The organism is uncultured Tateyamaria sp., from assembly GCF_947503385.1.
Classification (GTDB): Bacteria; Pseudomonadota; Alphaproteobacteria; order Rhodobacterales; family Rhodobacteraceae; genus Tateyamaria.
Genome location: NZ_CANNDO010000003.1, coordinates 447,035 through 504,705, shown reverse-complemented (window position 1 = coordinate 504,705; position 57,671 = coordinate 447,035). Strand labels below are relative to the sequence as shown.

At 60.2% G+C, this 57,671-nt stretch carries 49 protein-coding genes (2 of these 49 running past the window's edge); 29 read left to right on the top strand and 20 right to left on the bottom strand.

Translation table 11 applies throughout. The annotated features are described in order from the left end of the window. On the bottom strand, positions 1–611 hold the 5' portion of the coding sequence (locus Q1A85_RS13510; protein WP_299690022.1) for a homocysteine S-methyltransferase family protein. It extends 328 nt beyond the left edge of the window; the window shows 611 of its 939 coding nt (coding positions 1–611); its start codon is at positions 609–611; its stop codon lies off the left edge, out of view. A 147-nt stretch (positions 612–758) separates the two neighbouring features. On the opposite strand from Q1A85_RS13510, the gene Q1A85_RS13505 reads away from it, so the two are divergent. Continuing rightward, positions 759–2,324 carry a winged helix-turn-helix domain-containing protein gene (locus Q1A85_RS13505; RefSeq protein ID WP_299690020.1) on the top strand — a complete coding sequence of 522 codons (1,566 nt, stop codon included), beginning with the start codon at positions 759–761 and terminating at the stop codon, positions 2,322–2,324. 97 nt (positions 2,325–2,421) lie between these two features. On the opposite strand, the gene Q1A85_RS13500 is transcribed toward Q1A85_RS13505, so the two are convergent. The 8 genes from Q1A85_RS13500 to Q1A85_RS13465 form a co-directional block, all read right to left on the bottom strand. Then, entirely contained in the window at positions 2,422–3,315 is an 894-nt protein-coding gene (locus Q1A85_RS13500) for a metal ABC transporter substrate-binding protein (protein ID WP_299690017.1), read from the bottom strand. Between the two features lie 2 nt (positions 3,316–3,317). Next, a complete protein-coding gene (locus Q1A85_RS13495) occupies positions 3,318–3,653 on the bottom strand; it encodes a hypothetical protein (RefSeq protein WP_299690014.1) in 336 nt (111 codons plus the stop codon). After that, the gene (locus Q1A85_RS13490) at positions 3,650–4,420 is read right to left on the bottom strand and encodes a DUF4198 domain-containing protein (protein WP_299690011.1); all 771 of its coding nucleotides are present in this window, start codon (positions 4,418–4,420) and stop codon (positions 3,650–3,652) included. The genes Q1A85_RS13495 and Q1A85_RS13490 overlap by 4 nt, the downstream gene beginning before the upstream one ends. 15 nt (positions 4,421–4,435) lie before the next feature. Further along, positions 4,436–5,605 carry an ABC transporter permease gene (locus Q1A85_RS13485; protein WP_299690008.1) on the bottom strand — a complete coding sequence of 390 codons (1,170 nt, stop codon included), beginning with the start codon at positions 5,603–5,605 and terminating at the stop codon, positions 4,436–4,438. Next, complete coding sequence (locus tag Q1A85_RS13480) at positions 5,602–6,270, bottom strand: ABC transporter ATP-binding protein (RefSeq protein WP_299690005.1); 669 nt, start codon at positions 6,268–6,270, stop codon at positions 5,602–5,604. Before Q1A85_RS13480 ends, Q1A85_RS13485 begins: the two co-directional genes overlap by 4 nt. Continuing rightward, on the bottom strand, positions 6,267–6,848 hold the full coding sequence (locus tag Q1A85_RS13475; protein ID WP_299690003.1) for a hypothetical protein: 582 nt from the start codon (positions 6,846–6,848) through the stop codon (positions 6,267–6,269). The genes Q1A85_RS13480 and Q1A85_RS13475 overlap by 4 nt, the downstream gene beginning before the upstream one ends. Positions 6,849–7,066: 218 nt before the next feature. Continuing rightward, positions 7,067–8,149, bottom strand: a complete 1,083-nt coding sequence (locus Q1A85_RS13470) for an MFS transporter (RefSeq protein WP_299690001.1) — start codon at positions 8,147–8,149, stop codon at positions 7,067–7,069. Positions 8,150–8,246: 97 nt separating this feature from the next. Further along, positions 8,247–9,035 (bottom strand): hypothetical protein, encoded by a 789-nt coding sequence (locus tag Q1A85_RS13465; RefSeq protein WP_299689998.1) that lies wholly within the window; start codon positions 9,033–9,035, stop codon positions 8,247–8,249. Between the two features lie 473 nt (positions 9,036–9,508). Here Q1A85_RS13465 and Q1A85_RS13460 point away from each other — a divergent pair, with 473 nt between their 5' ends. Next, on the top strand, positions 9,509–9,775 hold the full coding sequence (locus Q1A85_RS13460) for a hypothetical protein (RefSeq protein ID WP_299689995.1): 267 nt from the start codon (positions 9,509–9,511) through the stop codon (positions 9,773–9,775). A 53-nt stretch (positions 9,776–9,828) separates the two neighbouring features. Here Q1A85_RS13460 and Q1A85_RS13455 read toward each other — a convergent pair whose 3' ends face one another. Beyond that, the gene (locus Q1A85_RS13455) at positions 9,829–11,697 is read right to left on the bottom strand and encodes an EAL domain-containing protein (RefSeq protein WP_299689992.1); all 1,869 of its coding nucleotides are present in this window, start codon (positions 11,695–11,697) and stop codon (positions 9,829–9,831) included. A gap of 288 nt (positions 11,698–11,985) precedes the next feature. On the opposite strand from Q1A85_RS13455, the gene Q1A85_RS13450 reads away from it, so the two are divergent. Genes Q1A85_RS13450 through Q1A85_RS13425 form a run of 6 tightly spaced genes read left to right on the top strand, consistent with a single transcriptional unit; the run spans position 11,986 to position 18,630 of the window. After that, positions 11,986–12,861 (top strand): branched-chain amino acid ABC transporter permease, encoded by an 876-nt coding sequence (locus tag Q1A85_RS13450; protein ID WP_299689989.1) that lies wholly within the window; start codon positions 11,986–11,988, stop codon positions 12,859–12,861. A 2-nt stretch (positions 12,862–12,863) separates the two neighbouring features. Next, the gene (locus tag Q1A85_RS13445) at positions 12,864–13,970 is read left to right on the top strand and encodes a branched-chain amino acid ABC transporter permease (protein WP_299689987.1); all 1,107 of its coding nucleotides are present in this window, start codon (positions 12,864–12,866) and stop codon (positions 13,968–13,970) included. Beyond that, complete coding sequence (locus tag Q1A85_RS13440) at positions 13,967–14,758, top strand: ABC transporter ATP-binding protein (protein ID WP_299689984.1); 792 nt, start codon at positions 13,967–13,969, stop codon at positions 14,756–14,758. Before Q1A85_RS13445 ends, Q1A85_RS13440 begins: the two co-directional genes overlap by 4 nt. Then, complete coding sequence (locus tag Q1A85_RS13435; protein ID WP_299689981.1) at positions 14,755–15,549, top strand: ABC transporter ATP-binding protein; 795 nt, start codon at positions 14,755–14,757, stop codon at positions 15,547–15,549. The genes Q1A85_RS13440 and Q1A85_RS13435 overlap by 4 nt, the downstream gene beginning before the upstream one ends. A gap of 5 nt (positions 15,550–15,554) precedes the next feature. Beyond that, on the top strand, positions 15,555–17,435 hold the full coding sequence (locus Q1A85_RS13430) for an AMP-binding protein (protein WP_299689978.1): 1,881 nt from the start codon (positions 15,555–15,557) through the stop codon (positions 17,433–17,435). A gap of 31 nt (positions 17,436–17,466) precedes the next feature. Next, positions 17,467–18,630, top strand: coding sequence for an ABC transporter substrate-binding protein (locus Q1A85_RS13425; RefSeq protein WP_299689975.1), 1,164 nt, complete (start codon positions 17,467–17,469; stop codon positions 18,628–18,630). Positions 18,631–18,668: 38 nt separating this feature from the next. Here the strand turns inward: Q1A85_RS13425 and Q1A85_RS13420 are convergent, their stop codons facing one another. Next, positions 18,669–19,583, bottom strand: a complete 915-nt coding sequence (locus Q1A85_RS13420; protein WP_299689972.1) for a LysR family transcriptional regulator — start codon at positions 19,581–19,583, stop codon at positions 18,669–18,671. 124 nt (positions 19,584–19,707) lie between these two features. Between Q1A85_RS13420 and Q1A85_RS13415 the strand changes: the two genes are divergently transcribed. Genes Q1A85_RS13415 through Q1A85_RS13400 form a run of 4 tightly spaced genes read left to right on the top strand, consistent with a single transcriptional unit; the run spans position 19,708 to position 23,837 of the window. Continuing rightward, a complete protein-coding gene (locus Q1A85_RS13415; RefSeq protein ID WP_299689969.1) occupies positions 19,708–20,670 on the top strand; it encodes a tripartite tricarboxylate transporter substrate binding protein in 963 nt (320 codons plus the stop codon). A gap of 5 nt (positions 20,671–20,675) precedes the next feature. Beyond that, positions 20,676–21,143: a tripartite tricarboxylate transporter TctB family protein gene (locus Q1A85_RS13410; protein ID WP_299689966.1), complete on the top strand. Its 468-nt coding sequence runs from the start codon at positions 20,676–20,678 to the stop codon at positions 21,141–21,143. 4 nt (positions 21,144–21,147) lie between these two features. Continuing rightward, a complete protein-coding gene (locus Q1A85_RS13405) occupies positions 21,148–22,647 on the top strand; it encodes a tripartite tricarboxylate transporter permease (RefSeq protein WP_299689963.1) in 1,500 nt (499 codons plus the stop codon). Further along, on the top strand, positions 22,644–23,837 hold the full coding sequence (locus Q1A85_RS13400; protein ID WP_299689960.1) for a CoA transferase: 1,194 nt from the start codon (positions 22,644–22,646) through the stop codon (positions 23,835–23,837). Before Q1A85_RS13405 ends, Q1A85_RS13400 begins: the two co-directional genes overlap by 4 nt. Positions 23,838–24,115: 278 nt before the next feature. Here Q1A85_RS13400 and Q1A85_RS13395 read toward each other — a convergent pair whose 3' ends face one another. From Q1A85_RS13395 to Q1A85_RS13385, 3 genes are all read right to left on the bottom strand, one after another. Then, the gene (locus tag Q1A85_RS13395; RefSeq protein ID WP_299689958.1) at positions 24,116–27,262 is read right to left on the bottom strand and encodes a multidrug efflux RND transporter permease subunit; all 3,147 of its coding nucleotides are present in this window, start codon (positions 27,260–27,262) and stop codon (positions 24,116–24,118) included. 1 nt (position 27,263) lies between these two features. Further along, positions 27,264–28,307 carry an efflux RND transporter periplasmic adaptor subunit gene (locus Q1A85_RS13390; RefSeq protein WP_299689955.1) on the bottom strand — a complete coding sequence of 348 codons (1,044 nt, stop codon included), beginning with the start codon at positions 28,305–28,307 and terminating at the stop codon, positions 27,264–27,266. Between the two features lie 264 nt (positions 28,308–28,571). Continuing rightward, positions 28,572–29,480 carry a LysR substrate-binding domain-containing protein gene (locus tag Q1A85_RS13385; protein WP_299689952.1) on the bottom strand — a complete coding sequence of 303 codons (909 nt, stop codon included), beginning with the start codon at positions 29,478–29,480 and terminating at the stop codon, positions 28,572–28,574. 91 nt (positions 29,481–29,571) lie between these two features. Here Q1A85_RS13385 and Q1A85_RS13380 point away from each other — a divergent pair, with 91 nt between their 5' ends. The 8 genes from Q1A85_RS13380 to Q1A85_RS13345 are packed head-to-tail and all read left to right on the top strand — an operon-like array spanning position 29,572 to position 37,918. After that, positions 29,572–30,657, top strand: coding sequence for a dipeptidase (locus Q1A85_RS13380; protein WP_299689949.1), 1,086 nt, complete (start codon positions 29,572–29,574; stop codon positions 30,655–30,657). Between the two features lie 43 nt (positions 30,658–30,700). Then, positions 30,701–32,296, top strand: a complete 1,596-nt coding sequence (locus Q1A85_RS13375; RefSeq protein ID WP_299689946.1) for an ABC transporter substrate-binding protein — start codon at positions 30,701–30,703, stop codon at positions 32,294–32,296. Continuing rightward, entirely contained in the window at positions 32,297–33,355 is a 1,059-nt protein-coding gene (locus Q1A85_RS13370; protein ID WP_299689942.1) for an ABC transporter permease, read from the top strand. After that, positions 33,356–34,264, top strand: a complete 909-nt coding sequence (nikC, locus tag Q1A85_RS13365; protein WP_299689939.1) for a nickel transporter permease — start codon at positions 33,356–33,358, stop codon at positions 34,262–34,264. It abuts the gene before it with no gap. After that, positions 34,264–35,121, top strand: coding sequence for an ABC transporter ATP-binding protein (locus Q1A85_RS13360; protein ID WP_299689936.1), 858 nt, complete (start codon positions 34,264–34,266; stop codon positions 35,119–35,121). The genes nikC and Q1A85_RS13360 overlap by 1 nt, the downstream gene beginning before the upstream one ends. Continuing rightward, entirely contained in the window at positions 35,118–35,858 is a 741-nt protein-coding gene (locus Q1A85_RS13355) for an ABC transporter ATP-binding protein (protein WP_299689933.1), read from the top strand. Before Q1A85_RS13360 ends, Q1A85_RS13355 begins: the two co-directional genes overlap by 4 nt. Positions 35,859–35,885: 27 nt before the next feature. Continuing rightward, positions 35,886–37,478, top strand: coding sequence for an ABC transporter substrate-binding protein (locus Q1A85_RS13350; protein WP_299689930.1), 1,593 nt, complete (start codon positions 35,886–35,888; stop codon positions 37,476–37,478). Beyond that, positions 37,475–37,918, top strand: a complete 444-nt coding sequence (locus Q1A85_RS13345; protein WP_299689928.1) for a GAF domain-containing protein — start codon at positions 37,475–37,477, stop codon at positions 37,916–37,918. Before Q1A85_RS13350 ends, Q1A85_RS13345 begins: the two co-directional genes overlap by 4 nt. Positions 37,919–37,956: 38 nt before the next feature. Here the strand turns inward: Q1A85_RS13345 and Q1A85_RS13340 are convergent, their stop codons facing one another. Further along, positions 37,957–39,138, bottom strand: coding sequence for a phytanoyl-CoA dioxygenase family protein (locus Q1A85_RS13340; protein WP_299689925.1), 1,182 nt, complete (start codon positions 39,136–39,138; stop codon positions 37,957–37,959). A gap of 79 nt (positions 39,139–39,217) precedes the next feature. Here Q1A85_RS13340 and Q1A85_RS13335 point away from each other — a divergent pair, with 79 nt between their 5' ends. From Q1A85_RS13335 to Q1A85_RS13325, 3 genes are all read left to right on the top strand, one after another. Beyond that, the gene (locus Q1A85_RS13335; RefSeq protein ID WP_299689922.1) at positions 39,218–40,234 is read left to right on the top strand and encodes a LacI family DNA-binding transcriptional regulator; all 1,017 of its coding nucleotides are present in this window, start codon (positions 39,218–39,220) and stop codon (positions 40,232–40,234) included. Between the two features lie 272 nt (positions 40,235–40,506). Next, the gene (locus tag Q1A85_RS13330) at positions 40,507–44,148 is read left to right on the top strand and encodes a lamin tail domain-containing protein (protein ID WP_299689919.1); all 3,642 of its coding nucleotides are present in this window, start codon (positions 40,507–40,509) and stop codon (positions 44,146–44,148) included. Between the two features lie 49 nt (positions 44,149–44,197). Then, entirely contained in the window at positions 44,198–45,262 is a 1,065-nt protein-coding gene (locus Q1A85_RS13325) for a DUF4056 domain-containing protein (protein WP_299689916.1), read from the top strand. A gap of 160 nt (positions 45,263–45,422) precedes the next feature. On the opposite strand, the gene Q1A85_RS13320 is transcribed toward Q1A85_RS13325, so the two are convergent. The 3 genes from Q1A85_RS13320 to Q1A85_RS13310 form a co-directional block, all read right to left on the bottom strand. Then, the gene (locus Q1A85_RS13320; RefSeq protein ID WP_299689914.1) at positions 45,423–46,568 is read right to left on the bottom strand and encodes a Xaa-Pro peptidase family protein; all 1,146 of its coding nucleotides are present in this window, start codon (positions 46,566–46,568) and stop codon (positions 45,423–45,425) included. Beyond that, on the bottom strand, positions 46,565–47,710 hold the full coding sequence (locus Q1A85_RS13315) for an amidohydrolase (RefSeq protein WP_299690232.1): 1,146 nt from the start codon (positions 47,708–47,710) through the stop codon (positions 46,565–46,567). Before Q1A85_RS13315 ends, Q1A85_RS13320 begins: the two co-directional genes overlap by 4 nt. 146 nt (positions 47,711–47,856) lie before the next feature. Then, the gene (locus tag Q1A85_RS13310; protein WP_299689912.1) at positions 47,857–48,888 is read right to left on the bottom strand and encodes a LacI family DNA-binding transcriptional regulator; all 1,032 of its coding nucleotides are present in this window, start codon (positions 48,886–48,888) and stop codon (positions 47,857–47,859) included. A gap of 127 nt (positions 48,889–49,015) precedes the next feature. Here Q1A85_RS13310 and Q1A85_RS13305 point away from each other — a divergent pair, with 127 nt between their 5' ends. From Q1A85_RS13305 to Q1A85_RS13280, 6 genes are all read left to right on the top strand, one after another. After that, a complete protein-coding gene (locus tag Q1A85_RS13305) occupies positions 49,016–50,542 on the top strand; it encodes a sugar ABC transporter ATP-binding protein (RefSeq protein WP_299689908.1) in 1,527 nt (508 codons plus the stop codon). Next, the gene (locus tag Q1A85_RS13300; protein WP_299689905.1) at positions 50,529–51,551 is read left to right on the top strand and encodes an ABC transporter permease; all 1,023 of its coding nucleotides are present in this window, start codon (positions 50,529–50,531) and stop codon (positions 51,549–51,551) included. Before Q1A85_RS13305 ends, Q1A85_RS13300 begins: the two co-directional genes overlap by 14 nt. 26 nt (positions 51,552–51,577) lie before the next feature. Continuing rightward, positions 51,578–52,618, top strand: a complete 1,041-nt coding sequence (locus Q1A85_RS13295; RefSeq protein ID WP_299689903.1) for a substrate-binding domain-containing protein — start codon at positions 51,578–51,580, stop codon at positions 52,616–52,618. Between the two features lie 101 nt (positions 52,619–52,719). Continuing rightward, positions 52,720–53,478 carry an ATP-binding cassette domain-containing protein gene (locus tag Q1A85_RS13290; protein ID WP_299689900.1) on the top strand — a complete coding sequence of 253 codons (759 nt, stop codon included), beginning with the start codon at positions 52,720–52,722 and terminating at the stop codon, positions 53,476–53,478. Beyond that, positions 53,475–54,590 carry an ABC transporter permease gene (locus Q1A85_RS13285; protein ID WP_299689897.1) on the top strand — a complete coding sequence of 372 codons (1,116 nt, stop codon included), beginning with the start codon at positions 53,475–53,477 and terminating at the stop codon, positions 54,588–54,590. Before Q1A85_RS13290 ends, Q1A85_RS13285 begins: the two co-directional genes overlap by 4 nt. An 87-nt stretch (positions 54,591–54,677) precedes the next feature. Beyond that, the gene (locus tag Q1A85_RS13280; protein ID WP_299689894.1) at positions 54,678–55,820 is read left to right on the top strand and encodes a substrate-binding domain-containing protein; all 1,143 of its coding nucleotides are present in this window, start codon (positions 54,678–54,680) and stop codon (positions 55,818–55,820) included. A gap of 115 nt (positions 55,821–55,935) precedes the next feature. On the opposite strand, the gene Q1A85_RS13275 is transcribed toward Q1A85_RS13280, so the two are convergent. After that, the gene (locus Q1A85_RS13275; RefSeq protein WP_299689891.1) at positions 55,936–57,288 is read right to left on the bottom strand and encodes a S41 family peptidase; all 1,353 of its coding nucleotides are present in this window, start codon (positions 57,286–57,288) and stop codon (positions 55,936–55,938) included. Positions 57,289–57,516: 228 nt separating this feature from the next. Then, positions 57,517–57,671, bottom strand: partial view of a hypothetical protein gene (locus tag Q1A85_RS13270; protein WP_299689888.1) — the final stretch only. It continues 742 nt past the right edge of the window; 155 of the gene's 897 nt are visible here — the last part of the coding sequence; the start codon falls outside the window, past its right edge — the gene reads right to left on this strand; it ends in the stop codon at positions 57,517–57,519.

Genomic DNA, 57,671 nt, shown 5'->3' with positions numbered 1-57,671 from the left:
GTTTCGCCCGAGGGCAGAGCGCCGTCGGTTTCTACCGTAAAGGCAATAGCAACCGGGATGCCACGCGCCTGTGCCGCCCGCACGATGCCCACCGCCTCGGCGCTGTAGGTCAGGGTCAGGGCGGTCACCATGTCTGCGCCGAATGTGTCGAACCATTCGATTTGGGCACTGTGATACGCTTGTGCCTGATCTGCCGAGAGCAGGCGGGCAGGTGCATAGCCATCGTCCTGCGGGCCGATCACACCGTTCAGGACAAAGGGGCTGATGCCTTCGACCTCATGCGCCTCGCGCAGGCGGATCAATGTACAGATCGCCTCACGGTGGACAGCGCGCAGGTCGTCCTGTGACATGTCCAGTTCGGCGGCCCATCGGGCACTGGCACGCCACGTAGGGGTGTCCATGATGAAGCCACGCCGCTGCGCAACGGCCAGTGCCGCGAACCGGGTCATATAGGCGTCCATGGCAGCCAGACCTGCGTCGCTTTCCAGCGCTTTGAACGCCGCAAAAAGCGGCAGGTCGATGCTGTCGTGAAAGATCAGCGTTGTCTCCAACCCGCCATCGGTGATCATCTGGGTGCCGTTCAGTTGCGGCAAGGCGTTGCGATATTTCATTGTCGGATCCCTCTGTGGCTTTCCTACGTGTCGGCGTCGTGGCACAGAGGTAGCGAGGGCCGTTCGGCCTTGCTTGAGACAAACCTGAGAAGTTTCTGAGAAAACCCTTTAGATGTCCGGGAACGGGATCAGATCGGTGGGTGCCGCATGAAAGTGCGTATTGCAGACGCGGAAATCGACTTTGACAGGATGGTTGTGCGCAGCGGTGACGCGGAGCGTAAGCTGACGCGTCAGCCGCTGGGTATCCTGCGCGCGCTGGTCGATGCGGATGGCGACATTGTGACCAAGGATCAATTGGTCGAACAGGTCTGGGGCGGGCGGATCATCACAGATGCAACGCTGTCCACCGCGATGAAAGAAGCACGCCGCGCCACCGGAGATACAGGGACCGCTCAGCGGATCATTGAGACGGTGCATGGCGTGGGTTTTCGCCTTGCCGTACCCACAGAGCGTGATCCATCCCCATCCGATATCCGTGATGAAAAGCCAGCAATCCTTGTTCTGCCCTTCCGCAGTCTGAGCGCCGCACCCGAGGATGCGCCCATCGCCGACGGGTTCAGCGAGGAAATTACATCCAACCTGACACGGTTCCGTAACCTGCGCGTTCTGTCCCACCTCACCGCGATCCATCTTCAGACCAGCGACACCGATCAGACCGCGCTGGCCGACACGTACGGCATCGACTTTGTGGTCGAGGGCAGCCTGCGCCGTGCGTCGGAACGCTTGCGTGTGACGGTTCAGGTCAGCGATGTGCGCACTGGCGAGATCGCGGTCATGGAACAATTCGACCGGCCCTGCACCCCAAGCGAGATTTTTGACATACAGGACGAGATTGGCTTGCTGACCGCCGGACGGGTGGCGTCGCAGCACGGTGCCCTTGGTGCCCGCATCCGCAACCGCAGGGTCGATGGGCGGACGACGACGTGGGATGTCTATACCGCCGTCGCGCAGTTCTACGAGTTCTACAAGTCCTACGATCCTGCCTCGCATCTGGAGTTGCGCACCCGATTGCCCGCTTTGCTGGAGACGGACGCAAACGCGTCGGATGGATGGGCAGCCTACGCGCTGATCCTGCTGGAAGAGCAACGCTATCACCTCAATGAACGGCCCGGTGTCAACGCCACCCGCCTTGGCCTCGACGCCGCCAAGCGCGGCGTGGCCTGCGACCCGCAAAGCGGGTTTGCACAGATGGTGCTGGCACTGTGCCAGTTCCACACCGGTGACCTTTCAGGCTTTCGCGCGACGGCTGAAACGGCCCTGCGGCTCAACCCCGGCCACGCAGATATTCTGGCTGAAATCGGCCATTGCCACGCGTTTCTTGGAGAGTTTGACCGCGCGATCCCGCTGTTGGACAAGGCCATAGAACTGAGCCCGGTGCATCCGGGCTGGTATCACTACGCCCACGCGTGGCGTTTTGCGTTGGGTGATTTCTGGCAGGCAGCCCTGCTGGAGATCGAGAAGGTGCCGATGCCGGGGTTCCCTTGGTATCACGCGCATCAGGTCTGGTTTCATGCAGAACTCGGGAACGCAGAGGCCGCAGATACGGCCAAAGGACACCTGCTGGCCGTCCTGCCAAACTTCGAGAGGGATATACCGCAGGAGATGGTGTTCCATTACTTCACCGGTCCCTTGGTGCGCAAAGCGTTCGCGGGATGGAAAAAGGCCGGTATGAGCATCATCGACCCGCCAGAGCCACCATTGCGTCAGACCTGAGGTCCCGCGTTTGGCCCAGAACAGCGACATGGCTTTGGCATCGCGTCTAGCGTGCCCAGTCGCACAGCTGACACCGGTTCAGGCGCGCGCGGCCTACCTACTTGGGCGCCACGTCAGCAAGGGCGGACACCGCCCCTGCATAGGTTTCAAGGAACGTCCCGCCATCAACGGAATGCGCAAGCGTTGGAAACACCACGTTGCGCAGGCCAAGGGCTGCGGTCGCCTCGAACGCGGCGGCGGGCGGTTCCGCCTCCCACAACAGGATGGTTGCTTCGGTATCGCGGCTGAGCGCTTCAAGCTGCGCAAGCTCTGCCTTATTTGGCATCGCGCCAGCCTCCCACTCCATCGACACAACTGTCAGGCCGTAACGGCGTGCAAAATAGTGGTAGCGCGGATGCGTGGCGATCAACGTAACGCCGGTCAGATGGTCCAGCGCCGATTGCGCAGCCGCATCGAGGGCCTCAAGGTCCGCCTGCAACGTGGCAAGCTGCGCCGCGACGTCTTCAACCGGGGCAAGGCTGCGCGCGACGATGGCGGCAGCGAGAGCCTCGGTCTGTGCAAGGGCCAGGGTCGGATCGAGCCAGAGATAGGACGCCAGTCCTTCGTGCGAATGTGAGCCCCCGTCGCCGTGACTATGTGTGATGCTTTCGGTCACAATGAACCGATCTTTGATTGCGGCGGACGTGTTCAGCAGTTTTGACCGCGGCAGCGACACACGATCCACCCAAGTGGCGAAACCTGCACCGTTCAGCACGATCAAGTCCGCGGCCTGAACGGCGCTGATATCTGCAATTGACGGGCGCCAAAAGGACGGGTCGACGTCACGCGGCACCGGAAAGGTCACTTGTGCCCCATCACCCAGCAAGCGTTGGGCAAAATACTGGAGCGGATAGTTCACCGTCGTGACCTGCGCACGATCCTGAGCACCGGCCAACGTGGCGCCCAAGACAATCATTCCCGCGACACAGAGCGGTTTCAAAAGACGTATCACGATCAGCTCTGGCAATTCTTGGCAATGTCTTCAGGCGTCACGATCCAGTAGTTGTCGTGGCTGCCTGTATCGACTTCGATCACCAGCCCGCCGGTATGGTCAACACTGTCCAGCGGGACAGACACGGTGCCGTCCGTCTGGATCGGCAAGGTGGACTGCAAGCGGTTGTCCCCGTCCAGCACCCGGACATCAGCCTGTTGCACGGCGTTGCCGTTGGAGAATTTGGCCTCCACGAGCACCGCCTCGCAATTGACCGAAGCAAAAACGATCATCTGATGCGCTGCCGCCTCAAACGGCAGGGCGGCCAAAAGGCCGCTAAATGCGGCCGCTCGGATCACTGGCCTGTCCATTCTTCGAAATGGACCCAGATGACAGCCCCAAGTTCGACCGCCTTGTCCTCACCGTCCTGTGGCAGCGTATAATCTGCTGTGTTGAGTGCCGCAAAACCCCACCAGCCATTGGACGGCGGCGCATAAGTAAAGACGCCGTTGGCATCCGCCTTGACCGTCTGCGTGATCATCAGATCATCAGGGACCGTCGCACCCGCGCCGTCGTTCAGAAATTCGACCTCGACTTCGGCATAGGGTACGGGCGTGCCTTCCATTTTGACGATACCTTGGAACACATTGTGCTCCCACAGGCCAAAGGGCTTGGTCAATGGAACGATCTCGGTCTTGAGGCCCAGTTCGGTATCCCACCCCTCGTCGTCGCCATAGGCCGTCACGTAAGTCTTTGTGTAGTGGATGATAAAGGCGTCTTCGGCGGGTTCCCAATAGGGCTGGGGCTCCATCGCAAAGATATATGTTCCAGGCCGGTCGAGCGCATATTCAAGGGTAAACCCCTGCTCATCCATCACGGTGGCGTCTTGCAGCGCGCCCATCAGGTTCGTTGTGCTGCCCTGATGGGTCACCGAAAAGGCGACCGGGGTGTCGAGCGTCATGCCGTCCATCTCGAACGGATGGGAGAAGGACATCGTCAGGTTTACGCTCCGCCCGTCTTCCTGACTGATCATCGGATCATTGGGGATGATCATCCCGTAATGCGCCAAGGCAGGGGACGTGGCGACCAGAGCGGCGAGCGATGCGGTGACAAGGTGACGTTTCATGGAACCTCCTGTTGATTAAGACCCTAGGGCAAGCAACCAACCTACCCAGGCCTCGGCATTGCGCGACACGATGATCGCGCCAGCGGCAGCAATACACGTTGAAATCAATAGTAATGTGAATGTTTCTGCGGACAACAGGCGCAAGACCATGCCGCGCCGCGCACCCAGCTTGACCGCAGTGGCGATTTCCCGTGCCCGCAACCGGTAGCTGAGAAATACCGCCAACCCAATGGCGGCCAGTGCGGCAATGGCGATGATCGCCGTGACGACATCCAGCAGCGATTTGATCCGAAAGATGCGGTCGACGAGCCCCTGAATAACACCTGCCGGTTCGACGATCTGCGTCGGTCCTTCGGTGTCCAGATATCGCCCCTTGAGGATGGTGGCGGATCGCGTGTCATTGGGCACCACAATCACGGCGGAGGTTGGAAAGCCGTCCTGACTGCCGTGGAAGTGAAAGCTCCCGATGTTGACCTCGGTGATGCGCTGATACTGCACGACCGCTGCATTGGCGACGGTATCGCTGCCCGACGCAATTTGGGCTGCGGTCACCACATCTTCGTGCCCGTGGCCGATGCCCTGAATGACCCAAGCGGTTTTGATGTCGACAAAGATCGCTTGGTCGTCCGGTGCGTTGGTCGGGGCCAGGACACCGACAATGGGCATTTCCAGCGGGTAGACGCCGTCGAGGTCAAAAAGGTTCTCTGGCGCGGAAACAAGCGTGTCGCCGATACCTTTGCCCAATGTCGCTGCAACTCCCGACCCGATGACAGCATCGCCCAGGACCGACAGACCGCGTCCATCCGCGATCTCAAGGTTCCGAAACGCGAAATAGTCCAGCGTCGTGCCAACGATCCGAAATCCGGCGGACGAAAAGGCAGTATGGACTGGGATCGGGACAGCCAAGCCACTGTCCCAGATTGCCTCCACCTCGCGCATCGGGATGGGGTCGGGGCGTTCGTCCGAGAAATAAAGCGCGGCCATGGTCAAATCCAGTTGTGACCCCCGGCTGCCCAGAAGAAGGGGCGTCGCCTCACCCCGCGCCACCAAGGCGCGTTCGCTGGAGGACAGCAGGATTTGCGTCGCGATGGGAACAAACAGGATCAACGCCGCAACCAGTGTCAGGATCACGCTGCGCCCCCAATGATAACGCAGATAGGCAAATGCGAGGTAGAGCGCGTTCATGCCTCAGCCCCCTCACGGAATTGCGCAAAGTCGAGCACGCGCTCAAAGCGTGGTAACAATTCGTGGTCGTGGGTGACGGCCAACACTGCGGCCCCGGCCTCTGCCGCCTGTTCGAACAGTAAATCCAGAATGCGGGATTTGCTGTCCGGATCAAGGTTGCCCGTCGCCTCATCCGACAGGATCAGTTTGGGTTGCGTCACCAACGCCCGGCAGATCGCTACGCGCTGCTGTTCCCCCTGACTGAGCGCCGTCGGGTGCCGGTCCAGCTTGTCGCCAATGCCGCATGACACCGCCAATGCCTCGGCTCGGGCGCGCGCCTTTGCGTCCAGAGTGAGGGCAGGCGTTATCCGGTAAGGGTACAGGATATTCTGGCGCGCCGACAGGTAGTCGAGCAGCGCAAAATCCTGAAATACGAAACCGATTGTGCTGGCGCGAAAACGTCGCCGATCCACGTCTGAAAGCTGCGCAACATCTGTGCCCGCCACGTCAATCCGGCCTGCTTGCGGGGTCAAAATGCCCGCGATCAGGTTCAACAGCGTGGTCTTGCCGCTGCCACTGGGGCCGACGATGGCGACCCGTTCTCTGTCCTGCAGTTCAAATTGGGGCACGTGCAGCCGAAAGCTGGCGTCGCTATAGCGAAACGAGAGATCCTGAACGGCGATCATCCGTTTGTCTGCGGCGCCAGAAAGGTTTCGCCTGCCGCATCGCGGTTGACCTCCAGCAGGTCAAAACCAATGATCCGCCACGCCCCGTCCACCGGCGCCACGGACAGATCAGCACTATAGGTGTTGCCACGCACGTGCAGGTGTTCGGCATGACCAACGGTGCCGATGACTTGCCAAGAGGCCATGATTGACAGGGTTGCGCCGTCGCGCGCGATCTGAGAATCCAAGAGCTTGATTTCGTGAATGGTCTGATCTGCCTCTTCCAGACCGCCGCCTGCCATGGCCCCCACGCGTTCAAGGTAGAGGAATTCAAGGGCTTCGCCATCGGTGACACGGGCAAGCGTGTCGTAAATCGCGTTCTCTTGTGTCTGGCCAAATGCATCGTAGACGACAAGCAAAAGCGCGGGCGTCAGGCGCCAGAAATCTTCAAGCGCTTCTGACGTGGTCATCGGCTCCAGCCCCGGCGCCGCAAAGGCATCTGTTTCAGACACTCTGTTCTGGGGCGGCCACAGCAGAAAAAGAACCGCACCCAAGGCGGCAATGACGGAAAGACCAGCAAAAGCGCGTGTTCGGTTCATCGACAGGGAATGTCCCGTGCATGGGAGGTTCGGGGGCACCTTGTTGCACGATGGCGCGGACTTCAAGTGCGCTCCGTTCAGGGGCGCGTTGATCAGGTGCCTGCGACAGACGGGCATCCCAGAGGCGCCTTTTGACGTCTTACACTTTCGTCATTGCAGTGTGGCGAACGCGGTTTTGCCAGGCTGGTACGTCAGGCCCGTTTGGCCACGTGTCGACGTCACGCACGCTCGACGGCGGGCCGGCATATCGCGAATGCAAAAAGTGCCGCGACGACGCACGCCACACTAATGGCAATGCCAGCGAATGAGACACCTGTTTCTGCGAGCAGCGCAACCGTCACGATCCCGCCCAAACGCGCAAGCGTTATGTCGAGGCTGGCCGACATCGCGCTGAGGCCCGGAGGCGCATGGCGGAGGATCATCTGCGTCGATGGTGCATTGCTGCACGCCAGTCCCGACCCGACCAGCATTGCGGCCCCGACCAGCACGGCAATACTGATGTTGTAGGACAACAGCACGCCTGCGCCGATCAAAACCGGGGCCACGGCCATGATCGACAGCACGTGATGCTGATCTACCTTGTTGCGCAGCAACGCGCTGAGACCGGAGAATGTCAGCCAAAAGGTCGACAGGACAAAGCCAATATATGTTGTCTGCACGCCTGCTTCGGTCAGCCACAGTGGAAGCCGAAACAGGAAATATGTGATCGCACCGTAAGTGATGAACACATACGCCAATGTCAGCCACAGATGCCCGGCGCTAAAAATTCTATGATACTCTGGCCTGTCCCGTGTTCCCGCGCTTGGGTCATCTGCGGGCGGCAGCCAGACAAGAAACAGCAAGGACAACGCGGCAATTGATGCGATGAAAACAAAGGCGAGGCTCCAGTTGCCCGCGACGAGGATGCCGCTGTAGGCCAGTGGCGCAACAGCGGCGACGTAGCCTGCAAGGCTGCCCCATAGAATGAGCATCCGCCCCGGTTTGTCTGGCGCAGCCTGCGTGAGCAGAACCGGAACGAGCGGCGAAAACACCCCGGCGCCAAAGCCCTGTACCATTCGGGCCGCGATCAGAGTGTCGCCATTGGCAGATATGGCCAGAAGGACGGACCCGGCAAAAAACGCGGCCACTCCAAAAGCAAAGACCTTTGCCGTTTTGAACGTATCGCCAAAAAGGCCCCCCACCAGAACCCCAACCGCCACGGCAACGCTATAAGAGTTAAAGATCCAAGCCACTTCGCCCAGCGACAGGTCGAACGCACTGCGCATCGCGGGCAGCAACAGCGGCACCAAGGTAAGCTCCATCACGAATGCAATATGCGCTGCGACGGGGCCCGCGATAGCCGTGCCGCCTGTACGCGCGGACGGCCTTGCGAGTGTTTCGGCTTGCGTATGGTGTGGCTCAGGCATTCTTTGCTGAAGTCAGGCTGACCAAGGATGTGGCGGGTTGCGCGTCCGGCAGTTCTGGTTTTGCAGGTTTTGGTCGCGGCACGGTTTCTGACGCTTGCGCAAGCGATGTGGCAAGGTCCTTGCTGCTCATCCAGATCAGGTAGTCTTCGTCCGTAACCTGCTGGTCAGGACCGATCCAGCGCCCCGGCTCGCAATGGGTGTAGCCATAGCGAAGATGGGCACCCTTGGCTGCCAGAGGTTTGGGCACAAATGCGAACACGAATGACGGGTTCCAGACCGCAACCGTCATTTCGAGCAATAGGCGCGACAGGAGCGCAGTTGCCCCAAGACTGCGCGGTCCGCCAAGCCCCTTGGCGCGCAACCAGAAATCCCCTTGGTAGCCCACAGAACCGGTGATGGTGTTCAGCGCGTCGGGGCCTGCAAAAAAGGTCTGATCCGGGTCGGGGGTCGAGTCCGGGGTAATGTATTTGTGCCGGTGCAAGTTTAGGTGCGCGGCGAGCGAAATGCCCGACAGGTCGAGAAGGCGCATCGCTTGGGTGTGGATCAACTCACCGCTTGGATCGAATCCGCATATCCAGAAACCGTTGTTGTAGTCGACATAGGAACTGGCGACATCAAACATCGGATAGATAGGACCACGGTCGGTCTGGGCGTTGCGCAGCGCGCGGTATTCCAGAAAATCGTCACCGATCCTGACCTGAATATCCATCTCTTCGAGATCGCGAAGCATGTCCGCAAAGCGTGTGACAGTTTCAAAAAGACGGCTTGGTTTGGGGGCCATTCCGGCACCTTTCAGAACTGCTTCGACCACATGCGCCCCTTGGGCTAAATCATTGAATGGTTAACGAAGTGTTACCGGGGCCGCGTTGAGCGTTGGGCTTGGTAATGAATTGCCGACCCGCCAGTTCGAAGTTCTGTTTTGTGTATTTCTGCCCGACGCGTCGGGTGCGGCTGGGCTTGCGGTGATTTTCGGCGGCAGGAGGCGCGGGCGTGATCAGCGCAATCTGGCCAAATCTTGGAGAATGCTTTGGATTTGAACGATCTGCCGCTGTGTCGGGTGGTTGGTGTAAGTGGTTGTTACGGATATATATAACTCCCGGAGTTAGACATGCGGAAACACATCGTATTGCGCAAATTCCCACAGCCAAAAACCTTCGGATTCGCGAATTGCGGCGGGCTCTGGGCAAGTCGGCGCGAAGCGCCTTCATTTGGTCAAACCCGACGGGGATACTGCCGCGAACAATGAGGTGTGCCATGGGAATTGATCGGGTTTTTGACGCATTGTCACACGTGTCATCGCCACCGCCGGGTGCCGTGAACGTGGGTTTTGGTGCCGCCGTGGAAGGGCCGGGCGGCAGGTGGGTGCCCTGTGCTTCGGTGGTTGGAAATGGCGTCTATCTGCCATGTGTCTACGAGGTCGGGCCGGGACGGCGGCAGGTCTGCGGATCGGAATGGCCCAGCCATTCGCAGGACGATGCGATGTCGCGCGCGGTGGAACTGGCGGTCACAGCGGCGGCCTAGGCCAAAATGCCTGAACAGTGCGCCGCTGCGTCAACGCGGCACCCAAAGTTGCGCTAAACGGCGCGCCGCGCGGTGACAGACACGCGTCCCGACCGTATTGACGCGGCTTCGGGCCAAAACAGACCGCCGGTTTCGATCAACCTGTCGTGCAGATCATCAACACTCATCGGTTTGCCGAAATAGTACCCCTGAAGGTAATCGCAGCCCATGTCGCGGACGATCACGGCGTGATCTTGGCTTTCCACGCCCTCCGCAACGATATGCATCCCAAGGCTTTTGCCGATCCCGACGATAGAAGCGACCAGAGGCCGCGTGCTTGCATCTTCGACAATGGGTTGAATGAACTGGCGATCGATCTTCAGAATGGATGGCCGAATCTCCAGCAAACCGCGCACCGACGCATGTCCGGTGCCGAAATCATCAAGTGCAATCGTCACCCCAAGTTCGTCCAATTCGTCTATCGTCCACCGGACGATGTCCCCCATGCGGTCGAGGTAAACGGATTCGAGGATTTCGATGGTCAACCTTTCAGACGCGATTCCGGAGCTGCGAATGTCGTGAATAAAGGTGGGATCCGCCAGCCGCGCCGCCGACACATTTACCGCAACCCGCGGCAGATCCACGCCCGCCCTGTCGAAACAGGACAAGGCGTCTTTCAGGCACGTAAACATGATCTCGTCGATCCGTTTGAGGATTCCCATATTCGCCGCCGTGTCCAGAAATGCGCCGGGGGCGAGGATGCCCTTGGCGGGATGCGCCCAGCGTACCAAGGTCTCGGCAGAGGTGATCATACCGGTCTGCGCATCAACCAGCGGCTGGAAATAGGGGACAAACTCCTGCCTTTCACAGGCAAGCAGCAAATCCGATGCCATCTGTTTGGTTGCTATGGATTGCGCGTGCATTTCATCGGTGAAGAAAGACCAGCGCCCTTTGCCATGCGCCTTGGCGTGGTACAGCGCCTCGTCGGCATCCGCGACGACACGCTCGGGGTCCTGCATGGTCGATTTGGCAAGCGCGACGCCGACGCTGGTGCCGCAGGCCGTCGATTTCCCGTCACACATGAACGGGGTTTGCATCCGCGACACGATCTCATCCGCCAGCCCGCTGATGTCCAGCGCGCTCTTGCCCAGACGCCGCAATATGGCGAATTCGTCGCCGCCGAGACGCGCAACCAAATCCGTCTCGTCGGTGAGTTCACGCAACATATCAGCGACGGACACCAGCAGCCGGTCGCCCGCATCATGCCCCAGAGTGTCGTTGACGAACTTGAACCGGTCGAGATCAATGTAGAGAACCGCAAATTCCGTCTTGTGCGCTTTCAGTTCATTGATCCACGTTTTGACTTCGACCTCAAAATGACGGCGGTTTGACAGTCCGGTCAGGGCATCCTCGTTTGCATCCTTTGCCACTGATTTGGCCAGCGCATGAAGGCGCGCGTTTTCCTTTTCGAGGCGCTGCACCTTTTCCAATGCTCTGGCGTAGGTATCTGCATTCGTGGGGTCCGGCTGCAATTGATGTGCCGCAGCGGCGCCGGACCGCCGCTCACCCAGATCAATGATGGAGCACAGCCACCAATGGTCGCCGGTCGTCGGATCGGTCAGGTGGTTCCACGTCATCCTTTGCCAATAGGTGTCCCCGTTTTTCCGATTGTTCGTGGCCTCCGTCGAAAAATTCTCCCACGCCATCAGTTTTTCGATGATGTAGAGGTGAACGCCCTGTTCGAGGTCCGCGCCGATCAGGATCGTGCCGCGTTGTCCCACCGCTTCGCGGGCGCTGTATCCGGTGATCTCGACAAAGGCTTTGTTGCACCACTGCAATTCCATAACCGCACCGTCATCCGGGCTGGCCGATGCAAGCGCGAGTCCTTCCGTACTCTTATCATTGATTTGATTGAATATTTCGGGCGGAATCATGATTTTCATCTGGGTTTCGGTACAGATTGCATAGGCGTTTGCCCGATAGAATCCGTTAAGGGTGCAAATCACGATTTCCGTCAATTTTATGAGAATTGAACATGTTACCCGATCCTTTCGACGGCAGCGGACGGGTCCATATAGCTGCCCCGCGGACCAAAGGACTGACGTCTTATCAGTTTTTCGCATCCAAACGGCGACAAACCCCCTAGACTGCATCCTACGGTAGCAAACCCGTTGCGAAATTCGTAGCACTGCGGATACCGTGGTCACACTGCTCTTTGGGAGGGGAGCGCCATGGATTTTTTGCAGCTGATCATCAGTGGGCTTGCGAATGGTTGCGTCTATGGCCTGATCGCTCTTGGGTTCGTGCTTATCTACAAAGCAACGGAGGCGGTGAATTTCGCACAGGGCGATTTTATGATGCTTGGGGCGTTTGTCTGCATCGGCTTTACCAACCACGAATATATGGGGCTGAATTTTTGGCTGGCGGTGCCCTTGTCGATCCTTGTGATGGGGGCCTTTGGCTATCTCTTCAACTGGGGCATCCTGCGGCACATGTTCGGCCAGTCGCAGACGTCAATTGTGATCCTGACCATCGCGATGGGATTTATCATCCGGTTCTTTGCCGGTGCGACATGGAGCCATGAGCCCACGTCGCTGGAAACCCCTTATGCCGGGCAGGAACTGCGTCCGGGTGGTCTGGTGCTGGGCGTGGACGAGGTTTTGATTGTCGTTGTGACGGCCATTCTGACCCTCGTGTTCTACCTCTTTTTCTCCCGTACGCGTATCGGTTTGGCGATGCAGGCGGCATCGCAGAACCAGCTTGCAGCCTACTACATGGGCATCCCGGTCAAACGCATTCACAGCCTTGTCTGGGGCCTGTCGGGCATGGTGGCGGCGGTGGCTGGCGTTCTGTTTGCCTCCAAAGGGGCGATTGATCCGTCTACCGGCCTATTGGGCATCAAGGCATTCGCAGCCGCAGCCATCGGCGGGTTTGGGTCATTGCCCGGCGCGTTGCTTGGGGGATTGATCATCGGGTTGGTGGAACCGCTGGCTGCGCGCTACGGCCCGCCGGGGGTCAGCCAGATCGCGCCTTATGCCATCTTGCTGCTGATCCTGATCTTTCGCCCCGGCGGTATCTTTTCCCAGACACAAAGAAAGAAGGTCTGACGATGCGCTATGTGTTCAAGACCTCGTACGATGCGGACATCCGGCTGTTCAAGCATCGGGCACAGGCGGTCTGGTATGGGTTGCTGTTGCTGCTGGTGCTGGCAACACCGCTCTACTTTGTGGCGATTGGCGATGCTTACCTGTTGGGGGAAATCACGGGCGTTCTGATCCTTGCCATCGCGGGTATGGGGCTGATGCTGCTGACCGGGCACACCGGTCTGCCCAGCCTTGGGCACGCCACGTTCATGGCCATGGGGTGCTATGTGAATATCAACCTGCTGGGCGCAGGCGTGCCGTGGGTCGTCGCCTTTCCACTGTCGGGGCTGATTGCGGGGGCGTTCGGGACCCTGATCGCGCTGCCGGTGCTGCGACTGCACGGTGTGTATCTGGCGCTGGCGACGTTGGCCATGTCGATCCTGACCAGCGATTTTGTCGTCATGGCGGAGCCGTGGACTGGGGGCATTGCCGGTGCTGCGGTGCCGGACATCAACCTATTTGGTATTGAGATCAACCGCTACGCGACGCCGTACAAGTTTTATTATTTGGTCCTGTTTGTCGCGATCCTGCTGGTCTGGTTCTACCGCAATCTCCTGCGCACGCCCACCGGGCGCAGTTTTACCGCCATCCGGGACAGCGAAATCTCTGCCCGCGCCATGGGTATCAACCTGACGCGGACAAAGGCCACGTCGTTTTTCCTGTCGGCCACCGCAGCCGGGCTGGCGGGTGCTCTTTTTGGTCACTCGGCAGGCTACGTGACCAACGAAACCTTTGATCTGGTTATGTCGATCACCCTGCTGCTCATGATCGTGATCGGGGGGCTGGGCTTCATCCACGGCGCGTTTTTCGGCGCCATCGTTGTTGGCATCATCCCCGTTGCCATTGCCAACGGACGGTCCTTTCTGGCCACAACCTTTGACGTGAATATCAATGTGCCCGGCCTCGAAAGCGCGCTGTTCGCGTTTATCCTTGTCTGTTTTATCCTGTTCGAGCCGATGGGGCTTTATGGCCGCTGGCTGAAAATCCGAACGTATTTCGAATTGTTCCCCTTCTACCGCAAGGACATGTTCAAGCGGCAAAAGTCCTATCTCAAGACGGACCGGATCCAATGAGCCTGCTGGACATCCAGAACATCACGTTGAAATTCGGCGGTCTGGTGGCGGTCGACAACGTGTCGCTGGCCGTTGAGAAAGGCGAGGTCTTTGCGCTGGTGGGTCCCAATGGCGCGGGCAAATCCACCATCTTCAACCTGATTTCGCGCTTTTACGACCCGGTGGCGGGGACAATCCGTTTTGACGGGCACGACCTGTTGCAAAACGCGGCTGATCAGGTGCCCGGTTTTGGCATTGCGCGTACCTTTCAGAATATCGAACTGTTCGAACAGGCCACCGTATTGCAAAACCTGCTGGTCGGGCGGCACCGGCACCGGCAGACGGGTCTTTTGTCCAACATTGTCTTTTCACCCAAAGCCTACCGCGAAGAGGTCCGGCACCGCGAAGCGGTGGAGGAGGTGATTGATTTCCTGAACCTCCAGCCCTACCGCGACAAGATGATCGGCGGGCTGCCCTATGGCGTGCGCAAGGTGGTCGAACTTGGCCGCGCGCTGGCGTCCGAGCCCAAGCTGCTGCTGCTGGATGAACCGGCCTCCGGCCTGTCGGTCGAGGAAACGCAGGACATGGCGTTTTGGATCGAGGACATCCAGACCCAAATGGGCATCTCGGTGATGATGGTCGAACACGATATGGGCTTGGTGTCGGCGGTGTCAGACCGGGTCATGGCCCTGTCTGACGGCAAGGAATTGGCCATGGGCATTGCGACCGAAGTGCAATCGCACCCAGCCGTGATCGAGGCATATCTCGGCACGGGCGAAGTGTCCAAAACCGGGACATCGCGCGCATGAGCAATGACAGCGAAACCCGCGACGTCGTTCTGCAGATCGACAATCTGGAAAGCTACTATGGCCCGATCATGGCCATTCGCGGCGTCAGCCTGACCGTGCGTGAAGGCCAGATCGTCACCGTGCTGGGGGCCAATGGCGCGGGCAAAACCACCCTTCTCAAAACGGTGTCAGGGGTTATGGATCCAGAAAAGGGCACCGTGCGGATGCAAGGCACCGAGATCCAGCGGCTGGACCCGGACGCCATCGTCCGGCGCGGCATCGTGCACGTGCCCGAAGGGCGCGAGATTTTCCCGCTGATGAGTGTGGCCGAGAACATCGCCATGGGGGCGTACACCCGCACCGACCGGAGCGGCATCGCCGCAGACGAAGAGATGGTCTATTCCTATTTCCCAATTCTCAAGGACCGGCGCGCGCAGCGCGCGGGCACTCTTTCGGGCGGGCAGCAACAGATGCTGGCCATCGGGCGCGGGCTGATGTCACAGCCCAAGCTGATGCTGCTGGATGAACCCAGCCTCGGGCTGTCGCCGCTGCTAACGCACGAGATTTTCGAGATCATCGTGCGGCTCAACACCGAGCAGAAGGTGACGATGATGCTGGTGGAACAGAACGCCAAGGTCGCGTTGGATGCGGCGGATTATGGCTATGTGATGGAACTGGGACGCATCGTGATGGATGACAGGGCCGAGGTTCTCGCCGCGTCCAAGGACATTCAGGAATTCTATCTGGGCGTCAGTCAGGACGAAAACCAACGCGGACAGCGGCGCTGGAAGCAGCGCAAAACGTGGCGGTAGGCAGCATGGCACCCACACTTCCCCCCCAGAAAAAGATCAACGGCCTGACGATCAATGCCGATCTGTCGCAAGCCCCGTACCTGATCGACGGTGCCGATACGACACCCAAACTGTTCCGTATGCGGAGCCGGGCGCTTGGTCCACGCACGGCGCACCGCGAAAAGACCTTTGGCATCTGGCGGTCTTACTCGTGGGACGACTATTTCACTCATGCCAAGCATCTGGGCCTTGGCCTTGTGTCGCTGGGGCTGAAGCGGGGCGAGGTCGTGTCGATCCTGTCGGAGGACTGCAAGGAGTGGATGTATGCCGACATGGGGGTGCAGGGTGTCGGCGGCATTTGTTCGGGCGTATACACGACCGACACGGCCCCACAGTTGGAATACCTCGTCAACGATTCCGACAGCCGCTTTCTGATTGTCGAAAATGACGAGCAACTGGACAAATTCCTACAGGTGCGGGACAGGATGCCCGGCCTGACCAAAGTCATCGTGATCGAGCGGGACGGGCTGCACGGGTTCTCTGATCCGCAGATCATCTTTCTGGATGCGCTCTACGAGATCGGCGCGGCCTATGACGCGGCGCATCCGGATGCCTTTGATGCCAGCATCGACGCCACTGCACCCGACGACACCGCCATTCTGGTCTACACCTCCGGCACAACCGGCAAGCCCAAAGGCGCGATGATCAGCCACGGCAACCTGATGTTTTCCGTGGCGGCTGGCGTGCGTGACGCGCCCGTGTTCGACACGGATGATCAGCTGTGTTTTCTGCCGCTATGCCATATTCTTGAGCGGGTTTTTTCGGTGAATGCCTCGATTGCTGCCGCGTCGACCATCAATTTCGCCGAAAGCCCCGAGACGATCTTTGACAATCTGCAAGAGGTCAGCCCGCAGACTTTTGTCGCCGTGCCGCGGGTGTGGGAAAAGATTTATTCGCAAGTGGCTATTCGCATCGGCGATGCGACGGGCCTGCAAAAATGGGCCTATGCCAAGGCACTGAAAGCGGGCCAAGCGCGCGCGGAATGCCTTGCCGACGGTCGGGACCTGCCATTGGGCACGCGGCTGGCCTATGGGTTCTGGGACATGGCTCTGCTGCAAAACCTGCGGCGCATGATTGGGATGGATCGCCTACGCCGGGGTGGATCGGGTGCGGCCCCTATCTCTCCCGACCTGCTGCAATGGTATCAGGCCATTGGCGTACCGGTGCTCGAAGGGTACGGCATGACCGAAAGCTCGGGCGTGATGTCCATCAACAGCCTGACCAGCAACAAGGTCGGCACCGTCGGGGCGGTCTTGCCGGGCGCGCAGCTGCGCATCAGCCCGGACGGCGAAGTGCAATACAAGGCGGGCAACGTGTTCCAGGGTTACTGGAACAACCCCGAAAAGACGGCTGAGACGATTTCGGACGACGGCTGGTTGCGCACGGGCGACGTGGGGATGCTGGACAATCAGGGGTTCCTGAAAATAACGGGCCGCCTCAAGGATATCATTATCACCGCAGGCGGCAAAAACGTCACCCCTGCCGAGATCGAGAACAAGCTGAAGTTCTCGCCTTACATCTCTGACGTTGTGGTCATCGGGGACAAGCGCAAGTTCCTGACCTGCCTCGTGATGATCGACCAAGAGAATGTCGAAAAGTTCGCACAGGACCGTCGCGTGCCGTTCTCCAACTACGCGTCGCTGTGTGCCGCACGGGAGGTGCAGGACCTGATCCGCGAGACCATAGACGCCGTGAACAAGGATTTTGCCCGCGTCGAACAGATCAAGGATTTCCGTCTGATTGACGTGCTGCTCACCGCAGATGACGATGAACTGACACCGACGATGAAGCTCAAGCGCAGCTTTGTTGAGACCAAGCATAACGCGCTGATTCAGCAGATGTACTGAGATCAGGAAACAACAAAGAGGGAGAAGAGACATGAAGAAATTTACCAAACTGGCAGCCGCCGCTCTGGCGGCTACGATGGCGGCAGCGCCGGGGTTTGCCGAACAAGGGATCACCGACACCGAGGTGCTGATCGGCTCCAACAACGATCTGTCCGGCCCTTTTGCCGCCTTCGGTGCGCCAGCAACCAAGGCCGCGCAGCTTGTCTTTGACGAGGTGAACGCGGCGGGTGGCATACATGGGCGCAAGATCCGCTTTGTGGTCGAAGATCACGCCTACCAGATGCCCAAGGCCATTCAGGGCATGAACAAGCTGATCAACGGCGACAAGGTGTTCGCGATGCTGTTGTCGCTGGGCACGCCCATGAACATTGCGGCGTTCAAGTTGCAGGACGCCAAGAATGTGTCCAACGTCTCGCCCCTGTCCGCGGCCCGCCAGATGGCCGAACCGTTCCACCCGCTGCACTATGCGGGCACCGCGACCTACTACGATCAAATCCGTGTTGGCGTGACCTATCTGGCCGAACTCAAGGGGGCGGACACGGTGTGCGCGATGTACCTGCCCACCGACTTTGGCAAGGACATTAAGGAAGGCGCGGAATCCATCGCTGCCGAAACGGACGGGCTCACCTTTGTTTCGGAGACCACGCACAAGCCTGACGACGCCGATTTCGTCGGTGCGCTGCAAAAGCTCAGTGCCGATGGCTGCGACATCGTCACGCTGGCGCTGGGTGTCCGGCAGGCGATCACAGTGTCTGGCACCGCCAAGAAGCTGGGCCTGACGGACATGTCGTTCCTCAACTCTTCCGCAGGGTTTCACACGGTCATGGCCAAGGTGCCCGGCGGTGTGACCGAAGGCATGTATGCCGCATCAGGCTGGGCGGACCTGCTGTCACGCATGGACAAGCCGGAAGTGCAGAAGTTCTTCAAACGCTATACCGAAGCCACCGGTGAACAACTGCCCGGTTCTGGTGCCTTGCTGGGACATTCGGCGGCTATGACCATGGTCAAAGCGCTGGAGGCCGCAGGCCCAAACCTTGATGCCAAGACGTTTCAGGCTGGGATGGAAAGCCTGAATTACGAAGACGTGGTGTCCGGTAACACCGTCACCTATTCCGCAACCGACCACCAAGGTGCGGACGAGGTCGTGATTTCGGTCATCAAGGATGGCAACTGGATGGAACTGGCGCGCAAGTAGGTCACGCCGCGCAGCAAAACGCCATGTGGGCCTGTGCGCTATGCGCGCGCGGGCCCATTTTCTTGACCGCAGCGCTGTGTGAAAACCGTCTGCAACGCCTCTTCGAACCTGCGGACAAGCGTGGTGCGGCGATCCGGGTTCGGGATGAAATAGCCAAGGTCGACCTCCATCCGTGGTGCCCAATCAATCAGCCGCACATCGGTTTCCAGTTCGGGGTCCAGCGCAATGGGATCGGCAAAAGTAAAGCCCAGACCCCGTTGCACCAACCGGTAGGCGGCGGACCCGTTCGACACCTCATGCGCAACCTCCAGCCGCGTGCCGGCGGCGGCCATCTCCTGATCGACGATCCGCCGGATAACAGTTGTGTCGTCCAGCGCAATATAGGGGACGTTCGCCAGATCACCGGGACACAGCAGGGCGCGGTCGGCCAGCGGATGATCCTTTGACAGCGCGACCTTGAGCGGCGCCGTGCCCAGCCGGGTGGGTGTTGGTTGGTCCACGGGCAAAGGGAGCGCGGTGACGCCAATGTCGTAGCGATCATTCATCATGCGCCGCCCAAGGTCGCGGCGGGGATGGATCTCCAGCTTGACCGGCTGATCTGCAAAGGCGTCCTGCATCAACGCAATTGCCGGTATAACCAGCCCGTTGACGATCCGGGTCTGCGCGATGATACGAAACGGCTCTGGCCGTTCGCTCTGAATGCGCTGCACAAAGTCGGGCAGTGATTCAATCTGCGACAGGATGCGGAGCGCTTCGGGATAGAAACGTTCCGCCTCGGGCGTTGCGATCAGGCGGCGGTTCTCGCGTCGAAAGAGACGAATGGCGAACTCATCCTCCAGCAGGTGTAACAGGCGGCTGGCGGCGGATTGGCTCAGGTTCATGGTTTGTGCGGCACGGGCCAGCGTGCCTTCCTCCATCACGAGGGCAAACACCTTGAGGCTGCGTAAGTTCATCGTTCGAATTTCTCGAAGTTTAGTTCTGATAATTGCGTTTTTTCTACGTCAAAAGGTGCGCTACGGTCCAGCCAAGATCACAATGGGGCTGACCAACGGCTCCTGCGACCTTTGGGAGGACATCATGCAAAGACGCGATTTCATCAGGACAGGTCTGTCCGCATCCGCACTGCTTGCCGCTGGACCAGCGCTTGCCGAATGGAACCCACGTCGGCCCATCAATGCCATTCTGCCCTATTCCGCGGGCGGCGGCACCGATGCGCTGGCCCGTGCTGCGGCGGCGTCGGCCGATGGTATCCTGCCGGTGCCGCTGGTCATCGTGAACAAGCCCGGTTCGTCCGGTATTACCGGCGCAACCGAAGCGGCTGCGGCACGCCCCGATGGCAACACGGTCATGGTGACGTCGGCAGGGTCCTTTTTGTTGACGTCGATGTTGCGGGACACGGATGTGAACCCGTTCGACAGTTTCGATATCATTGCCCAGATCGGCAATCTGACGCCTGCGGTCATTGTGCCTGCGAGCAGCCCGTTCCAGACGGTTCAGGATCTTGTGGATGCCGCCCGCGCCAACCCCGGCAGCCTGCGTTGGGCCCATAACGGGCGCGGCGGGTTCCATCAGGTGGCGGGGCAAAGCTTTCTCAATCGCAATGGGCTCGAGGCGCAGGATGTGCCCTTCAAGGGCGGTGGCCCGACCCGCGCTGCCGTGATCGGCGCGCAGGTTGATTTCGCCTTTGTCGGTATCCAGCAAGCCGCCGGGTTCGAGAACGAATTGCGCGTGCTGGCGCTTGTCGCACCAGAGCGGGATCCGATCCGCGATGATGTGCCAACGCTGGCAGAACTTGGGTTTGACTACGTCGCCGTATCGTCGCCTATTGTGTTCTTTGCGCCAAAAGGCACCGACCCGGAAATCATCGCAGGCATGGAGACAGCGTTGAAGCAGATCACCGAAACCCAGCAATTCGCGGACCTGATGCGCGAGCGCGGCAATGTGCCCGCCTTTCTCAGCGGCGCAGATACCGAGGCGCGGTTGCGGCAGATGCAGGCCGATACCCAGCCCGTGATCGACGCGCTGAAGTCGCAAGGCTAGACCGAATGACCCAAGGGTCTTCTCCCGCCCCTCGGGTGGTTGGTGTGGCGCTGATCCTGATCGGGATCGGCGCCACCGTGACTGCGCTGTCCATCTCCTTGGATCAGTATGGCCGCTGGGGCGCGCGGTATTTTCCCTTGGCAGGCGCGCTGGCCCTGATTGCGCTGGGCGCGGCCGAACTGCGCGTAGCGGATGGTGCGCGACTGGACCGGCGACACTGGCCTGCCATTACAGGCCTTTTGGCGCTGTCCATAACTTACGTCTGGTCGATTTCTGCGTTTGGCTACCTGCTGAGCACCGCAGTTGCGGCGCCCGCAGCGCTGTGGATTTTCGGCGTGCGCAATGCCATCGGACTTGGCCTTGCCGCTGTCCTGTGCCCCGCGATCTATCACCTCGTGTTTTTTGAACTGCTGGGCGTCTTTCCACCGCTCGGACGCTGGTTCGACCTGCTTGACATCATGGGCGGGCCTTGACCGCATGGACATTTTTCCTGCCCTCGCAAGCGTGCTGAGCGACCCCAGTCTCATGGCATGGGTGCTGGCAGCCGCCATTGTCGGCATGATCGTCGGGGCGATCCCGGGTCTGACCGCCTCTGCTGCCATTGCGATGCTCCTGCCGCTCACCTTCTATATGGAACCGCTGCCCGCGCTTGCCTTTCTCTATGTCATTGGCAAGTCGGGCCGGTACGGTGGGTCCATTGCTGCGATCCTGTTCAACACACCGGGAACGGCGGCCTCTGCCGCAACGCAAATTGATGGCTACCCGCTTGCCCGGCAGGGCAAGGCCAGCAAGGCGATGAAAGTGGCCACCATCTCGTCCGTTATTGGTGATTTCACAGGTGAAATTCTGTTGATCGTCGGTGTTGCGTGGATTGCAACGATTGCCTTGAAACTTGGCCCGCCAGAACTGTTTGCGGTCTATTTTGCAGCCTTCATTGTCATCGGTTCGGTCATCGGAAAATCGGTCACGCGCGGGCTTGCTTCTGCTGCGTTGGGCGTGCTGGTTGCTATGGTCGGGCTGGACCCGATCAGTTCCACGGAACGGTTTACCTTCGGCAGTTTCGACCTGACCAACGGAATCGGACTGGTGCCTCTGATGATCGGGATTTTTGTGCTGGGCGAAGTCTTTGCCCAGATCGAAGCACGCGGCAAAGCGCCCGAGATCATTGCAGAAGGCGATGATGAAGTCCGCAACGGCCTGACATGGGCCGAATACCGGCCCTGCCTGCCACATGTATTCAGGTCGTCGCTGATCGGGTCCTTCATCGGCATGTTGCCCGGCCTTGGGTCCGCCATCGCGGCATTTGTCGCGTATGGAGAGGGCAAGCGCCGTGCGCGCAACCCTCAGGACTGGGGCAACGGCGCGCTTGAAGGGGTGGCTGCACCCGAAGCCGCGAACAACGCGGTGAGCGGGCCGTCAATGGCGCCGCTTCTGACGCTTGGTATTCCGGGGTCCACGATTGGCGCGATCCTGATCGGTGTGTTCCTGATCCATGGCATCCAGATCGGCCCAACGCTGTTTCTCACCAGTCGCGACTTGATCTATGCGTTGTTCGCCTGCGGCCTGATCGGCATCGTGTTCTATGGCCTGATCGGCTATTTTGGAGCGGCGTTTGTCGGGCGCTTTATCACGCGTATTCCCACCCGTGTGCTGTATCCGGTGATCTTCCTGACCTCTTTCGTTGCGGCATACACGTCGCGCGGCAACCTGTTTGACGTCTATGTGATGGTGGCGGCCGGTTTTGCCGGTTGGGCCATGCGCAAGCTTGATTTCAATCCGGCAGCCTTCGTCATTTCCTTTGTGCTGGCGGGCGGTGCAGAAGAGACGTTTCGCCAAGCGCTGCTGCTGTCGGACAATGGGCTGCTGATTTTCGTCACGCGTCCTGTCGCGCTGTTGTTCCTGTTGATCGGCATCAGCGCACTGCTGTTTCGTATGCGCGGGCTGGCCCGGGCGCGCGCTGTTGAGAGCGCGCCATGACCTTGCCGCTGGATGGTATCCGTGTGGTTGACTGGACGCACGTGCTGGCTGGTCCGGCCTGCGCCTACTATCTCGGCCTGCTGGGCGCGGAGGTGATCAAGGTCGAACGCCCCGGACGGGGCGATGCGATGCGCCACCGGGGTGGCACTGACAAAGCGCGCGCGGCGGCGGGTATGAGCACGGCCTACCTGACCCAAAGCGCGGGCAAACGGTCGCTTGCACTGGATCTGGGCAGGGACGCGGGGCGCGATGTTTTTGCCCGCCTTTTGGCCTCTGCCGATGTTCTGGTCGAAAACCACCGTCCCGAAACGCTGACCCGGCTCAAGCTGACCGAATCCGACACGCGCGCCGTCAATCCCTGGCTGATCCACTGTGCGATGACCGGCTATGGGCGGGACAACGATATGGCCGGAGCGCCCGCCTATGACGTGAACATACAGGCGATCAGCGGTCTGATGGCGCTGACCGGCACGCAGGATACCGGACCACTGCGCACCGGCGCGCCCATCGTGGACTACGCAACGGGCCTGTCTGGGGCTCTGGCCGTCATGGCGGCACTGATGCAGCGCGACAAAACGGGCGTCGGTGCGTTTGTCGATGTGTCGATGCTTGAAACTGCCTTTGCCTTGATGAGCTCAACGATCACCGATTTGCAGCTGACAGGGCATGAGCCAAAGTCACGGGGCAACGCGGCCAACAGCCGGTCACCCTCATCCGGTGTGTTTGATTGTGCCGAGGGGCAAATCAGCCTCGGGGTGAATGAAGAGGCGCAGTTCCACGCCTTGGCCCATGCTTTGGGACGTTCGGATTGGCTGAGTGACCCGCAGTTTGCGACACCGGCGGCACGCGATGCAAATGGTCAGGCCTTGGGGCTGGCGCTGTGCGATGTCCTACGCACGCGCCCGGCAGACATCTGGGAAGGTTTGTTGATGGAGGCCGGTGTGCCGTGCGCAATGGTAAGGAGCTTGCCGGATGCGCTCCGGCTTCCGCCTGCGCGCCAACGTGATTTCGTTGGCCGAGGGGCGGCGGGGTTTTGCGGCCTGCCGTTCCGTGTGCAGGACACGCCTGAACCGGGTGACACGCCGCCGCAGACGCTGGGCGAGGGCACGCAGGATACGCTGCGGGATCTTGGCTATACCGATGCTGAAATTGATGCGCTTCGCGCGCAGGAGGTGGTGGCCCGTTGCTGACGGGCAAGCAGCGCCCGGCGCGTCCTATGTCATGTCTGCCCAGCCTCGCCAATGAACACCTGTAACGGCGCGCAACTTGGATTATCGCGTCCCAATTGTCGTATGCATTGGCAAAAACAGATTGCTTCTGCCGCCGTGTAGGCCGTCGTGACGCGCACAAGCCGATCGGTGGCAATCTCGTCGAACGTTGCCGCGAAATCTTGTCAGCCAGCTGCCACCCAAACGCGACCGGGGTGCCCATCGCATCGACCGTGGATCAACGCCATGTGGCAGATCACCTATGTCGCGGCCTCCACCCGACCCGGAAAGAGGCGGCGCAACAGCACGTAGAACACCGGTGTGAAAAACAGGCCGAGGAACGTGACGCCGGACATGCCGAACAACACGGCGGTGCCCAAGGCCTGCCGCATCTCTGACCCTGCGCCGGTGGCGATGGTCAAGGGCAAAACGCCGAGGATAAAGGCAAACGCTGTCATCAAGATCGGTCTGAGGCGCAACTGGCTGGCCTCGACAGCGGCCTCGACGGGCGAAAGGCCGCGTTCCTCCTGTGCCTGTTTGGCGAACTCCACGATCAGAATGGCATTCTTGGCCGCCAGTCCGACCAACACGATCAATCCGACCTGAGTGAGGATGTTGTTGTCCATACCGCGGAACATGACCCCGCCCAAAGCCCCCAACACAGCCAGCGGAACAATAAGGATGATCGCGATGGGCAGGACCCAACTTTCGTACAACGCGGCGAGAAACAGAAAGGCAAAGAGAATGGAGAAGGCAAAGATGTAAATCGCCGTATCGCCCTGATTGCGCTCCTGCAATGCCAGTTCTGTCCATTCGTAATCCAGTCCGGGCGGCATGACCGTTTCTGCCAGTGCCTCCATCGCAATCAGCGCTTCGCCTGTCGACACACCGGGGGCAGGCGACCCCTGCACCGGGACGGACACTTGCTGATTGTAGCGCTGAACCAATGCGGGCCCTGCGGTTTCCTGAACGGTGACCAAAGTGCCCAGCGGCACCAGCGCCCCGGTCGCGGACCGCACCCGCAGGCTGCGGATATCGCTTTCGGTCAGGCGGAATTGTTCGTCGGCTTGGGCGCGCACCTGAAACAGGCGGCCAAAGGCGTTGAAATCGTTGACATAGGCTGAGCCAAGATTGATCGACAATGCCTCGAAAATGGCGCCGATGGGCACGTTGAGCATTTGTGCCCGCACCCGGTCAATCTCAAGAAAGAGTTGCGGCGCACCGGAGGAGAATGTCGTGAACACGCCCTGCACCTTGTCCGACTGTCCCGCGCTGCCCATGATGGCATAGGCAGAATTCAGAACGCGGGCCATGTCGGCGCTTTCCGTCTCTTGCAGTTGCAGTTTAAAACCACCGCCGGTGCCGACACCGCGAACAGCAGGCGGCGCGATGGCAATGATGAACGCCTCGCGCAGGCTTTGCATCCGGCCAAACAATTGGCCAACGATGGCGCCTGATGTCAGTCCGCTGGCCTCGCGGTCTTCGAAGGTTTCAAAGGTGGTGAAAATCACGCCTTGATTGCTGGCATTTGTGAATGTGGCACCCGAGAACCCGGCAAAGGCGACTGCGTTCGTCACCCCGGGCGTGCCAAGGGCGATGTCCGTTGCCTGCCGCATGATGGCATCGGTTCGGTCAAGCGCGGCACCGTCTGGCAATTGGACCACGACAATGGCATAGCCCTGATCAGCCTCTGGAATAAAGCCCGTGGGCACTTGGGTATTGAGCCAGTAGGTCACGCCCAGCAGCCCGGCAAAAGCCGTCACCGCAAGCCCCAACATCCCCCACGTGCTGACCAGCCCGCGCACCACGCGGCCATAGCCGCGTGCCAACGCGTCGAACCCTTTGTTAAAGCCATTGGCCAGCGGCGTCGTGACAAAGCGCAATGGATTGCGCGATGGCGCATCGCTTTGCGGCTTGAGCAGGGCCGCAGCCATTGCCGGGGACAGGCTCAGCGAATTGATGGTCGAAATCACAGTCGCGACCGAGATCGTCACGGCAAACTGCCGGTAGAATTGCCCGGTGATGCCGGGCACGAGGGCCGCAGGCACAAACACGGCAATCAGCACCAGCGATGTTCCGATGACGGCGTTCTGTACTTCGTCCATGGTGCGCGCGGTTGCGTCGCGTGGGGTCATGCCGTTGGCAATGTTCCGCTCCACATTCTCGACCACGACGATGGCGTCGTCCACGACAATGCCGATAGCGAGGATCAGACCGAAAAGCGTCAGCAGATTGAGGGAGTATCCGAGGGCGTACATCGCTGCAAAGGTCCCGATCAGCGACACGGGAATGGCCAGCAAGGGGATGACGGCCGTGCGCAGGCTTTGCAGGAATACGATGATGACGACAACCACCAGCAGCACCGCTTCGAACAGGGTTTGGTAGACCGCGTTCACGGATGCTTCGATGAATTCGGTGGGGTTATAGACAACTTGGTATTCGAGACCGGGGGGAAAGTCCTCGGACAAGGTCTCCATCACGCTGATGATCTCGTCCGCAGAGGCAAGCGCATTCGATCCGGGGCGTTGGAAGATGCCAAGGGCAACCGCGGGTTTGTTGTTGAGGTAAGAGTTCGTGATGTAGGACCGCGCGCCGATCTCGACCCGTGCCACATCGCGCACGCGCACAACGCGTCCGTCCGGGGTGGATTTGACAATGACGCGGCCAAATTCACGCGGGTCCTCAAGCCGTCCCTGCGTGGTCAGGGTGACCTGAAACGCATTCGCGGAATTGTTGGGTGGCGCGCCCAGTGATCCGCCCGACACCTGCACATTCTGTTCCCGCAGCGCCGACACCACATCGCCTGCCGTCAACCCCAGCGACCCCAGCCGGTCGGGGTCAAGCCAGACGCGGGCCGAAAACTCACGCTCTCCAAAGATCAGCAGATCGCCCACGCCGTCCAGCCGCACCAGTTGGTCCCGAACCCGCGAGCGGGCATAGTTCGACACGTAAAGTTGGTCGAATGTTTCGTCCGGCGACAGCATGTGAACGACCATCATCAGATCGGGTGAAGACTTGGTGGTGGTCACGCCGAGGGCCCGCACCTCTTGCGGCAGGCGCGGTTCGGCAACGGCCACACGGTTCTGCACAAGCACCTGAGCCGAATCCAGATCGGTGCCCAACTCGAATGTGATGGTCAGCGACATCGACCCGTCTGCGGTCGAATAGGATGACATGTACAGCATTCCCTCGACCCCATTGATTTCCTGTTCAATGGGGGTGGCCACGGTTGCGGCAATGGTGGCCGCGTCCGCACCGGGATAGGCCGCGCGTACGACGATGGAAGGGGGCGCGATTTCGGGATATTGTTCCACCGGAAGCTCGAAATAGGCGAGCAGGCCGACAATGGTCATAATCACCGAAACGACGATGGCAAAGACGGGGCGCGTGACGAAAAAGCGGCCCATCCTAGTTTTCGGCAACCAGCGGTAATTCGATCAGTTCGGGCGCCACGACGCTGCCGGGACGGGCGCGGATCAGCCCTTCGGTCACGATGGTTTCGGACCCATCCAGACCTTCGCGCACAACGCGGTATCCATCGATGCGCGGTCCGGGCCTGATGGGGATCGGGGTCACGTTGCCTTCGGCATCCAGTGACATGACAAGCCGCCTGTTCTGATCAGACACAATCGCGGCATCGGGGATCAATACCCCTTCATAAGGCAATGATCCGGGGACATTCACTCGCCCAAACAGCCCCGGTGTCAGCAGTTCGTCGGGATTGTCGAGCACGGCGCGCACGCGCATCGTACCGGTTTCCTCGTCGATCCGGTTTTCGGAAAAGTCGAGGCGCCCCATTTGTGGCGGCACCTGCCGGTCGGATACGGTGACACGAACCTCAAGCCCATTCGCGCCTTCTTGCAGCATGGATCCCCGGGCGCGCGCGTCGCGCGCATAGGCGAGGAAATACCGTTCATCGATGTCAAAATAAAAGTGGATCGGGTTTGTCGCGACGATGGAGGTCAAAAGGGTTTGGTTTGCGGACACGAGGTTGCCGGGATCAAGCAGCGTTTGATCAATCCGCCCGGCCATCGGTGCGCGGATTTCGGAATACTCCAGATCCAGTTCGGCCAATTCCAGCGCCGCGCGTGCCTGTTCCAGTGCGCCCTGTGCGGCCAGCGCCGCCTCGCGCCGCTGATCCAGCACGCTTTGTGCAATCGTGCCGTTGTCGATCAGCGAAACCGCCCGATCCAGCTGTTCGTCGGCAAAGGCGCTGGTTGCCTCTGCGATGTCGATCTGCGCTTGCGCCTGCCGCAGCGCTGTCTGGAACTGGCGCTGGTCGATGGTGTACAGCAACTGGTCCTGCTCAACAAAACTGCCGTCAGTGAAATGCACTTCGTCCAGAAAACCGGTGACCCGCGCCCGGATGTCGACCTCAGCCGATGCGCCGAAACGCCCTACGAATTCATCGTCTTCGACGATGGTTTTGACCACGGGTTTGGCTGCGGTCACCGGAGGTGGGCCTTGTTGCGCAGTTGCGCTGCACGCAAGGAAAATGAGCATTGTGAGGGGAAACAGAATCTGAGCTGGGCGCATGGGGGGCCTTCCGCATTATAGTGCCGAGTGTAGCGGGCATTGCGACCCCGACAAGGGCAGGTGTCCTGAGCGGCACATTTGGCGCAAATCGCGCGGCTCGAAAATGCTGCAATTTCAAGGCGGTCGGCAAGCGGTGCCCAAATTTTGGGCGCGCCCCGAACAGAGCGGAACGGCGCAGGGTTAAGCGGCTTCGGTAAATGGGGTTTTTGCGGTGTGGAGCCGCAAGTGCCGGATAAAGGCGCGGGCAATGGCCGGTGTCGGTTTGTGATCTGAGGTGACGAAATAGGTGCGGTACGCGATGGGCGACGCGAACTTGCGAAAGATGACGTCCTCGGACCTGTATTGTGCCACCGGAAACGGGTTCACAATGGTGACGCCCAGACCCGTTTGCGCCAAATCCACGGCGGCAAAGGATGTGGACGCCTCTGCCACGATCTGCGGGACACTGCGGCTGTTGGTCAGCACCTTTTCCAGTTGCGCGCGGCGCGAATGTCTATGGCTCAGCGCGATCAGCGGCTGATTGTGCAGATCTTCCGGCCAGATCACCTGACGCTCTGCAAGCGGGTGATCCTTTGGCATCGCGCAGGCCGCCTCTGACAGCCGGTATGGGGTCAGCCGAATTCCCTCGCGGGTGATGTCGACACCGGACAGGCCGAGGTCGGACCGGTCTTCTTGAATCCTGCGAACGACGTCCTCGGAAGAGGTAACTTCGAGGCTGACGAAAAAGTGGGGGTTGGCGCGCAGAAAGGTCGCCATATGCCCGACGAGAAATCGGTGTGCGTAGGTGGGCGGCGCAGTCAGGCGAAGCGTTTCCTGCGCTGGTTCGGTTGGGCCATCGATCCTGTCCAGTGCCTCGAACAGCGGATCAAGCCGCCGGTTTAGCTGTGCCGCCTCGGAGGTGGGGCGCAACCGCCCCCCGTCGCGTTCAAACAGAATGCGGCCCAATCGCGCTTCAAGGCTGGCGATGGAGCGGCTGACGGCGGATTGCGACAGCCCAAGGCGCAGCGCTGCCTTGGATGTTGTGCCGCTTTCCATCAGCGCGCGCAGCGCTTCGTATTCCGGCAGGCTGTGCCACGTACGTCCCGCCATGAGGGCCTCTGCAATTTGGTCATTGGTCTATGATATTTTATCATGCAGTGAGGAATGGTCTATGAGAATTTATGGAATATGGTGATCCGGCGTGTACCGCATTGGGGGATCATCGTTGGGACAGGCAATCCAGCCAGCCATTTTCGACGGCCACAATGATGTGCTGCTGAAGCTCTACCGCGCGGGCGGTGCTTCTGCCGTCCAAGGGTTTGTCGAAGGGAACGCAGGCGCGATTGATGTGCCCGCGGCCCAAGCGGGCGGATTTGCGGGCGGCCTATTTGCGGTCTTTGTGCCGTCACCGATGGATCTCGACGAAAAGTTCACCGAGATGACCAAGGACGCTTACGATCTCCCCTTGCCCGATCCGATAGATTGGGAGGATGCCTTTCCCATCGTGATGTCACAGGCGGCTATCCTGTTTGAATTGGAAGAGCAGGGGGCGCTGACCATCTGCCGGTCGGCGGCGGAACTGCGCGCATGTCTGGATGCCGGGAAACTGGCGGCGGTTTTTCACATCGAAGGGGCCGAGGCGATCGACCCCGATCTGAACACACTCGACGTCCTGTATCAGGCCGGGCTGCGGTCCATTGGACCGGTCTGGAGCCGCAAGACGATTTTTGGACACGGGGTGCCGTTCCGGTATCCCAGTACGCCCGACACAGGGGCGGGCCTGACGGATCATGGACTGCGTCTGGTCAAGCGCTGCAATGTGCTGGGCATCATGGTGGACTTGTCACATCTGAACGAAGCGGGTTTTTGGGATGTCGCACGGCATTCGGCCAAACCGCTTGTTGCGACCCATTCCAACGTGCACGCCATTTGCCCACACACCCGCAACCTGACGGACAAACAACTTGCCGCGATTGCGGAAAGCGATGGTATGGTGGGGCTGAACTTTGCGGTGGCGTTCCTGCGCGCGGACGGCAAGATGCTGCCAGAGGTCCCGCTGGAGCAGATGATCCGCCACCTCGACCATCTGATTGAGACACTGGGCGAGGACCGCGTTGGATTCGGTTCGGATTACGACGGCGCGATTGTTCCGGAACCGCTTCAATCCTGTGCCGGGCTGCCGAAATTGCGGGCAGCGATGCGTCAGCACGGTTACGACGATGCATTGATGACGAAACTTTGCCACGGAAACTGGCTTAGGGTTCTTGAGAAAACCTGGGGTCAATAGCCCGGGCACGACAAAGCAAATTCTGACAAGGAGGACGATAACAATGAATACTTTTGCAAAATTGCTGACGGGGGCCGCACTGGGCCTTGCGGTCAGTGTCACATCCTTTGCGGCCGTGGCCGAAACGCCGGCGAACATGCTGGTCATCGCACACCGGATCGACGACGTCACAACGATCGACCCTGCCGAGAGCTTTGAGTTTGCCGGGTCCGACATCAGCCGGAACGTCTACAATCGGTTGGTCAGCCTTGATCCGAATGATCTTGCCGTAGGTTACAAGCCCGATCTCGCAGAAAGCTGGGATGTTTCCGAGGATGGCAAGACCATCACCTTTACCATGCGCGAGGGGGTGACGTTCCATTCCGGCAATCCGGTGACAGCCGAAGATGCCGCATTTTCGCTGCAACGCGCGGTGATCCTGAACAAGACGCCCGCGTTTATTCTGACGCAGTTCGGCTTTACCCCCGAAAACGCGACCGAAACCATCCGCGCGGACGGCAACACGCTGGTGATCACGACGGACAAACGCTATGCGACATCGTTCGTTCTGAACTGTCTGACAGCAACCATTGGTGCGGTCGTGGACAAGGCCACCGTGATGGCGAACGAAGTCGATGGTGACATGGGCAACGAGTGGCTCAAGACGAACTCTGCCGGGTCCGGTCCCTACAAGCTGGACAGCTGGAAGCCCAACGAAAGCGTGACCCTGTCATCCAACCCGGATTACTACGGCGGTGCGCCCGCGATGGAACGCGTGATCGTGCGTCACGTCATCGAAAGCGCGTCGCAGCGGCTGCTGCTGGAGCGGGGCGACATTGACGTCGCGCGCAACCTCAATCCCGAAGACATCGCAGGCGCGTCGCAAGTGGACGGGGTCAAGATCGAAGACGAGCTCAAAGGCCGTCTGATGTATGTCGCGTTGAACCAAAAGCACCCCGAACTGTCCAAACCCGAAGTGCGGCAGGCGTTCAAGTACCTGATCGACTACGAAGGGATGCGCGACAGTTTCCTCAAGGGGCAGTATACGATCCATCAGAATTTCCTGCCTGCCACCTATCTGGGCGCCTCCGAGGAAAACCCGTTTTCCTACAACATCGAAAAGGCCAAAGAACTGCTGGCCGCCGCAGGTGTTGAGAACCTCGAGGTCGAAATCGGTGTCCGTGAGGCGCAGGAGCGGATCGAGATCGGCCAAAGTTTCCAGAACGCCGCGGCGCAAGCCGGGATCAAGGTGAACATCACCGTCGGCACAGCCAAGCAGATCCTTGCCCGCTACCGCGCGCGTGAACTGGACGTGTACTTGGGTGCGTGGGGGCCGGATTACCCTGATCCGCAGACCAATGCGGGCACCTTTGCGTACAACCCCGACAACTCGGACGCGGCACAGGCCACCGGCCTGCTCGCGTGGCGCAACAGCTGGGACACCGGTGGGTTGACCGAAAAGGTCGAGGCCGCCGTGATCGAGAATGACCGCGATACCCGTGTCCAGATGTATCAGGACATTCAAGCCGAGTTCCGCGAAACTTCGCCCTTCGTGATCATGTTCCAGCAGATCGAGCAATCGGCCCTGCGGGACAATGTCACCGACTGGTCCACCGGTCAGGCTGTGACCTCTGCCGCATATTGGCAGGTCACAAAATAAATGGCCCTCTCTAAGGACAGCGGGAAGGGGCGCGCACGCGCGTCCCTTCCTCCGTGGTTCAAGACAACTGTTCTGACACTTGGCTCTATCGCGGTGACGATGCTGGGTCTGTTGTTCGTCACTTTCATCATCGGACGGGTGATGCCGATTGACCCGGTGCTGGCCATCGTGGGCGAGCGTGCGTCTCAATCCACCTATGATGCGGTGTTTCTGGAGCTTGGACTCGACAAGCCGCTGGTCGTGCAATTTGCCTATTACATCTGGGACGTGCTGCAACTGGATTTCGGTACGTCACTGCTCAATGCGCGGCCAGTGTCCGAGGATATCGCGCGCGTCTTTCCCGCCACGCTCGAGCTTGCCACGTTGGGCATCTTTATCGGGATCGTGATCGGTGTGCCGCTGGGGGTTGTTGCTGCGGCGCGAAAGGGATCGTGGATTGACCAATTGGCCCGTGTGCTGGCGCTGGTCGGGTATTCTATGCCGATCTTCTGGCTTGGCCTGATGGGTCTGCTGATTTTTTACGGAATTCTGGGCTGGGTCGGTGGTCCGGGGCGGGTCGGAATCTTCTACGTCGATGTTGTGCCCAGCGTCACAGGCCTGATCCTTGTCGATGCGGCCATCGACGGCAATTGGGACGTGTTTCGGGATGCGTTCAGCCATATCATTCTGCCCGCATCCCTGCTGGGCTACTTTTCACTGGCTTATATCAGCCGGATGACGCGTTCCTTTATGCTTGAACAGCTCAGCGCGGAATACATCACCACCGCGCGGGTCAAGGGCATGTCGGAATGGGATGTGATCTGGAAACATGCGTTCAAGAACATCCGGGTGCAACTGATCACCGTGATCGCGCTGAGCTACGCCAACCTTCTGGAGGGATCGGTGCTGACGGAAATCATTTTCTCCTGGCCCGGGATCGGCAGCTATATCACCACGGCACTTCTGAGCGCGGACATGAACGCGGTTCTTGGGGGAACCGTCGTTGTCGGGCTGATCTTTATCCTGCTCAATATCTTCTCTGACCTGCTCTACAAGGTCTTTGACCCGAGGGCCAAATAGATGGCCGAACAGACACTCCGTGCGTGGCTCTTGACGGACACGCCGACGTCGCGGCGTCATGCAAAGCTGTCTGCGCTGTATCAAGGCTGGCTGTCGTTCCGGTCGAACACCATGGCGATGATTGGGCTTGGCATCCTGCTGGCATTGGTGCTGGTGGCCGCAGCCGCGCCGATCCTGTCGCCGCATGATCCCTTTGCGCAGGATCTTGGCAATCGGCTGGCGCCTCTGGGCACTGACGGTCATGTGTTGGGCACGGACAGTCTGGGCCGCGATATCCTGTCCCGGCTGATTTATGGCGCGCGTATCACGCTTTACATTGTGGCGCTGGTGGCGCTGATCGCACCCGTGGTCGGGCTGCTGGTTGGCACGGTTTCTGGCTATCTTGGCGGGTGGATCGACATCGTGTTGATGCGGATCACGGACATTTTCCTTGCCTTTCCGCGTCTGGTTCTGGCGCTGGCCTTTGTGGCCGCGCTGGGCGCGGGGATCGAGAATGCGGTCATCGCCATATCGCTCACCGCGTGGCCGCCATATGCCCGGATTGCCCGAGCAGAGACGCTGACCATCCGCTCGTCCGATTATATCTCGGCCATCAAGTTGCAGGGGGCGGGTGGCCTGCGGATCATCACCAAGCATATCTGGCCGCTTTGCGTGTCGTCGCTGATCGTGCGTGTCACACTGGATATGGCGGGGATCATTCTGGCCGCGGCGGGCCTTGGGTTTCTGGGCTTGGGCGCGCAGCCACCCAGCCCGGAATGGGGCGCGATGATTTCTGAGGGGCGGCGCTTTATCCTTGATCACTGGTGGGTCGCGACCATGCCGGGGCTCGCGATCTTTACGGTGTCACTGGCGTTCAATCTGCTGGGGGACGGCCTGCGCGACGTGCTTGATCCAAAGGCAGGTGAGTGATGGACCATCTCCTTGACGTCGAAAACCTCTGGGTGCGCTTTCCCACCCGACAGGGCATCTTTGATGCGGTGCGCGGTGTGTCGTTCACTTTGGGCCGTGAGCGGCTTGGCATTGTGGGCGAAAGCGGTTCGGGCAAATCGATGACGGGCCGTGCGATCCTGCGTTTGATCCGGCCACCGGGTCAGGTCGAAGCGGACCACATCAAGCTGGATGGCGTGGACCTGATGCAAAAGTCCGAAAAGGACATGCGCGACGTGCGCGGCGAGCGGATATCCATGGTGATGCAGGACCCGAAATTCTCGCTCAACCCGGTGATGACCATTGGCGATCAGATCATCGAGGCGTACCGCCTGCACAACCGTGTCTCAAAATCCATCGCATGGACCAAAGCGCTGGAGATGCTGGAGGCGGTGTCGATCCGCGACCCGGACCGTGTCATGCGCGCCTATCCGCACGAGATGTCCGGGGGCATGGGCCAGCGGATCATGATTGCGATGATGCTGATCCCCAATCCCGAAATCCTGATTGCGGATGAGCCGACATCGGCGCTGGATGTGTCTGTGCAGCGGCAAGTGCTCGACATCATGGACAAGCTGGTCAAGGAGCGGGGTATGGGGCTGATCTTTATCAGCCACGACCTGAACCTTGTTGCGGATTTCTGTGACCGGGTGCTGATCATGTATGCCGGGCGGATCGTGGAGGTGTGCGATGCGGACAAGCTGCACGATGCACAGCATCCTTATACGCGCGGTCTGTTGAATTCGCTGCCGCGCCTTGATGCGCCGCGGGATCGGCTCGAAGTCCTCACGCGTGACCCCGCGTGGTCCGAAGCCCCGAGTGTGAGTGGTCGCGTATGAGCATGTTGGACATTGATGCGCTCGACGTCTGGTTCGGGCGCGACAGAGGCCGAGTGGATGCGGTCAGGCAGGCCAGTTTCATCGCCGCAGCCGGGGAAAGCTTTGGCCTTGTCGGGGAAAGTGGTTCGGGCAAATCCACGATCCTGCGCGCCATCACCGGGCTTGCTCCAACGTGGTCAGGCAAAATCGCGGTCAAGGGCCACGCTATTGGCCAACGGCGCCCCAAAGCGTTCTACAAGCAGGTGCAGATGGTGTTTCAGGACCCGTATGCGTCGCTACACCCGCGCCATTCCGTCGATGCTGTCCTTGGCGAAACGCTGCATTTACATGGGTTTCGCGATATCGACGCGCGGGTCGTGAAACTGTTGGATGACGTAGGCTTGGGACAGAAATTCCGCTTTCGCTATCCGCATCAACTGTCCGGGGGACAGCGCCAGCGGGTTGCAATCGCGCGTGCGCTGGCGCCCGAGCCCGAGCTTTTGCTTTTGGACGAACCCACCTCTGCGCTAGATGTATCTGTGCAGGCGGAAATTCTGAACCTGCTTGCCGATCTGCGGCAGGAACACGGTCTGACCTATCTGATGGTCTCTCATGATCTGAGCGTGGTGGGTCATATGTGCGACCGGCTTGCAGTGATGAAAGACGGCGAGATTGTCGAAATCATGGATGTGGCAGCCCTGCGCGCGATGAAGGCCACGCATCCATATTCGCAGCACCTGCTTCAGGCTTCGGTCTGAGGCGCACTCCAACAACGGGGGAAAACCATGTATCATTTCAAAGCAACCATTTTTGCGGGGGTCACCGCGGCTGTTTTGGCCGTGTCACCCGCAAGGGCGGATACGCCGGACAATATGCTGGTCGTGGCGCAGAATATTGATGACATCGTGACCATCGACCCGGCCTCGGCCTATGAATTCAGTTCGGGCGAATACGTGGCCAATACCTATGACACGCTGGTCCGCTATGACGCGACCGATACCACCGTTCTGGCCCCGGCCCTTGCGACGGAATGGCAGGTCGATGCGGCCAACAAGACCGTGACGTTTACATTGCGCGATGGCGTTACCTTTCACAGCGGCAATCCCTTGCGGGGCGCGGATGTAGTGGGCTCGTGGAAGCGTGTTGTGACGCTCGACAAAGCGCCGGCTTTCATCCTGACGCAGCTGGGCTGGACGCCTGACAATATCGAACAGATGGTGACCGCCGACGGCAATACGGTCACTGTCCGCTATGTGGGCGATTTTGCGCCCTCCTTTGTCCTGAACGTCCTGGCGGCGCGACCTGCGTCGATTGTCGATATGGAAACCGTCACGGCCAATGCGGTTGACGGCGATATGGGCCATGCATGGATGAACAAGAATTCTGCCGGGACGGGACCGTTCAGCCTTGGCACATACCGGCCTGCTGACATCCTCACGCTTGAGGCCAACCCCGACTATTACCAAGGCGGTCCGGCCATGGACCGCGTCGTCATTCAGCACAATCCCGAAGGTGCGACGCAGCGCTTGCAGCTTGAGGCGGGCGATATCGACATGGCCAAGAACCTCGATCCCGGCCAGATTGCCGGATTGGACGGTGTTGATGGGGTGCGTGTCGAAACCTATCCGCAGGCGGCGGTGCACTGGGTGTCGTTCAACCAAAAAACCGACAGCCTGACCGATCCGGCTGTGTGGGAGGCCGCGCGCTACCTCGTGGATTACCGCGGAATGGCCGATGGGATGCTCAAGGGCCAGATTAAGGTTCATCAGGCCTTTTGGCCCGACGGTTTTCCCGGCGCGCTGACCGACACACCGTTCCGCTTTGACCCGGATAAAGCCCGGCAGATCCTTGCGGAAGCCGGGGTTGAAACACCGATCAATGTCACGATGGACGTGATTTCCGCGCCGACCTTTGTGGAAATGGCGCAAGCGTTGCAGGCGTCATTTGCGCAAGGCGGGATCAACCTTGAAATCGTTGCAGGCACCGGCGCGCAGGTGATCACCAAGTACCGGGCGCGGACGCATGAGGCGATGCTGCTCTATTGGGGGCCGGACTTTATGGACCCACATTCGAACGCCAAAGCGTTCGCCTTCAATGCGGACAACTCCGATGACAAATACGCCTCGACCACGACGTGGCGCAACGCATGGATGCCCCCGGCAGAGATGAACGCCAAGACGATGGCCGCCCTTGCCGAACAGGATGCAGACGCACGGTTGAACATGTATCTGGAATTGCAGCGGGACACGCAGGCCGAAGCGCCCTTTGTCATCATGTTTCAGGCGATCAAGCAGGTTGCGATGCGCGACACCGTCAAGGGGTTCGTGAATGGCGCGACCTCTGACTATGTGTTTTACCGACTGGTCGACAAGGAATGAGCGACACACCACCCCCCGACGCGTTCTTTGCCACGTTGCACAGAGCGGTTGGGGGGCGCTTGTTCACGGCCACTGTACTGGACCGCGATGCAGGACTGGCCCAGCGGGTCTACACCTCCCATCCCGAAACCTACCCGGTCTCGGGCACCAAGCCGATGTCGCAGGGCGCGTGGACGGACATGGTCATCAACCGTGGTGAGACATTCGTGGCAAACACTGTCGCGGAATTTGCGATCTACTTCCCTGACCACGCCCTGATCGAAAGCCTTGGCTGCCAGTCCGCATTGAACGTGCCGATCGTCGATGACGTGGTCATCGGAACGATCAACGTGTTGGACCGTGAACACTATTTTTCGCCGCAGACCGTCGAACATTGCCAGTCCGTCATTTTGGGTCAACGCGATGACCTGATCCGGGTCTTTCGGGGGCTGATCGCCTGAGCCCGCGCGCATAGTCCACGGGCGCGGGCCCGACAATTCTAGGCTTTTCGGGCGTCCAACATTTGATCCAGACGTTTGCCAAAGTCCTCTGCCGTAATCCCGTCCGATAGGGCGCGGGCGAACAAGGCGGCTTGGGTTTCGGGGGCCAGTCCGCCCGCAGGCGGGTCGCGGTCGAGATTTGTCGGAAAGGAATACCCTTCGGCTGTCGCGGCGATGGCGGCGGAGAGGTCCGCCGCGCTCAATGCGCCGTCCTGCGCCGCCTGCACCGCGTGCGGAAACACAAGCCTGCACATCTTGTCCTTGTCGATTGTCTCCATCGCGCGGCCAAAGGCCGATGACACCTGCAACAGATTGGCAAAGCGGTGAATGCCTGAACTGGTGTTTGCGCCCGCCGCGTGGAACAGGGCGGGATTGAAAAACAGCGTATCTCCCTTGGCCAGCGGCACCTGCACATGGCGCGCATCAAACACTGCGCGGAAATCGTCCCGCCGCCACGCGGTGTATCCCGGACGGTAGGCCTGCGAGAATGGCAAGAGCTTTGTCGGCCCGCTGTCCAACGGCATATCGCAATGCGCGACCGCACCCTGAAGCGTCAGAATGGGCGACACGTCATGAACATGTGCGGGATATGATGCGCTGACATCGGCGGTCTGAAACCCAAGGTGATAGTCCCGGTGCGCCTGCTGTGCGGCACCGCCGGGATGGACCAGATTGACCTGCGCGGTCATTTGGTAATTGGGGCCCAGCCACGCCTCGCAAATGGCGTCGATGGTGGTATTGGCAAAGTAGCGCAGAAAAACCTCGGGCGCGGCCTCGCACAGTTTTTGCAGGGAATTCCAGATGCGGTCATTTGCGCCAGATGCTGCAAAATGGTCACCGCCACCGCCCGTGCGGCGCTTTTCCGCGTCGATGATGCGGTTGTAGACCTGCGTGGCGTCATCCAGCACGGTTGTGTCCGCATAGGTGTGTTTGAGGGCCAGAACGCCCGCACCGTGGCGTAGCACCCGCGCCCATTCGCCCATGATTGTCCTGCGCGTTTCCTTGTCTAGGAGCATGGGGCGGAGCGTGTTCATGTCATAGATCGGCACGTTCTGTTCGATCGCAGCGGCGTGCGGGGCGTCTTGAGCCGTTGTGGTCTGGTCGATCAGCGTTGTGAAATCTCCCAGATCACAGGCGTCGGGATCGTAGTAGGCAGGGGTGTGATCGGCGATATCTTTCATGGCGGTGCTCCTCAGGTTGTGCTCAGCGTAGCGGTGGGGTGCTTGCGCAGAGCGCTAAAACGCATCAAAAACGCATCAAATGACCCATCGCTTTCCCATCAAGGAGATTGCCCGCCAAGCCGGGTTGGGACCGGCCACTGTGGACCGCGTTCTGAACAACCGCGCCCATGTGAGCCCGCAGACACGGCAGCGGGTTAGCGCAGCGATCGACGAACTGACAGCGCAAGAGGCGCAACTGGCAGCACGTGGAAGGCGCCTGTTTTTTGACGTCGTGGTCGAAGCACCAACGCGGTTCAGCCGCGAGGTGAAAGCCGCAGCAGAGGCGATCCTGCCCCAGATCGGCACAGCAGTGTGCCGACCCCGGTTCTTGCAGCAGGAGATCATGGAAGAGGACGATGTGGTCCGCGCGCTGCGGCGCATTCTGAAACGCGGCAGCCACGGTGTGTGCCTCAAGGCGCGCGACACGTCCAAGATCAGGGATGCCGTGACCCTTTTGGGTGCCGCCAGAATTCCCGTGGTGACGCTGGTCACGGATATCGGCGACACAGATCGCATCCGGTATGTTGGGCTGGACAACGCAGGCGCCGGACGCACCGCCGCGTATCTGGTGTCCAGCATTGTCGGACCAAAGGGGGGGCAGGTGCTGGCCACCCGCAGCCACGAACGCTTTTTGGGAGAGGAAGAACGCGACGCCGCCTTTGCGGAGACCTTGGCGCGACGATGCCCGCAATTGCAGATCGTCGCGGTTCAGGGCGGCAGTGGGGTCGGCACCGCGACCTCGCGGCTTCTGGTCGACGTCATCGGCAGCATTCGCGACCTGCGCGCGGTCTATTCGATGGGGGGCGGCAACCGGTCGATCCTTGGCACTTTGGCGGATCATGGGCTGCGGCCTGACGTCTATGTGGCGCACGATCTGGACCGCGAAAACCGGAATTTGATCAAAACGCGCCAGTTGGATTTCATCCTGCACCACGATTTGCGCGTGGACATGCGCAATGCCTTCAGCGCCTTTTTGGCCTACCATCGTCTGTTGCACGAGCCGGTCGAGATCGGGGTGTCGACCGTGCAAGTGCTGACACCGGAGAACATCCCCTAGATTGCAGGTTTCATTGGCAAAACTCTGGCCCGCTTCAATGTTTTGAGCGTCATCAGACGCTGAGCTGCACCAAGGTCGCCGCGCCGCGATTTGGCATCAGCAGCGCTTGTCGAAGTGCAGCACATTTGCGCGGCCAGTTGCCGGTGCTGACGCAGGTGATTCCATCTTTTTCTGGCAAAAAGTGGGATTTGGTGCTTTAGTCTGCGCATTATTCAGGGGTCAATGCGCATTTTCAGCGCTCCGGCCTTCGACATTATTTGAGACATTTTTTGATGCCGAAATTAAGAAAATCCGGGGACGTATTCCGGCTTGGTGCCGACGGTTCCTTTGACTCCATCTGGCTCACATCTGGCAAGGTCGGCGCAAATGTCGGGATCAGCTATGACGGCGGCGTCGAGTTTTGCCATGGGTTGGACGCCTCAATCGGGATCGAAGCGGCGGCGGATATCTCTGGCGCATTGACCGTATTCATGCCGTCGGTGCGCGCAGAAGGTCATGCCTTTGCCGCGGCAGAGGCAGGCATAACGGCCCAGCTTTCGCCCAATGTGTTTGACAAGGTTGGGTTAAGCGTTGACGCGCGCGCCTTTGCGCAGGCATCAGTGGCCGGGCGTATCTCTATCGGCCTCGATTTCACCGAAATCGCGCAGATTGCCGAAAATGCGTTGGACGACCTGTCCTACAAGATGTTCATCGCCTTCCTGAACGAAATCACGCTCGAAGCTGGCGTTTGGGGACGCGTCGGATTTGCCGCCATGGCGGAGGCGCATCTGGAAGTAAACGGTACGGTTCTGGGCGAGGAGTCCGGGTTTCAGATTTCTGCCGGGGCCGGTGCGGGTCTGGGGGGCGGAACGGCTTGGGATTTCTTTTGCAAGGCAGGGATTGAAGACCCGCGACGTCTCTATACGACAATCACCGAACTGCTTATCGCGGAACTTGCCGCGCACGCCCGCCGCGAGATGGAGCCGGAATACGGCGCGGTTATCGAAGTCTTTGAATTTGTCGCCCCCATTGCCGCCACCACCGCCTACGATCTGGGCGAGGTCGCCAGCGAACAGTTGTTGCAGCCTGCCAATCAATCCGTCGCGCCGTTCCTAGAGGCGTTTTCACAACGACTGGCGTTCTACATTCTGGACAAGGTGGTCGATCTGGGCGTGCAGCTTTTGTCGCGGACGTTGATCGAAGCGGTGTCGGCGTTGACCCAGCGCCAGATTTCCGATGCCGACCGGCAGGCCATCGACGGGCATTTGCGCGCCGCCATTGATATGCTCAGTTCTGGACCGCTGGAATTAGACACAGCTGTCGAAGTGCTGACCCCGATTGCGGATGCACTGACGCTGTTGGCGCCGGACCTTGTTGAACAATGGGAAAGCGAATTGGCCATTCTGTGGTCAGCGGCGGCGGCAGGGCGGTCTCTGCGCCGTTCTGCGGCCAAGGCAGGCGTCACGCTCAACGTCTTGGGATTGGGAGCGTCATCGTTCAGCGGGTCGGCGCTGACCGTTCCCACGCCCCCCCTGCCGGTGCGCCGCGCCTATGAGCGGCATTTCGGACTGACCAATCCTGCCATTGGTTTTGATGACGTCATCGATTTTTTGACGGATCAATCGCTTGGCCCATTGCTGGAACGTCACGTGCCGCTTGTCGAAGAAACGCTGGGCCAAGTGGGCGAGGTGTTGGGCATCACTTTGGGCGATGTGGTCGAAGCGGCGTTGACCGGAGCGGTGGGCGAAGACCTCAGCAACACCGACCTCTATGTGCAACTGCGCGATTACTGCAAGAACGCCATCGAATTTGTCGTGATGGATGATCTGATCGACCCGATGAAAGAGGCGGTCGCAGACACGCCTGACGCCGTCACCTATATCGACGAAGTGGTCGTGCCAGTGTTGCAGGGCACGTCGCATTTCGCCTTTGGCCGTGTGGACGAATTGGTTGCGGGCCTTTCGGCTTCCGACTTTGACGCGTTCAGCCCGTCGTTCAAGGAAGGGTTGGCCGATCTGGTCTGGCTGCTGTTTTCGCGCAATGTCGTGTTTCTTGCCGATGTCATGCTGGACAAGGCGATCGTGCATCTGAACGACGGGTTCACCGATCTGCAAACACGTGTGCGCGACGACGACGCAATGATCAGCGACGCCCTGTCGCTTGGCGAAGACGTGTTTCCCGGCTTTGTCTCTGTTGATCCGGATCACGCGGATGCGCTGCGCGATCTGGTGATTGATCTGTTGGGCGCGGGTGCCCATGCCTTTGGTCCGGCGATCTGGGATCACACACGGCGCACCAATCTCAAGCGTTTGATCAAGCGCCTGCTCGACCGGGGCGCGGCGGCGGATTACAGCAACCATCCCGAGGTCAACAGGGCGCTGAACGAGTTGGCCGAATGCTACGGCATAAAGGACGCGGCGGGGCTGGTCCTTGTCATCAAGGCCTTGGCGGAACTGACGGCGGACGAGTTCGAGGTGGTTGTTGAACGGGTCATCCCGGCGCTCGAGATTTTCTTTCTGCGCCTGTCGGCCAAACCCCTGCAAGAGATTGAGACGCGGGTGATCAACTTCATCGGCGTTGCGGCGGACCATCTGCGCGAGATCGAACGTGCCCTCGCCGAACTGGAAGAGGCGCTGGAAGAGTTGGCGCAGGACATTGCGGAACTGGGTGGCGATGCGGCCGCTGCGCTGTCGGCTGTGGCTGCGGAACTGGCAAGCGCGCGGTGGCGCGATGCGGTTCTGAATGCCCTCGAAATCCGCGCCATGAACAGCGCCGAGGCCACATTGCGGGCCAGCATCGGCTTTGATCTGCAACCTCCTTCATGGCAGGCAACAGAGATTGCAGCGGCACGCGGCGCGGCGAGCATCGCCTTTGGCGCGGTCCGCCTGCTCCTTGATCCGGTGCTGCACCTGAGCGGCGGGGTGATCGCGGTTGTGGCTGAGACGGTGGATGTCACGAGTTCGGTTCCTCTGGCGGCGGCGAACCTTGCGGATGCGCTGAAACAAAAGATGCTGGATCAGCTTGCCGCCGCCGGAATAGTGCTGCCCCCCGATCTGAGCGTGACAGATATCGAGGCCGAGATATTGGCGGCCATCAATGCGCTTGCGTTGCAGGACCTGATCGAAGCCTATGTTGTCGCGCGCCGGGCCGAATTGGACGCCACTGCGGAACGCGACCGTGAGGAGGACGTGGCCGCACAGCTGCGGGCGGATGCCATCGCCGCACGGGCCGCGCAGAATGCATTGGTGGGCACACGTCCCGAGATCGAAATCGTGTCGCCTGCGCCGATCAATCCTGACCACGGGTTTGTCTACACTCGCGAGGTTCCGGTCCATGCCGTTATCAGCGGCGCAAAACCGGCCTACCTCGAACCCGGTTCACCGACCCGCACGATGGTGCGGATGAACGGCGTGGACATTGACCTGCCCGATGCGGCTTGGTCCTTTGATGATGCAAGTCGCAGCCTTGTTCTGTCCGGTCTCATGACAACCGGATTAAAGGACGGATTGAACACGTTGGAAGTATCGGTTGCGGACGGGGTGTCCGATCCGGTGCGCGCAACGGTCAGCTTTATGTGCGACCCATCGCTTGAACCGCGCGGAGGAGACCTGCGCGTGGCCGGTGAACTGTCGCAGTTCGACGCGCCCGGAAATGACCACCAGTCCGCAAAGCAGGAATATGTGACGCTGCAAAACACCGGAACCGAAACGATTGAACTGGAAGGGCTGCGCGTGGCCGACCGGGTTGGCCATGTCTATGTGTTTGGCAAGAAATCTTTGGCCTCGGGTGCGGCAGTGCGGGTCAGAACCGGCAAGGGCCGGGACGGGGTCGCGGACGTCCACTGGGGCCGGGCCGCGGCCGTCTGGAACAATCGCGGCGACACTGTTTACGTCTATGACAAGGACCACGTGCTTTGGACCGAATACAGCTATTGATGACCCGGCATCGCCCTGATGCGATGCCCCCGGCGCAGGAGGCGCAGCCGTGAGCAATCCCCTACTCGATGCGCTGGAACTGGCACGCTACCTGCTGGGACAGATCAGTTCCCTGCTGCCGATTTCCGAGATTCATTTCGTCGCACCGGACCCCAATGTGGATTTCACCGGGCTACCCTCGTTTGGGCATGTCTCCCGCCCCAGCGTGCGCTGGTGCTGTTCGCTGACGATGCAGGGCAAGAGAAGTGCCATCAGCCTCAGCGATGTGCGGGGCACGGACCATGTCTATGGCTCCGGCAGCACCAGCGGCAGCGGTTATGTCTACACCAGCGCGGGCGGTCTGGTCGATGTCGGGCACGTTCGCGACAATGCGGATATGACGCGGTATTGCGCATCTCAGGTGCTGCAAAACTGGCCGATGGGCGGGACATTCTCTTTGGGCGCAGAGGGGTTTGATCCCGCGTCGAACTATGACGCAGAACGTATCATCACCGTGAAACCATCGACGATCACTGCGACACCCGAACTGATGGCCTTGATCGGCGCGCGCATCGCCTACGATGTTGCAGTGTTCCACGAGATCAACACGTGGGACGACAGCTCTTCCTTTTCGCCGGAGGACAATTATTCCAACCTGCTGGGCACTTACATCGGATTTCTGGCGCTACTTTCGACCGATGATTACAACACCGCCGTCAATGAACAGCTGACCAAATTGCTGATTGTTCTCGGCGCGGCCCCCCGCGATGTCACACGTGACGTGATCGATTACGTCGAAGACCATTGGTTCCGGGTGTCGATCACCGGGGTCGCTTTGAAACGGCGCCATTTCGACGCGCTGGTCGAGGTGCCGCCCTGGCAAGCGACGGAGACGCAGATTCCCGGCCTTGGCTCAGAGCTGACCAAGTTGAAGGCCAAGGTCACCGGACCGTCCCAGCCCGTGCGCATCACGGTTCCTGACACCCACAGCGTGTTCGGGGATCTGTCGCAGTTCTACGAACTCAACCTTGTGGACGGCGGGACGACAGTCTTGAAGAACTCGGATTTCGGGTCGCATATCGCGGGATTGAGGGCGACGGCGAAGCAGGGTGATCCCAACGTCGATCAGCCATAAAGCTGGGCCCGTTTCCGGGTCGACCACCTTGCCAGTTACCGCCGTTTCCAAACGGTCACGTATTGTCATGCAGGGCGCTGGCGACCTGTTGTCCTGATCCGCTGGCCCAAGAACAGGCGGCAGACCCATCTGCCCTTGCGGCTCAGCCACAAAGGCGCGGCTAGAGGGTGACATCCTCAATCGCTTTGGGATGGGACGTGACGGCTTCCCACCCGGTTTCAGTCACGATGACGCTGTCCCCAACCTGTGCGCGGAACGTCTCCACACTGACCGATCCATCCACGGCCAGCACCATCCCCGGCTCAATCAGCGTGTTGTCACCCGTCACCAATTGCGGGCTTTCGAGAAAGCTGAACCCGGTAGACCGTCCGCATCGGAACGGATAGTCGAACCCTGCGCTCTGGATGACGTCGGCATACGCGGCATGAACGCTTTGTGCGGTTACGCCGGGCCGCAGCGCGTCCAGTGCCGCCTTTTGGCTGGCAATGGCCACGTCGTAGATTGCGGCCTGAGACGGGTCCGCGCACTCTCCGATCCAGAATGTGCGGTCAAACCCAAGTTTGAAGCGGTGGAAATTGGTCATCCCGCAAAAGCACAAAAACACAGGCTCACCGTGGCGCATGATGCGGTTTGTCGCCCTGTGGTGCGTTTTTGTGATCGTGTCACCGGACGCCATGATTTGCAGGAAATGTGTGTTTGGCGACATGTCGGCGTCGTCATAGTGTTCAGTCAGCAGGGCGGCTGCCGTGCGGGTCCCGGCCTGTGCGGTGGCGATGGCGACCTCGTATTCCGGCACACCGTCACCGATAGCGTTTCGCCCTGCTGTCATCATCGCGTTGGCCACCATCCCCGCATGTCGGGCCAATTGCAGCTCTTGGGGGGATTTGATCATGCGCATTCGGTCGAGGATCGGGGTCACGCTGTGCACAGGGTCGCCGCGCAGAACCTGATCAACATAGCGGCGGACAGGGGCGGACATGTGATCCGGCTCAATCGCGATCCGCCCTTTCAGGAGGGCGGGCAGTTCGGCGCGCCATTCTTCACCCATGCCGTCATTCCATGGCGCGATCCGGTCTACTTGTGCGGTGGCGCGAGCCGCGTTCAGGTCGATTGTCGGAGTGATCAGGAGGCCGTCACCGTCGCGCGCGACCGCAAGGATGGTCGGGCGGCCAAACTCCATGTGCAGATAGTCATAGTAGCCCGTCAGGTAATAGATGTTGTCGTCATTTGTGATCAGCGCCACGTCGATCCCTTGCGCCTGCATCCGGGCGCGCAGCGTGGTCATGCGGGTCGTGCACGCGGTCATGGGCGATCTGCTCCGGGCAGGGGTAGGCGGTCTCGGACAATCTGCGTCCATAGCGCCATGCCAATGGGAAGCAGTGCGTCGTTAAAATCGTAATCGCTGGAATGCAGAGGCTGCCCGTTTGGTCCTGCCTCGCCATTGCCCAGCAACATGAAACAGCCCGGCACGGCGGCGCAGAAATGGGCAAAATCCTCGGAAAAGCTCATCGGTTCGCGGTTCGGCACCGTGTCCAGCCCTGCGCGATGTGCCGCGCGAATGACCGCGTCTGTGGGGCCGGGTGCGTTGATCGTTTCGACGAATTCGGTGTTGAAATCAACCGTGGCAGACACCCCGTGCGCGGCGGCGATGCCGCCGGTCAGTTGCCGCATCAGACCCTCTATCGCATCGCGATCCTGTGGGGCGCGGGCGCGCACGTCGCCCTTGAGCGTCGCGGTTCCCGGCAGGACATTGCGCTGCCCGTCCGTCAGAAACTCGGTCACCGACACGACGGCCCCGGCACCGGGTGCCAGTTTGCGGGCGACAATCGTTTGCAAGGCCAGCACGATTTCAGCCCCGATCGTGATGGCGTCGCGACCTGCTTGCGGCATAGAGGCATGGCCGCCCTGACCTGCGATCCTGATCTCGAACAGGCTTTCTGAGGAACAGATAAGTCCGGGTCGCGTCGACACCTGACCGACGGGTGCGCCCGGCAGGTTGTGAATGGCATAGACCTCTTCCATCGGGAACCGGTCCAGCACGCCTTCGTCGATCATCGCGCGTGCGCCCAGACCATGTTCTTCATTCGGTTGAAACAGAAACACAACCGTGCCGTCAAAATGTGGATCAGCAGCCAGCGCCTGTGCAGCGCCCAACAGCATGGTCATATGACCATCATGGCCACAGGCGTGCATCGCTCCGCGTGTTTGCGAGGGGTAGTCATGTGCGCTGGTTTCATGGATCGGCAGAGCGTCCATATCTGCGCGCAGGCCAATGGCGCGATTGCCCGTTCCGGCGCGCAGCACACCCACAACGCCCGTGCCTTCATGCACCTCAAGACCCGCAGCGCGCAGCATTTCGGCCACTTTGGCCTTGGTCCACGTTTCCTGAAAGCCAAGTTCGGGGTGGCGGTGAAAGTCACGTCGCACATCCACCAAATCCGCGTCCATCTGTGCCAAAGTGTCCTCCTGCGTGGGTACCGTCAGACTAGCCGTCGCTTTGTGGCGGAACCGATCAAAAGCGACACATGCAATTTCCGCGCGCAAAGCGCGGCAGTCGGAAACCGATATGGCGCGGCCCATCAAGTGACGGACGCTCAGGCCCCGCTGTTGCGCACGGTCGAACCGGGGATCAACCGAAATCCGATGTCGGTGCAAGTCGGCACAGGCTCATCCGTCAGGCGCCCCATCATCATCTCTGCCGCCTTTTGCCCCAGCTTGAGGTGTGGCACGTGACAAGAGGTGAGGCGCCGGTTCATCACCGAAGCAATTGGCAGGTCACCCCAACCGGCAATACCAATATCATCGGGCACCGACAGCCCCTTGGCCGCGCAATATTGCAGACCGCCAAAGGCCATCGCATCGTTCTGGTAAAATACGCATTCGACATCAAGTGCCCCGGCCAGCAACTGTTCAGTGCCGTAAAAGCCGGGGTAGTAGGTGGCAGTGTCGTGCAGGCACAGCTGTTTGACGACCGCGCCACCTGCGCCTTCGACTGCCTTACAGAACCCGTTCAGCCGTTCCGTTGCGGCATTGGCGGTATCGTGCGACGTGCCCACATACCCGATCTGCCGGTAGCCCAGCGAGGTCAGATAACGGCCCATGTCAAAGCCGCTGTCGAAATGGTTGATGCCCACGCTCATGTCCAGCGGGCTGGAGTTCAGATCCCAGATTTCGACCACCGGCACGCCTGCGTTGCGCAACATGTCCGTTGCGCGGGATGAATGGTAACGGCCCGTCAGGATAAGCCCGGCAGGTTGCCACGACAGAACCGTCCTGATCCAGTTTTCCTCTTCCTGCGGCGTGTGCTGTGTCAGGCCCAAGACGGATTGGTATCCAAACGTGCCCAGCTTGCGATCTATCCCTTCGAGCACCTGCGCAAATACCTCATTTCCAAGGTCGGGGATGGATACGCCGATGAATGTGGACCGCTGGTCACCGGCAAACACGGTCGCCAGGCGATTCGGCAGGTAGCCAAGCGCATCCACCTGCGCCATCACCTTGACCCGCGTGTCTTCGGAGTATCCGCCCTCGCCGCGCAAAACGCGGCTTGCCGTCATCTTGGAGACACCCGCCGCCTGCGCGACTTGAGATAGGCTTACTTTGTTGTTTTTATTCTGTTTATCCACGATCTTGGCCGCTTTACGTTACGGGTAACTTAACCCTTGACAGCGCGCGCGCTCTGACCTGATGCTAGCGTAACGTTACGGGTAACTCAACGGGGAGGTTGGGGGCCGTAACCCCGGAGGACCCGCCATGCCAGACCTGCAGACAGGTTTGTTCTTTGACAGCATCGACAAGCATTTTGGCGGCACCTATGCGCTCAAGGATGTGTCGTTGACAGTGGGGCGCGGCGAGATCGTGGCACTGCTGGGGGAGAATGGCGCGGGCAAGTCGACCCTGATCAAAGTGCTGGGCGGCATCCATACGGCGGATGCCGGGCGCGTGTTGATCGACGGGCATCCGTATCAGCACAAACCGGCGGGGTTTGGTGAACGGCAAAAAGTCGCGTTCATCCATCAGGACCTTGGCCTGATCGAATGGATGACCGTGGCCGAGAACATCGGCCTTGCCCTCGGATTTTCGCGCAAGAACGGACTGATCCGCTGGAATGATGTCGAACGTTTCGCCGTCCAAGCGCTGCGCAAGGTCGATGCAGAATTTGACCCCACAACGCGCGTCGAAGACCTGACGCGCACCGAAAAAAGCCTTGTGGCGATTGCCCGCGCGCTGGCGGTGGACAGTGAATTTCTGGTGCTGGACGAACCCACGGCGTCGCTGCCGGCGGATGAGGTTGAACGGCTCTTTGCTGCGATCCGGCCCTTGCGGGAAAAAGGGGTGGGCATGATCTATGTGTCGCACCGGCTTGATGAGATTTTCCAGATTGCGGACCGCGTCGCCGTTCTGCGTGACGGGGCCATGGTCGGTGTGCGCAGCATTGCGCACACCACGCCCGAAGAACTGGTGCAAAAGATCGTCGGTCGCAAAACGCGCGAAACCGTCAAGGCGACGGATGCTATCGGCGATGCGGTCTTGTCGCTGCGGGCGTTCGACGTGCCGGGGATGCAAAAGCTCGATCTTGATCTGCAACAGAATGAGGTGCTTGGGTTGGTTGGCCTGCGCGGGGCAGGGCACGAAGCGATTTCCAGAGCACTCTTTGGTCTTGTGCCGTTTGCTGGACGGGTGACGCTAAACGGCGCAGAGCCTGATCTGTCGACCCCGCAAAAGGCGCTGCATTCCGGTGTCGGTCTGGTGGCCAAGGACCGGACGGAGGAATCCGTAGCGATGAGCCTTACAATCCGCGAAAACACGTTCCTTAACCCCGACGGCATTGGTCGCAAGCTGCTGAATATGCTGTCCCCGCGCGTTGAGGCCGAACAGGCCGCAATCATTGGGGCCGAGTTGGGTCTGTCACCCAACGATCCGACACTGGCCATCGAGGCGCTGTCGGGCGGCAACCAGCAAAAGGTTGTCATTGGCCGCTGGCTCGCCACCAATCGCAAGCTCCTGATCTGCGAAGACCCTACCGCGGGCGTCGATGTCGGCGCGAAATCCGAAATTTACGCCCTGCTCAACCGCGCGTTGGGGGACGGTGTGGCCATCCTGATTATCTCGACGGATTTCGAAGAGATCGCCACCATCTGCCACCGTGCCATCGTCTTTAGCCAAGGGGCCATCGTAGACGAATTGAGCGGCACGCGGCTCACCACTGAAAACCTGATCCAGTCTGCATCGGCTGGCAACATCAAGACGATAGGGGGCGGGGCCAGTGCAATCGCTTGAATCCAGCGCGCTCGAGCCGACCAAGGCCGAACTCAAGGGGCTGAGCATGGGCAAACGCGTCATGCGGTTCCTGCCGGTCTATGGCCTTGTCATCCTGACCGTTTTCCTGATCGGACTGTTTTCGGTGCTGTTGCCGAACACCTTTCCGACGATGCTGAACCTGCGGTCCATTATCTCGGACAAGGCGATTATTGCACTGCTGTCTCTGGGCGCGATGATCCCTATGGCGGCAGGCCGGATTGATCTGACGGTAGGGTACGGTATCGTACTGTGGCACATTCTGGCGATCAGTTTGCAAACCATGCTGGGCCTGCCGTGGCCCGTTGCGGTGGCGGTTGTGCTGGTGCTGGGTGCCGTGACCGGGTTCCTCAATGGGCTGCTGGTCGAGGTTGCCAAGATCGACAGCTTTATCGCGACACTGGGCACAGGCACGGTGCTTTATGCGCTGGCGCTGTGGCATACCGGCGGGCGTCAGATGGTGGGTCTGTTGCCGGACGGGTTCTATGCGCTCAACACCACCTTTGTCTTTGGGCTGCCCATCACCGCCTATTACCTGATCGTCATCACGGTCGTTATGTGGATCATCCTCGAATACACGCCCGTGGGCCGGTATCTTTACGCTATCGGCGCGAACCAGCGCGCGGCGCAACTGAACGGTATTCCCACCCGAAAATATGTCATTGGCGCGTTTGTTGCGTCCGGTGCCATGACCGCTCTTGCGGGGGTTTTGCTGGCTGCAAAGCTGCGGATTGGGCAGGCGTCTGTGGGGCTTGAGTTTCTTTTGCCAGCCCTTGTGGGGGCCTTCCTTGGCTCCACCACGATCAAGCCGGGGCGGGTCAACGTCTGGGGCACCGTGGTGGGTGTCGTCATCCTCGCCGTGGGTATTTCGGGCATTCAACAATTTGGCGGCTCCTTCTGGGTCGAGCCGCTTTTCAACGGGGTTACCCTGCTGGTTGCCATCGGCATCGCAGGCTACGCACAGCGCAAAAAAGGTGCAGACAAGCGCTGATTTCGACATTGCAAAGGGAGGAAACAATGCAAAAACGGACATTTATGGCGGGGCTTCTCGCCACGACGATAATGGTCGCAGCACCGGTGCTGGCAGCCGATTGGGATGGGCCGACAAGCGGACCAGCCGCAGCGGAGGGCAAATCGATTGTCGTTGTCGCCGGTGATCTGAAAAACGGTGGCATCCTAGGTGTGACCACGGGTGTCGAAGAGGCCGCGGCCAAGATCGGCTGGCAGGTACGCGTACTGGACGGTGCAGGGTCCATTCAGGGCCGTACGGCTGCGATTGGTCAAGCGCTGGCGCTGAAGGCGGATGGGCTTATTATCAACGGTTTTGACGCCGTTGAGCAGCAGGCCGCGCTCGAAGGGGTGGTGGATGCAGGTGTGCCCATGGTTGCGTGGCACTCGGGTCCAAAGATTGGCTGCGACGCGCCCGGCGGCATCTTTGCCAACGTGTCGACGGACGCAATGACCGTGTCCGAAGTGGCGGCCGAATGGGCCATCGAGGATGGTGGCAGGGATATCGGCGTCGTCATCTTTACCGACAGCACCTACCAGATTGCCATCGACAAGGCGGACCGGCTGAAAGAGACGGTCGAGGCCGCAGGTGGCACCGTTCTGGAGTATGTGGACACGCCCATCGCTGACACCTCCACGCGTATGGGTCCGCTGACCACGTCGCTGTTGCAGAAATACGGTGACAGCTGGACACATGCGCTGGCGATCAACGACCTCTATTTTGACTTCATGGGTCCATCGCTGGCTGCTGCGGGTCTGTCCCCAGACAAGGGGCCGCAAGCGGGCTCTGCCGGGGACGGGTCCGAGGCGGCTTTCCAGCGCATCCGGTCGAACGGCTATCAGGCCATCACCGTGGCCGAGCCGCTGAACCTGCAAGGCTGGCAACTGGTGGACGAGTTGAACCGCGCCATGCAGGGCGAGGCCTGTTCAGGCTATGTGACGTCGCCTGCGTTGGTCACGCCGGAAGGTCTGGCCAAGCTGGGTGACAGCAACGCCTTTGATCCCGACATTCCCTACCGCGCGGCTTACGCGGATATCTGGGGCAAGTAACTCTCCCGGCGGGGCTTGGACCGTCACGGTCCGGCCCCGCATTTTTCTGACATCAGGGCAGGGGTTCTGCCCATCCCATCCGTCCGACGGAGGATAATTCCATGGCTGATACGCCACTCGTGCAGATGCGCGGGATAACCAAACGTTTTGGCGGTGTGACCGCCTTGCAGAATGTCGATCTCAGCGCCCATGCGGGTGAAGTATTGGCCATAGTGGGCGACAATGGTGCGGGGAAATCAACGCTGATCAAGGTGCTGACCGGCGTCTATCAACCCACCGAGGGCGAGATTTTCCTTGATGGGCAAAAGATCGAATTTGCCAGCCATGCCGAGGCGATCGAGGCGGGCATTGACGCGGTGTACCAGACGCTGGCGCTGGCCGACCACCTTGATCCGGCGGCCAATATGTTTCTGGGCAACGAATTGACCAAGAAGGTGCTGGGGATCGAAATCCTCGATCTCAAGCGGATGCGGTCGGAGACGGAGCGGGTGCTGATGGAACGGCTTGGCGTCAAACTCAAGTCGTTGGATGCCCCCACCGAAAGCCTGTCGGGCGGGCAACGTCAGGCCGTGGCCATCGCGCGCGCTGTCTACAGCGAAGGGTTGCGGGTGTTGGTGATGGATGAACCCACCGCGGCGTTGGGCCCGCAAGAGACTGCGCGGACATTGAAACTCATTCAGGCGGTCAAGGAACAGGGGCTTGCGGTGATCCTGATCAGCCATTCGCTGGACGATGTGTTCGAGGTATCTGACCGCGTGCATGTGCAGCGGCGCGGCCAGTGCGTCGGTGTGGTCAAGACATCCGACAGCAGCACCCAAGAGGTGCTGGGCATGATCGTCGGCGCGGAGGAAGCGGCATGAACACGGCAACGGCAAAACCATTCTCCGAACGGATGGAACCTTATATCGCGATCATTGGCCCTATGGTGATGATCCTCGCCATTCTGCTGTTTATGGGGGTCGCGGAACCGGCGCGCTATTTCCGGGCCACGAACCTTAATCTGATCCTGTTGGATGCAGCGCTGTATATGCCGATGGCGATGGCGATGACCTTTGTCATCACGCAGCGCGGCATTGACCTGTCCATCGGTTCCATCGCGGCGCTTTCGTCCATCATGATGGCATTCCTGATCAAGCAATACGGGTTTTCGGTCTATATCGCCGTGCCCATCGCGATCATGCTGGGTGCGCTGATGGGGTTGATCAACGGGCTGATCATCACCCGGTTCAATGTGCCTGATCTGATCGGCACGCTGGCGATGGATCTTGTTTATCGCGGTTTTGCCTTGGTGATTGCCAAGGGGTTGGTGCTGGCACGTTTTCCCGACTTCCTGACCGAGATCGGGCGCGGGCAAATCCCCGGTTTTGTGCCAATCCCGGTGCTGATTGGGGCAGCCACGATGATCGCAGGATATGTCCTGCTGACCCGCACCTATTTTGGCCGCTACACCATCGCCATCGGGTCCAATCCCGAAGCGGCGGAACTGACTGGCATCAGTGTCAAGCGGCACAAGGTCTACGCTTATGTGCTGTGCGGGGCCTGCGCCGCGATCGGGGGCATTTTGCTGACCGGCAAACTGAATGCGATTCAGGCGACCTCCGCACCCTATTTCAACCTGCACGTCATTGCGGCGGTGGTTGTGGGGGGCACGTCGCTGTTCGGTGGGCGGGCGTCGATGCTGGGATCCTTTGCGGGCGTGTTGCTGCTGTCCATGATGATCAACGCGCTGGTGACGCTGCGGATCGAGTTCTTTTGGCAATCCGTCGCCTCGGGCGTCGTCATCGTCAGCTCGGTGGCGCTCTACACATGGATGCAAAAGAAAGACCGTGACGGGGCGGGGGGCCTGCTGGCGGGTCTGCAAACCCCGGACGGTCAAAAGATGCTGCGCTTTTCCGCGCTGCTGATCGGTCTCCTGATTGGCCTTCTGGCCATCGGCGGGATCTTTGCCGGTGATCCAAATCCAAGCGGATGATCGGCCAACATGTGGGTTGGTCGGGTCGAGGGTGCAGCCCCGACACCGACCGCTGGCCCCACACTCATTGCAAAGGGAGGAACCAAGATGAGACTTTTAGCAACCACAGCCCTCATGGCAACAGCGCTTGCGGGCGCGACCTTGGCCGATGGGCACGCGACTCTGCCACTCAAGGAGTTGCCGGGTATCGCAGACCGCGACTACTGGGTGCCAGGCGAAGTGAACGCCGAGGGCAAGCTGGAGGCGTTACAAGCGGTCGTGGGATCGGATGCCGTGGCCTTTTCCGGCACGCTGGACAACCCGGTGCAGATCGCTCTGATCTACCCGTCCGCCGACACGTCGGATTTCTGGGCGCGCAATTATCTGGCTCTGACCAAGCGGCTGGACCAATTGGGCATCGCATATGAAACGACGGAGTTTGCGTCACGGCAGATCGAACATTCACTGCAATCGACCTATGCAAACCAAGTGGCGCAGGATGCCGATCTCTATGACTACGTGATCTTTGGCCCGTCCGAGTTGGCCATTCAGGCTGACAATATCGACAAACTGGCGGCGAATGACGGGTTTTCCACCTATGTCTGGGCGTTCCACACACCGTTGAAGACGCTGGAAAATCAGCCTGACGCGTGGTTCGATTTCTCGTCAGCTGCGGGCGCGCTGACCATGTGCGAATACATGATCGAACGTCTGGGCGAAGGCGTGACCATGGCGATGAACCGGGGCATCCCGGGCATCACCGACAACCAGCGTTCCGGCGATTTCAAGGACTGCGTCGAGACCAAGGCCGGATGGACCACCGTCTATGAGCACTATGGCGAGTACCAGCGCGAGGGCGGCTTTGCTGGCACATCCCTGATCCTGCAAGCCTATCCGGAGGCCAATATCATCCACAACGCCAACACGGCCATGGCGATGGGATCGGTCGAGGCGCAAGTGGCCGTTGGCAAAGAAAAGGACATCTTTTCAACAGGCTGGGGCGGCACTGGCCTTGAGCTGGACGCCATCCGTCGGGGAGAGTTGGATGCAACTCCGATGCGTATGGGCGACGATGTGGGTGCCGCAACCGCCGAAGCCATCAAGGCCGATCTTGAGGGCCGTGCGGACGCATTGCCTCTCGTCTTTCTTGGCCGGATCACAGTGGCCCATGACCAGATGAGCGCAGAAGAGATCGACGCGCTTGAACAGGAAGCGTTCCGCTTTTCCGGTGTGGGCGCGCTAGAGCGCTGATTGAACGGACATGGCGCGGTGCAGTTTTGCGTCGCGCCATTGTCGCCTTTACCTGCGCGGTTCGGCATTTGTCAGTTGCGACACCGGACAAGCATCACAAAGGCTTGTCCTGCGTCTAAGGCGTGTTGCCGCGCAATACTTCGATCACCTGTCGGTGGCTCTCTATCGGGGTTTCATCCGTCAACACGGGCAGCGCGACATGCGGTGGAATACCGCGCCCCTCCCATCGGTGCCCGTCTGCATCCAGATAGAGTTCGTTCGACAGGCTCAGCTGCCAACCATTGGGCAAGCTGCGGGACACTGCGTCGGACAATGCGCCCCGCGTTGTTTCACCCACATGGGTCACATGCGGTTGCGGGCGCAGCGCCAGCGTCAGGATCTCCGCTGCGCTCACGGTCACATGGCTTGTCAGCACGATGACCGCACCGTTAAATCGAGCATCTGTGTTTGGGTCGATGACAACCCGCGTTTCGATGGGGCGGGCGGCATCGGCCGCACGTTTGGTGTAGGCGAAGGTGGGTGTCCGAACAAACCGGCGCGCGACCTCTCGGGCAACGATGTCGCTGCCGCCGGAATTGACGCTCAAATCCAGCAGCAGGGTACTGGCGCGGCGCGCAGTGAAATACGCAATGATTTCGTCGAGCAGAATTTGCGCCATCTGTAGATCGTCCGCAGGGTCGAACCCACCCAGAGTGGCAAAGGCCAGATAACCGATGTCGCGGGTCAGCATTCCATACTGGATCCGGTCCTGTCCGATCATTTGCCCGCGACCCTGCAATATATCCTTTTGGATGCTGTCGTACCAAAGTGCATCGCGAAAGGCATGTGCGGCGCGGTCCGGATCAGCGCCTGCGGCGTCTGCGTCATCCCGTAGGTGTTGCACAATCCTAGCCCGCCCCGGCGCTGCCACGTGCCGCACACCGTCAATCTCTGCAACGAGGCTGACATGGCTGTCCCGGATCGGGCTGATCAACCACGCCAGTACGTCAAAGAGTGCCCGGTCGCTCGTGTCCGCCCCGACAAGCGTCCGCGCCTCTGCCACACGCGCGGACCAGTCGACATCATAAAGCGGAAAGAACGGATAATGGGCATCAAAATACCCCACGAACGCATCAAACACCGTTGCCGGATCGGTTGGCATGTGCACGGCGCATGATGGCGGCAAGCCGTGCAGACGGCGGGCGGCAATGCGATGTGGATCGTGCCAGAAGGCAAGATTGAGCATTTGGCCATGGCCGGACAGAGTGAACGTGATGCCGGGCAGCACCTCTGTGATGGGTGTCATGCCGTCGCTTTCCGCGATGCAGAAATCTGGGCCGGTGCTGTAGACCCGCGCGCGGTCCCCGGCGATCTCTAGGATCATGCCGTACCCATCCGTTTCCCAGATGCCGTCAACGGACGGCGTGTCAAACGCCGCGGCCTGACAGGCTCCGACGCAGAGGCAAAGTGTCAGAAAACACTGTTTCAACTCACATCTCCAATTGTCAGTAGGTGTCTGCAAGGGGGGGTGGCGCGCGTCCCCTCCGCTCTGGCTTTTGCGACCGACATGTGGCGCGCCTGTCGGCGTTTCGCGAGGGTTTACGCAAGCCATTGTGCGGCCAGGATCAACCCGAGTGCAAAGATAAGGAGCATATAAACCCGCATCGAAATGCGACTGCGGAACTTACGCCCGAACAAGGGGCGATGTGCGTGCGGGCTATGGCGCGACATCGGTGACGCTCCATCCCGGGTTGGTCATGATTTCCGTCGGCCCGGTGAACGCTTGCGCGGCCAGTGGATCGCCCAGCAGATGAAAGGTCAGCCATGCGGTCAGATAGCCCCGGAACACCCCTGCATCATCCGCCAATGCGA

Excerpts from the sequence above, each read along its gene's own strand:
- Q1A85_RS13505 (WP_299690020.1), top strand. The coding sequence starts at position 759 with ATGAAAGTGCGTATTGCAGACGCGGAAATCGACTTTGACAGGATGGTT.
- Q1A85_RS13490 (WP_299690011.1), bottom strand. The coding sequence starts at position 4,420 with ATGAAACGTCACCTTGTCACCGCATCGCTCGCCGCTCTGGTCGCCACG.
- Q1A85_RS13485 (WP_299690008.1), bottom strand. The coding sequence starts at position 5,605 with ATGAACGCGCTCTACCTCGCATTTGCCTATCTGCGTTATCATTGGGGG.
- Q1A85_RS13480 (WP_299690005.1), bottom strand. The coding sequence starts at position 6,270 with ATGATCGCCGTTCAGGATCTCTCGTTTCGCTATAGCGACGCCAGCTTT.
- Q1A85_RS13475 (WP_299690003.1), bottom strand. The coding sequence starts at position 6,848 with ATGAACCGAACACGCGCTTTTGCTGGTCTTTCCGTCATTGCCGCCTTG.
- Q1A85_RS13470 (WP_299690001.1), bottom strand. The coding sequence starts at position 8,149 with ATGGAGCTTACCTTGGTGCCGCTGTTGCTGCCCGCGATGCGCAGTGCG.
- Q1A85_RS13465 (WP_299689998.1), bottom strand. The coding sequence starts at position 9,035 with ATGGCCCCCAAACCAAGCCGTCTTTTTGAAACTGTCACACGCTTTGCG.
- Q1A85_RS13460 (WP_299689995.1), top strand. The coding sequence starts at position 9,509 with ATGGGAATTGATCGGGTTTTTGACGCATTGTCACACGTGTCATCGCCA.
- Q1A85_RS13455 (WP_299689992.1), bottom strand. The coding sequence starts at position 11,697 with ATGAAAATCATGATTCCGCCCGAAATATTCAATCAAATCAATGATAAG.
- Q1A85_RS13450 (WP_299689989.1), top strand. The coding sequence starts at position 11,986 with ATGGATTTTTTGCAGCTGATCATCAGTGGGCTTGCGAATGGTTGCGTC.
- Q1A85_RS13445 (WP_299689987.1), top strand. The coding sequence starts at position 12,864 with ATGCGCTATGTGTTCAAGACCTCGTACGATGCGGACATCCGGCTGTTC.
- Q1A85_RS13440 (WP_299689984.1), top strand. The coding sequence starts at position 13,967 with ATGAGCCTGCTGGACATCCAGAACATCACGTTGAAATTCGGCGGTCTG.
- Q1A85_RS13435 (WP_299689981.1), top strand. The coding sequence starts at position 14,755 with ATGAGCAATGACAGCGAAACCCGCGACGTCGTTCTGCAGATCGACAAT.
- Q1A85_RS13430 (WP_299689978.1), top strand. The coding sequence starts at position 15,555 with ATGGCACCCACACTTCCCCCCCAGAAAAAGATCAACGGCCTGACGATC.
- Q1A85_RS13425 (WP_299689975.1), top strand. The coding sequence starts at position 17,467 with ATGAAGAAATTTACCAAACTGGCAGCCGCCGCTCTGGCGGCTACGATG.
- Q1A85_RS13420 (WP_299689972.1), bottom strand. The coding sequence starts at position 19,583 with ATGAACTTACGCAGCCTCAAGGTGTTTGCCCTCGTGATGGAGGAAGGC.
- Q1A85_RS13415 (WP_299689969.1), top strand. The coding sequence starts at position 19,708 with ATGCAAAGACGCGATTTCATCAGGACAGGTCTGTCCGCATCCGCACTG.
- Q1A85_RS13410 (WP_299689966.1), top strand. The coding sequence starts at position 20,676 with ATGACCCAAGGGTCTTCTCCCGCCCCTCGGGTGGTTGGTGTGGCGCTG.
- Q1A85_RS13405 (WP_299689963.1), top strand. The coding sequence starts at position 21,148 with ATGGACATTTTTCCTGCCCTCGCAAGCGTGCTGAGCGACCCCAGTCTC.
- Q1A85_RS13400 (WP_299689960.1), top strand. The coding sequence starts at position 22,644 with ATGACCTTGCCGCTGGATGGTATCCGTGTGGTTGACTGGACGCACGTG.
- Q1A85_RS13395 (WP_299689958.1), bottom strand. The coding sequence starts at position 27,262 with ATGGGCCGCTTTTTCGTCACGCGCCCCGTCTTTGCCATCGTCGTTTCG.
- Q1A85_RS13385 (WP_299689952.1), bottom strand. The coding sequence starts at position 29,480 with ATGGCGGGACGTACGTGGCACAGCCTGCCGGAATACGAAGCGCTGCGC.
- Q1A85_RS13375 (WP_299689946.1), top strand. The coding sequence starts at position 30,701 with ATGAATACTTTTGCAAAATTGCTGACGGGGGCCGCACTGGGCCTTGCG.
- Q1A85_RS13370 (WP_299689942.1), top strand. The coding sequence starts at position 32,297 with ATGGCCCTCTCTAAGGACAGCGGGAAGGGGCGCGCACGCGCGTCCCTT.
- nikC (WP_299689939.1), top strand. The coding sequence starts at position 33,356 with ATGGCCGAACAGACACTCCGTGCGTGGCTCTTGACGGACACGCCGACG.
- Q1A85_RS13360 (WP_299689936.1), top strand. The coding sequence starts at position 34,264 with ATGGACCATCTCCTTGACGTCGAAAACCTCTGGGTGCGCTTTCCCACC.
- Q1A85_RS13355 (WP_299689933.1), top strand. The coding sequence starts at position 35,118 with ATGAGCATGTTGGACATTGATGCGCTCGACGTCTGGTTCGGGCGCGAC.
- Q1A85_RS13350 (WP_299689930.1), top strand. The coding sequence starts at position 35,886 with ATGTATCATTTCAAAGCAACCATTTTTGCGGGGGTCACCGCGGCTGTT.
- Q1A85_RS13345 (WP_299689928.1), top strand. The coding sequence starts at position 37,475 with ATGAGCGACACACCACCCCCCGACGCGTTCTTTGCCACGTTGCACAGA.
- Q1A85_RS13340 (WP_299689925.1), bottom strand. The coding sequence starts at position 39,138 with ATGAAAGATATCGCCGATCACACCCCTGCCTACTACGATCCCGACGCC.
- Q1A85_RS13335 (WP_299689922.1), top strand. The coding sequence starts at position 39,218 with ATGACCCATCGCTTTCCCATCAAGGAGATTGCCCGCCAAGCCGGGTTG.
- Q1A85_RS13330 (WP_299689919.1), top strand. The coding sequence starts at position 40,507 with ATGCCGAAATTAAGAAAATCCGGGGACGTATTCCGGCTTGGTGCCGAC.
- Q1A85_RS13320 (WP_299689914.1), bottom strand. The coding sequence starts at position 46,568 with ATGACCGCGTGCACGACCCGCATGACCACGCTGCGCGCCCGGATGCAG.
- Q1A85_RS13315 (WP_299690232.1), bottom strand. The coding sequence starts at position 47,710 with ATGGACGCGGATTTGGTGGATGTGCGACGTGACTTTCACCGCCACCCC.
- Q1A85_RS13305 (WP_299689908.1), top strand. The coding sequence starts at position 49,016 with ATGCCAGACCTGCAGACAGGTTTGTTCTTTGACAGCATCGACAAGCAT.
- Q1A85_RS13295 (WP_299689903.1), top strand. The coding sequence starts at position 51,578 with ATGCAAAAACGGACATTTATGGCGGGGCTTCTCGCCACGACGATAATG.
- Q1A85_RS13290 (WP_299689900.1), top strand. The coding sequence starts at position 52,720 with ATGGCTGATACGCCACTCGTGCAGATGCGCGGGATAACCAAACGTTTT.
- Q1A85_RS13285 (WP_299689897.1), top strand. The coding sequence starts at position 53,475 with ATGAACACGGCAACGGCAAAACCATTCTCCGAACGGATGGAACCTTAT.
- Q1A85_RS13280 (WP_299689894.1), top strand. The coding sequence starts at position 54,678 with ATGAGACTTTTAGCAACCACAGCCCTCATGGCAACAGCGCTTGCGGGC.